Origin of the sequence: Bacteroides gallinaceum, from assembly GCF_030373775.1 — a bacterium.
GTDB lineage: Bacteria > Bacteroidota > Bacteroidia > Bacteroidales > Bacteroidaceae > Phocaeicola > Phocaeicola excrementipullorum.
The window spans coordinates 57,672-115,342 of record NZ_JAUDEN010000002.1 but is presented as its reverse complement, the minus strand read 5'-3'; the positions used below and the strand labels follow the sequence as shown (position 1 = coordinate 115,342).

Here is a 57,671-nt window from a genome sequence, read left to right as displayed (position 1 = left end):
AGGCGCAGGACTGCTGGGAACCGACGCTTTTCAGGAAGTCGATCTGGTGGGCGTCACCCAGCCTATAACCAAATGGAGCTACCAGATACGGCGCGCCGAGGATGTGGCATGGGCGGTGGCCAGGGCATTCTATATCGCGCGGAGCGGACGGCCGGGACCGGTGGTGCTCGACTTCGCGAAGAACGCGCAGACTGAAATGACCGAATACGAGCCGGTTGACCTCGACTTTATCCGGAGCTACGACCCCGATCCCGAAACCGACCCGAAGATGGTGGCCGAAGCCGTGCGCCTCATCAACGAGGCGCAGAAGCCGCTGGTGCTCGTGGGCCAGGGCGTGGAGCTGGGCAACGCGCAGGAAGAGCTCCGGGCGTTTGTAGAAAAGGGCGACATGCCTTGCGGATGCACCCTGCTGGGACTTTCGGCCCTGCCGAGCGGACACAGGCTGAACAAGGGGATGCTGGGCATGCACGGCAACCTGGGGCCCAACGTGAAAACCAACGAATGCGACGTGCTGATAGCTGTAGGAATGCGCTTTGACGACCGCGTGACGGGAAAGCTCGAAACGTATGCAAGGCAGGCGAAGGTCATCCATCTCGACGTGGACCCCTCCGAAATCGGCAAGAACGTGCCGGCGGACGTACCGGTGCTGGGCAACTGCAAGCGCACGCTGGCCCTGCTCACCGAACTGGTACAGCCGCAGAAGCATACGGAGTGGATCGAGAGCTTCAAGCCTTACGAAGAGAAAGAGTTCGAGCAAGTCATCAGGAAGGAGGTCTTCCCCGCCCAAGGCCCCGTCAACATGGGCGAGGTTGTTCATGCGGTGAGCGAGGCCACGCGGAACGAAGCGGTTCTCGTTACAGACGTGGGCCAGAACCAGATGATGGCCTGCCGGTATTTCCGCTTTACGAAGAGCCGGAGCATCGTCACTTCGGGAGGCATGGGCACGATGGGATTCTGCCTGCCCGCTGCCATCGGAGCCTCTTTCGGATGCCCGGAACGCACCGTGTGCGCATTCATGGGCGACGGGGGCCTGCAGATGACCATGCAGGAGCTGGGCACCGTGATGGAGCAGCAGGTTCCGGTGAAGATGATTCTGCTCAACAACAACTACCTGGGCAACGTGCGCCAGTGGCAGGCCATGTTCTTCAACCGGCGCTATTCGTTCACTCCGATGATGAATCCCGACTATATGCTGGTGGCTTCTGCCTACGGGATACCGTCGCGGAGGGTGACCGGGCGCGAAGAGCTCGAAGACGCCATACAGGAGATGATCTCCGCCGAAGGGCCCTTCCTGCTCGAGGTATGTGTGGTTGAGGAAGGAAACGTGCTTCCGATGACTCCTCCGGGAAGTTCAGTCAATTATATGTTAATGGAATGTTGATTCGGATAGGATATGGAAAATAAGACATTGTATACGATAATCGTTCATTCGGAGAACCTCGCGGGAACGCTGAACCAGATAACGGCCGTGTTCACCCGCCGCCAGATCAATATCGAGAGCCTGAACGTGTCGGCGTCGTCCATCAAGGGAGTGCACAAGTACACGATAACCTGCTGGACAACCGAAGACATCGTGGAGAAGGTGGTGAGGCAGATCGAGAAGAAGATTGACGTGATCCAGGCGCATTATTTCACCGACGCGGAAATATTCCAGCGCGAAGTGGCCATGTATAAGGTTTCGATGCCCGAGTTTCAGGCCAATCCCGAGGCCTCGAAGGTGATACGCAGGTTCAGCGCGCACATCGTGGAGGTGAACCCCACGTTCGCCATCGTGGAGAAGGTGGGGATGAGCAGCGAGATAACGGCCTTGTTCCAGAACCTGAAGGACCTGAACTGTGTGCTTCAGTTCGTGCGCTCGGGGCGCGTGGCCGTTTCCACCAGCTGCTTCGAGCGGGTAAACGAATACCTGGCGCATCGCGAAGAACGCTACAGAAACGGAAAATGATTCACCTGAAAAACAGTTGTACGATATGGATGGAAATGACAAAGTCGGAACGTATCAGTTTGTGGCCGAACCCTTTCATGTGGACTTCGCCGGACGCCTCACGATGGGGGTGCTCGGAAACCACCTGCTGAACTGCGCGGGCTTTCATGCCGCAGAGCGCGGCTTCGGGATTGCGGAGCTGAACGAAAACCATTACACGTGGGTGCTGTCGCGCCTGGCCGTCGAGCTGGAGGATATGCCCCGGGCTTACCAGAAGTTCAGCGTGCAGACGTGGGTCGAAAATGTATACAGGCTCTTTACCGACCGCAATTTTGCCATCCTCGACGAAAAGGGGAGGCCGCTCGGGTATGCCCGCTCCGTGTGGGCGATGATCAGCATGGAAACGCGCAGACCCGCCGACCTGCTCACCCTGCACGGGGGAGCCATAACGGGATATGTCTGCGACAAGGAATGCCCCATCGACCGGCCGGGACGCATCAAGGTGGGCGGGGGAAGCCCGGAGGCCGAGTATCAGACAAAATACAGCGACATCGACATCAACGGACACGTGAACAGCATCAAGTACATCGAGCATATCCTCGACCTGTTTCCGCTGGACATGTTCCGCGAGAAGACGGTGCGGCGCTTCGAGATGGCCTACGTGGCCGAAAGCTATTACGGCGACAGGCTCACGTTCTTCCGCGAGCGGAAAGGCGAGAACGAATACGATATGGAAGTAAAGAAGAACGGCTCGGAAGTGGCCGTTCGGAGCAAAGTGATATTCAGTTAACTAAAGTTTTAATAACGGCGGCTTATGCCGCGTAAAAAGATTGTAAAATGGCACAAATGAATTTTGGAGGGGTTATTGAAAACGTGATAACCCGCGAAGAGTTTCCATTGGAAAAAGCGCGTGAAGTATTGAAGAACGAAACGATAGCCGTCATCGGATACGGCGTGCAGGGGCCGGGCCAGTCGTTGAACCTCCGTGACAACGGGTTCAATGTCATCGTGGGCCAGCGCCAGGGAAAAACCTACGAGAAGGCCGTGGCCGACGGATGGGTGCCGGGCGAAACGCTGTTCAGCATCGAAGAGGCTTGCGAAAGGGGCACCGTCATCATGTGCCTGCTCTCGGATGCGGCGGTAATCTCCGTATGGCCCGCCATCAAGCCCCATCTGACCGCCGGAAAGGCGCTCTACTTCTCGCACGGGTTCGCCATCACATGGAACGACCGCACCGGAGTGGTTCCTCCCAAGGATATCGACGTGATCATGGTTGCCCCGAAAGGCTCGGGAACATCGCTGCGCACCATGTTCCTCGAAGGCAGAGGCTTGAACTCTTCGTATGCTATCTATCAGGACTTTACCGGGAAAGCTTACGACCGCACCATCGCGCTCGGCATCGGCATCGGCTCGGGATACTTGTTTGAAACCACTTTCCAGCGCGAGGCCACCTCTGACCTGACGGGCGAACGAGGCTCGCTGATGGGCGCTATCCAGGGCCTGCTGCTCGCCCAGTACGAAGTGCTGCGCGAAAACGGGCATACTCCCTCGGAGGCATTCAACGAAACCGTAGAAGAGCTTACCCAGTCGCTCATGCCTCTCTTCGCCAAGAACGGCATGGACTGGATGTATGCAAACTGCTCTACCACGGCGCAGCGCGGCGCGCTCGACTGGATGGGCCCGTTCCACGATGCCATCAAGCCCGTGGTTCAGAAGCTGTATGAAAGCGTGAAGAGCGGCCACGAGGCGCAGATCTCGATCGACAGCAACTCGAAGCCCGACTATCGCGACAAGCTGAACGCCGAGCTGAAGGCTCTGCGCGAGAGCGAAATGTGGCAGACCGCCGTTACCGTGCGCAAGCTCCGTCCGGAAAACAATTGATGGAAGTTTCCGGATATGATGATAAAAAAAGGCTGTTCCGCTTTCGTGCGGAGCGGCCTTTTTCGTATCTTTGAGCCTGATAAAATGGATAATGACCGTTGTGCTTATGAAAAGATATTTGCTCTTGTTTGCCGTTTCCTTCTGCTTTTGCCTGGCGGGGCTTGCGCAGAGCCTGGAACGGACTGTGCGCCAAAGACTGGAAACTTTCTTCGGCAACTATGAAACGCTGTACGCTGAAATCGGAAGATGCGGGCTGGAAAGTTTTGAGCTGGACAACGAGAAGAAAACGCTCAAGGTATATGCGAATGCGGCCTTCGGATACCAGCCCTTCACGGAAGAGAACACCTCGGCCATCTACCGCTCGCTGAAGCAGGTTCTTCCCGGCCCGGTGAACTACTATTCGCTCCAGGTGTTTGCCGACGGGCAGCCGATAGAGAATCTGGTGCCGAACGCTTTCCGCAGGAAGAAGGACAAGTCGAGGCTCTACGGAAAGGCCGACTACAAGGGAAGCCCGTGGGTGAAGAACGTGTCGCGCCCTTTCGACATCACCCAGGGCCTTCAGAACCGGCATGTGGCCGTGTGGCAGAGCCATGGGAAATTCTACAAGAACGACCGTGACGAATGGAGGTGGCAGCGCCCCCGGCTGTTCTGCACGACCGAGGACTTGTTCACCCAGTCGTTCGTCGTCCCTTACCTTATCCCCATGCTTGAAAATGCCGGAGCGGTGGTGTTCACTCCCCGCGAACGCGACTGGCAGAGGCATGAGGTGATCGTTGACAACAATACTTGCCCTCCCGGAAGCCGCTACCTGGAGGTGGAGGATAAGGGATACAGATGGGCAGACACCGGCATCCCCGGCTTTGCGCAGAAATACCGGGAGTATCCCGACAATCACAATCCCTTCACGGACGGCACGGCGCGCTTCATAGCAACCCAGTCGAAGCCCGAGAAGGCTTTTGCCGAGTGGATTCCCGACATCCCGGAAAAAGGCAGGTATGCCGTTTACGTAAGCTACCAGACATTGCCCGAGAGCGTTGACGACGCGAAATACCTGGTGTTCCACAACGGGGGAGTGTCTGAGTTTAAGGTCAACCAGCGGATGGGAGGAGGAACGTGGGTTTATCTGGGCACTTTTGAATTCGACAAGGGCATGAACGACTACGGGATGGTGGTGCTGAGCAATGAAAGTTCACGCAAGGGAGTTGTATGTGCCGATGCGGTGCGCTTCGGAGGAGGAATGGGCAATATTTCGCGGGGCGGAAAGGTGAGCGGCCTGCCCCGCTATCTTGAAGGGGCGCGCTATTCGGCGCAATGGGCGGGGATGCCTTATGAGGTGTATAGCAAGAGCGGAGGAAAGAACGATTATACCGACGACATCAATGCGCGCTCGCTCATGCTCAACTATCTGAGCGGAGGCTCCGTGTATAACCCCGCGGAAGAGGGGCTGAAAGTGCCGTTTGAATTGTCGCTGGCCCTGCATTCGGATGCCGGATACAGGGAAGACGGCTCGCTGGTGGGATCTCTGGGCATCTATACCACCGGCTTCAATGATGGGAAGCTGAATTGCGGCATCTCGCGCTATGCCTCGCGCGATCTGGCCGATATGGTGCTGACGGGCCTCCAGCGCGACATCGCCTCACGTTTCGGAATACGCTGGAACCGGCGAGGCATGTGGAACCGGAATTATAGCGAAACGCGCTTGCCGGCCGTGCCCTCCATGATTCTCGAACTGCTTTCTCACCAGAACTTTGCCGACATGAAGCTGGGGCATGATCCGAGGTTTAAGTTCGTGGTGGGCAGGTCTGTCTACAAGTCGGTATTGAAATACGTGGCGGAGATGCACGGCACGGACTATACGGTCCAGCCTCTGCCGGTCAGCCATTTCGCCGTCCGCGAGGGAGAGAAGAAAAATACATTCGTTCTGCGGTGGACCGGAACCGAAGATGTGCTCGAGCCTACCGCACGCCCCCAGGGTTATATCGTCTATACGCGTGTGGGGTATGGAGGCTTTGACAACGGCGTGTACGTGCGGAAGCCTGAATATACCGTGAAGGTCGAGCCGGGACTCGTATACAGCTTCAAGGTGACCGCGGTCAATAAGGGAGGCGAAAGCTTCCCGTCGGAAATCCTTTCGGCTTACAAGGCCAGAAGAAGCCGGGGAACGGTGCTTATAGTCAATGCTTTCGACAAGGTGAGCGCTCCGGCCTCCGTAGAGTCGCCTCTGATGGAGGGCTTTGACCTTCAGGCGGATCCGGGACTTTCTTATCAGAGCACGCCCGCCTTCTGCGGACTCCAGCAGAGCTTCGACCGGAGCCGGATGGGAATCGAAACAGCCGGCGGACTGGGGTTCAGCGGCGATGGCATGGAGGGCCGTCTGATAGCCGGAAACACGTTCGATTATGTGTTTGTACATGGCAAGTCGATACAGCGTGCCGGAAGGTATTCATTCGTGTCTTGCAGCGATGAAACGGTCGAGAGCGGAAGTGTGAATCTTGAAGACTACAGGATGGTGGATGTGGTTTGCGGAGCGGACGACAGAGGCTTTTCTTCTGATTTCAGACATGCCCTGCTCCGGTATTGCAATGCCGGAGGCCGGTTGTTCGTCAGCGGATCCAGGCTGAAGAAGAGTCTGGTGCAGGATGACTTTGGCGCAAAGGTGCTGAAGTGCAAGGACGGAGGCACTTTCAGCAACCTGAACGGCAGGGATTTGTCGGGAGCCAATGTCCGCTTCTCCTTGGCGGGCCGTGCCAATGAACAGATTTATGCCGTGCCTTCCATCCAGTGCGTGCTTCCCGTTTCCGGAAGCTATTCCGCGTTTGTCTATACCGAAGGGAATTATGGCACGGGAGTCGTGTACAGAGGCAAGGATTACAGGACATTTGTGCTGGGCTTCCCGTTCGAGTGCATTCAGGATATTGCGGCGCGCGACCATGTGATGCAGGCCGTTCTGAATACGTTGCTGAAGAAAAGATAAGCGATAAACCGTTTTAAATAATGAATTTTATGAATGCAGATTTTTTAGAAATCATCAAGACCAGGCGCAGCTGCCGGAAATACAGGCCCGACCAGATTACGGACGAAGAGTTGCAGGCGGTTCTCGAGGCTGGCACTTATGCTCCCACTTCAAGAGGCTTGCAGGCTCCCTTTATCGTTGCGGTGCAGAATGAAGAGCAGCGCGCGGAACTGGCGGCGATGAATGCGGAGATTATGGGAGTGGCTTCCAATCCTTATTATGACGCTCCTGTCTATGTGCTTGTTTTTGCTCCTTCCGATGCTCCCAATCCGGTGCAGGACGGGAGCTGCGTGCTTGAAAACATGATGCTTGCCGCCCATTCCATCGGCTTGGGAAGCTGCTGGATCCATAGGGAAAAAGAAATGTTTGCTACCGAGAGGGGCAGGTGCCTGATGAAGAGCTGGGGACTTCCCGACGGACTGGCGGGTATCGGCGGGCTGGCTTTGGGTTATCCGCAGGGCGATCCTTCTCCGGCCAAACCGAGAAAAGAAGGATACTTCCGCATTGTCCGCTGAAGAAGCGGGGTAAAAAAAGACACTCCCGACAATCTCTATTGCCGGGAGTATCACAACACAAAAACTAAACTAGACTTAACTAAACTATTCTAATCGGAAGTTTCACAACTTCCTTTTTATTATGTACGTCACAAATATAAATGTTAATTTCTACTTACCAAAACAATTTCGTGAAAAAAAGACGGATAATCGTTTTTTTTGTCGAATATACAAATTGTGAATCAAATAATATGTTCGTTAACATAATTTTGGAGCTCTTGCTTGTAGCTGTCAGAGATGGGGATGTAGTCTTTTCCGAAAATGATGCGTCCCTTTTCGATGATCTTGATTTTCGGCTTCTGTACGATGAACGACCGGTGGACCCGGATGAACCGGTCGGCCGGAAGTTTTTCCTCCATCGCCTTCAGGCTGGTGAGTGAAAGTATGGGCCGCGCCATGTCTTCCAGATGTATTTTGATGTAGTCTTTAAGTCCTTCGATGTAGAGAATCTTTTCCAGTTCAATCTGCACCAGCTTATAGTCGCTTTTCACGTAAATGTATTTCATCTCTTTCCCCGGTGCGGTTCCGGCCGGTCCTGTTTCTGCCTTTTGCTTGAGCTCGAACCACTGGATTGCCTTGTTCACGGCTCCAGTAAAGTCGGCGTAGCTGATAGGCTTGAGCAGATAGTCAAGCGCATTGACCTTATACCCGTCGAGGGCATATTGTCCGAAAGCGGTGGTAAGGATGATGCGGGTGCTTTCAGGAACCATTCTCGAAAATTCAAGGCCGTTCAGTTCAGGCATCTGTATGTCCAGAAACAAAAGGTCCGCAGGTTTGTCCGGCAGGCTTTTCATCGCTTCGATGGCGCTTGAATACAGTCCGCACAGTTCGAGTGAGGGCATTTTCTTTACATAGCTTTCCAGCAGGCCTAGCGCCAGGGGCTCGTCGTCGATAATTGCACATGTAAGTGTCATGGTTTCAAGTGTTTAAGGGTGGGGTATATTGATGGTAAGCGAAGACGTATATACTTTTCCGTCGTCAGATATTTGTTTTTTCCATGCGTAATGGTTGGGATAGAGCAGTTTCAGTCTTTTCTGCACCTGTTCCAGTCCGATTCCAGAACCGCTTTTGTCGGCGGAGCTTTTCGGGAAGTTGCTGTTCCGTATGACGCAGCTGATGGTATTTTCCTTTTCGGTAATTCGTATGTCAATGAAGCTTTGTTCAGTTGGCGATATTCCGTGCTTGAAAGCGTTTTCTATGAGAGAAATGAAGAGCAGGGGAGCTATAGGGCTTTGGCTGTTCGGCTTGATGTCGAAATGCGTTTCAATCTTTGTCTGCGCAGAGATCCGGATGCGCATCAGTTCGATGTAGTTGATGATAAAGTCGACTTCCTTTTCAAGAGGCACAAAAGTCTGCTGGTCTTCATACAGCACATAGCGGAGCAGTTTGCTCAGTTCCTGTATGGCCTGCTGCGCCTTTTCGGTGTCGAAAGCCGTAAGGGCATAGATATTGTTCAGCGTGTTGAGCAGAAAATGCGGGTTCAGCTGGTTGCGCAGGTTCTTCAGTTCGGCCTCTGTGCGGCTTTTCACGGCCTTTTGCCGTTCCAGTTCGGTTTCGCTCCATCGCAGGCTCATCCGGATGGCTACGCTCAGTCCGCAGACGAATATAAAGCTGACAATGTCGCGCAGGAAGAATATGTATTGAGGCGGCATGAACATGTGCGGACGCGGTTCGGGGGGCGGCAGGCTGATGTTATGCCAATAGCGCAGGCAGATGGTGACGATGCCTATTGCCGCCATGTTCAGCAGCAGAAACTTTCCGGTCTGTCCCTTGAATAATACGCGGGGAATCAGCAGCAGGTAGTTGATGTAAAAAATGACGAACATTGATGCCGGAACATCGGTGTGGCGAAGGAATGCCTTCCAGTCGATTGTTCCGTTGTCATGTTGGGTGAAGAAAAGCGGGAATCCGAAGAAAAGTCCCCAACAGATGATATGTATTACCAGCTCCAGCGGTCGGTGGCGGGTGTCTTTGATATTCATGGCAGCAATTGATTTGGATAACAAATATACGAATTATTTTCTGAAAAAAAAGTCCGGCAGCGAGGGGCATCGGTGCTGGAGAGTACACTGATACCCGCTTTTTTTCGCGCCGGACAAGAAAACCAAAGTTATGAAGAACAAAGTAGTTCCGTTATTCGTACCGAAGTGCCTCTATCGGGTCAAGGTCTGCGGCTTTTTTTGCCGGATACCACCCGAAGAATACTCCGGTGAAAGTGCATACCGCAAATGAAAGCAGTACGCTCCAGGGTTGTATATACACGGGCCAGTGGGCAACCGTTTTGATGATGATGCTTGCGCCGCATCCCAGAATCACCCCGATCAGTCCTCCCGTTATGCTTATGAGAATTGACTCGATGAGGAATTGCGAAAGGATGTCAATTCCGCGGGCCCCCACAGACATTCTCAGGCCGATTTCACGCGTGCGCTCGGTTACGCTCACATACATGATGTTCATGATCCCGATTCCCCCTACCACAAGCGAGATTCCCGCGATGCAGGCCAGAAGCGTTGTCATCAGGTCGGTGGTGGTGTTCAGCATCGAGCTGAGTTCCTGCTGGGTGCGTATGGTAAAATCATCGTCATCCGTATCTTTCAGTTTGTGTTCGCGTCTTAGTATCGTCGTGATTTCATCCACGGCCTGGTCTGTCATGTCTTCGGTAAGTGCCGATGCGAAAATGCCTCCCAGGTATGTCTGTGCAAGCAGACGCTTCATGACGGTTGTGTAGGGTGCCAGAACCACGTCGTCCTGGTCCATTCCCATCGAATTGTATCCTTTGGACTTCAATACGCCCACCACGCGCAAAGGCACTTGGTTGCATCTGATAACCTTCCCCACCGGGTCTTGTCCGTTAGGGAAAAGGTTGTCGGCGATTGTCTTTCCGATCACACACACTTTTGCCGCTGTCCGGATATCTTCTTCGCTGAACATTTCTCCTTGCTCTACCACCAGCTGGCGGATGGTCAGATAACCGATGCTTACGCCGCTTACAGATGACGGATAGTTGTTTGCTCCCGAGATGAGCTGTCCTGAAGCCGAAACATTGGGACTGATAGCCGAGAGGTACATGCATTCGTCGCGCAAGGTTTCGTAGTTTTCCAGTTTTAGCGTCTGCATTTCGTCCGGATCTTGCCGCACGCCTCCACGCATTTCAGCTCCCGGGTGAATCATGATCATGTTCGATCCCATTTCAGAAATCTGCTTTTGGATGCTCCGTTTTGAGCCTTGTCCGATGGCCAGCATCGCAATGACCGAAGCCACACCGATGATGATGCCCAGCATGGTCAGGAATGCTCTCAGCTTATTGTTCGCCAATGCCCGCAAGGCTATTTTTAAAAGGTTCGTTCCGTTCATTTCTTTTCTTTTCTGTTTAATCGTCGGTATTTTTCGGAAGTGCAGCAAGTGCTTCGGCTGCCGATAATATCTTGTCGTTCTTTTTGTCTTCTATTACATGTCCGTCGCGCAGGCGGATGTTCCGGCTGCTGTATTGGGCTATGTCAGGATTGTGGGTGACAAAAATGATTGTTCTTCCCTCGTTGTGCAGCTCCTGGAACAAAACCAGAATCTCGAAAGAGGTGCGTGTGTCAAGGTTTCCAGTCGCTTCGTCGGCAAGGATTACGGCTGGGTTGTTCACCAGTGCCCTGGCTATCGCCACCCGTTGCATCTGGCCTCCCGACATCTGGTTGGATTTATGCTCCAGGCGGTCACCCAAACCAACGGCAATCAGTGCGTCTATAGCGCGTCTTCTGCGTTCGGCTGCACTTACTGACGGGTTATACATCAGTGGAAGTTCTACATTTTCGATGGCTGTAGTTTTCGGCAGCAGGTTATAGTTTTGGAATACAAACCCGATTTTTCTGTTGCGAAGAATGGCTCTCTGAGGCTTTGTCATGGTCCTAACACTGACTCCGTCAAGAAAATACTCGCCGCTTGTAGGTGTATCGAGGCAGCCCAGCGTGTTCAGCAGAGTTGATTTGCCCGATCCGGATGTTCCCATGATGGTGACAAATTCGCCTTCTTCTATTTTAAAGGAGATGCCTCTCAGTGCGTGCACCGTTTCGTCACCTACCTGGAAGTTGCGTTTGATATTCTGTAGTTCGATGACTGTTTTGCCCATGGTTTTATTCCTCCGTCTTGTTCTTGTTTTTCTTGTTTCTGTCAGGAGGACCCGGCATGAACGGACTCCGTTCGCTTTCTCCCTGCGAAACTTCTGCTGACGGAAGGCTTCCTTTCAATACGGTCTCAGTGACCACTTGTGTTCCTTCTTCAAGTCCTGAGATGATTTCGGTATTTGTTCCGTCGTTTATTCCTGTTTCAACCGGATGTGCGGTAAATCCTGTTGCATCCATGGTCCATACTTTGTGCGGCGAGTCGCAGTCGGTTACCGTTCGTTTGCCTATGAGCGATTCTTCAGGAGTAAACCGCAGGGCTTTGCTTGGCACGGTGAGAACATTTTCGCGGACATTCGTGTAGATGGTCACATTGGCGGTAAGCCGCGGTTTCAGTTTGAGGTCCGGATTGTCTGCTGTTATGACCACTTCATAAGTGACAACCGATTCGCTTGTCGTTGAAGTGGAACTGCTGCTTGAACTGCTGTTGGTGCTTCCCAGACGGATCTGGTAAACCTTTCCTGTAAAGATATCGTCCGGATATGCGTCCACTGTAAACGTCACTTTTGCGCTGTCTTTCACTCCTGCTATATCGGCTTCGTCCACATCGGCCACAACTTGCATTTTTGTAAGGTCGGCAGCAATGTTGAACAAGGTCGGGGTTTCAAACCCTGAGGCCACGGTCTGTCCTTCCTCCACGTCCTTGCTTGTCACGATTCCGTCAATCGGTGAGGTGATGGTTGCGTATGAAAGGTTCCTTTCAGCCTTTGACAGCTCGGCTTTGCTCTGTTCATAGGTACTTTCAGCCCGACGGTAATTATAGAGGTTCTCTTCGTAGTCTGTATCGCTGATAAGCTGCTTTTCATGAAGTTTCCGGTTGCGCTCGTAAAGTTTCTTCTGGTAGTCGTATTCGGCTTTTGCACCGTCGTATGTAGCTTGCGCTGATTGCAGGTCGCTGAGCAGCGTTACCTTGTCCATTTCTGCAATCACTTCTCCTTTTTTTACAACTGAATTGTAGTCTACATATATTTTGTCGATAATGCCTGATACCTGAGTACCTACCTGTACTTCTGTTACCGGCTCAATCGTACCTGTGGCAGTGATAGAATTGCTCACCGTAGCTGTTTTTGCCGGTTCTGTAACAAATTCCACTTTGTTCTGGGCTTTCGAGGTGCCGAAAATCCAGATGCCTCCTGCAATCACGACAACGGTGACGGCTGCAGTAATGATAATCGTTTTTCTGTTCATATCTGTTGTTCTTCTATATTTTTACAGTTTGATTTCCTGGTCTGCATAAAAGTTAAGCAGTGTCCGGTTCAGTATGGCCATGTATTTGGCCTGCAAGAGTTCTTGCTTTGCGCTGAGCAGGTTGTTTTTTTCTGTCAGAAGCTCAACCGTGTTCTTCATTCCCAGATTGAACTGTTCGCTCACCATGTCAAAGCTTGTCTGGCTGCTTTTCACTTTAGTTTCTGCCGCAGCGTATTGCTGCTGGGCATTCAGTGCGTCCAGGTAGAATCCTTCGATGGTTGAATACAGTTCTTTTTCCTGGTTCATCAGGTCGAGCTGCGAGGTGCTGTATTGAAGTTTGGCCTTGCGTACAGCACTTTTGTTTTGGCGTTGGTCGTAAAGCGGGATGCTAAGGCTGATCCCGATCATGTTGTTCCAGCCGTATTTCATCTGCTGTGCCCAGTTGTTCTGGCTGGAATTGTTGGTTGTACTTGATGTTGAGGCCGAAAGGCTGATTGTGGGCATGTAACCGCCTTTGGCATATGATATATTTAGTTTTGCGTTGTCTATGTTAAGTTTGCCGCTTTGGATTTCCGGCCTTGTTGCCAATGCTGTCTGGTAGACATCGATTTGTGAGGGCAGCATTTCCATTACGTGTTCGCTGCTCAGTTCGGGCAGTTCCAATTCCATTTCAGCCGTTCCGTCAAGTTCGAGCAGCTGTTTCAGCTGGAGTTTGTAGTTGCGGAGGGTGCTTTCGGATGTTACCAGTTGGTACTGGTCGCTGCTGACCTGCGACTCCAGCTGCGCCAGATCCGCTTTTGAGATGCTTCCTTCGTTGAACAGCTCTTTGCCTCGTTCGTATGTTGCCTTGCTGACCTCAAGCGTTCCCTTATTGATGGCTATCGACTCATCGGCATAAAGTATTTGGATGAAGAGCTGCGTAATTTGTTCCTTCAGCATATTCTCTGTTTCCTCTACGGTCAGTTGGGCTATTTCCCGGTTCTTTTTTTGCTGCTTCAGACTGTTCAGCCGTCTGTTTCCGTTCCATAGTGTCCATTGGGCGCTCAAGCTGTAGCTGCCGTTGTAGGTGGTCTTGCTGTCGCTGCTGATAATTTCAGTGCCGTTGACGGTTGCGCTGTTTGAGCGGTACGGGCGGTTCACGATGTTGTGGCCGGTGCTGAATGAAAGAGAAGGAAAGAGTGCGGCTTTCGCATCTTTTACATCTTCTTCAGACTCCAGCAGAGAAATCTTGTTTTGCTGCAGCTGGATATTTTTGTCCAACGCATAGTTTATGCAGTCGTTTAGTGTCCATTTCTTTCCGTTCTGTGCCGGAAGGGAAGCCGATGCCATAAGCAAGGCGATGAAAAATACGTTTTTTCTATTCATGGATCAATATGTCTTGGTTTCTTTTTTTTGGGGGTTGCAGGCGTATTTCTGTATTCTCCTTTTCCCTTTCAGGATGTGGCTGTAAAGGTTGCGCCGGCATCCGTATTCTTGTTTTTATCTGTTGCAAAACTACTTTTCTGAACGAAAAATTGCAAAAGAGATAGATTCATGTGCAGATTCTCTAGATAAAATCTTGTTTTTTGCCGATAAAGCATTTACTTTGTAATCATTATAAAACTAGATTATGATTAAAAGGTGTATCGTTTCTGTTTTCGAATTCTATCGCGACGGTTTTAAGAGCATGACCTGGGGCCGTACGCTGTGGATTATTATCCTGGTAAAACTTTTTGTCATGTTTGTCATACTGCGGATCTTCTTTTTCACTCCTTATCTGAAAGGCAAGTCAGAAACAGAAAAGCAGCATTATGTAGGCTCCGAGCTGATTGAACGTGGAATCAAATAATTGTTTAATAACCGATAAATAGAAAAATTATGTTAGAAAGTATCGACACTTCAATGATCGACTGGTCGAGAGCTCAGTTTGCTCTGACCGCTATCTACCATTGGCTGTTTGTGCCGCTTACATTGGGTCTTGCCGTAGTTATGGGCCTTATGGAAACGCTTTATGTAGCTACAGGCAATGAGTTTTGGAAACGGACTGCGAAATTTTGGATGAAACTGTTTGGAATCAATTTTGCCATCGGTGTGGCCACCGGTCTGATTCTCGAATTCCAGTTCGGAACGAACTGGAGCAATTATTCATGGTTTGTGGGTGACATCTTTGGCGCTCCGCTGGCCATTGAAGGTATTCTTGCCTTTTTTATGGAAGCCACTTTTGTTGCTGTCATGTTCTTCGGGTGGAATAAGGTCGGGAAACGTTTTCATCTGGCGTCTACTTGGCTTACAGGCTTGGGAGCAACGATATCGGCCTGGTGGATTCTGGTTGCCAATTCATGGATGCAGTATCCGGTAGGGATGGAGTTTAATCCTGAAACGATGCGCAACGAAATGGTTGATTTCATGGCCGTTGCATTTTCTCCGGTAGCTGTAATGAAGTTCTTCCATACGGTGTTGAGCAGTTGGATCATAGGAGCGGCTTTCGTTGTAGGCGTAAGTGCTTGGTACCTGATCCGCAAGCGCGAAAAACAGTTCGCTATGGCCAGCATGAAGGTTGCTGCGGGGGTCGGTCTGTTTGCCGCATTGGTTACGGCCGGAACAGGCGACCAGTCAGCTTATCAGGTTGCTCAGGTGCAGCCCATGAAGCTTGCTGCCATGGAAGCGCTGTATGACGGTGGCACGCACGAACCGCTTACGGTGGTGGGTCCTGTCAAGATTCCTGAGATGCTTTCGTTTCTGGCTACCCGTGAGTTTTCGGGATATGTTCCCGGGATCAATGATCTCTTGAATGGCGGATTCAAGCAGGCTGACGGCTCTCTTGCGCTTTCAGCTGAGCAGAAAATGGAAAATGGGAAAAAGGCAATAGCTGCACTGGCTGATTTCCGGAAGGCAAAGGAGGAAAATGATGCGAGTGCCATGCAGATAGCCCGCAGCAACCTGGAAAAGAATATGCCTTATTTCGGTTACGGATACATTAATGAGCCTTCGGAACTTGTTCCCCATGTGGGGGTAATGTTCTGGGCATTCCGGGTAATGGTTGGACTGGGTATGTATTTTATCTTGTTCTTCATGTTGGTACTGTTCTTTGCATGGAAGCATAAGCTGGCTCAAATCAACTGGTTGCACTGGGTAGCTTTGTGGACAATTCCGCTGGCTTATATCGTCAGTCATGCCGGATGGATCGTTGCTGAAGTGGGACGTCAGCCGTGGACGATTCAAGACATGCTTCCTGTGGGTGCTGCCGTGTCAAAGCTTGAAACAGGAGCGGTTCAGACCACATTCTTTATATTCCTCGTGATGTTTACAGTGCTTTTGGTTGCTGAAATCGGAATCATGGTGAAAGCCATCAGAAAGGGTCCCGAAGCTGATGTGGCCCCGACGGAGAAACGCAATGGTTGAGCAGAGAAAGCGTGGCAAATGATTTAATCACTTTTCAATTCAAATAAATTATGGATTCAACTTATATATTCTTGCAGCATTATTGGTGGTTCCTGGTATCATTGTTGGGAGCTTTGCTGGTTTTCTTGTTGTTTGTGCAGGGCGGCAATTCCTTGTTGTTCTGTTTGGGCCGTACCGAAGAGGAGCGGACGATGCTGGTAAATTCTACCGGGCGCAAATGGGAATTTACGTTCACTACGCTGGTGACTTTCGGCGGTGCGTTTTTCGCTTCGTTCCCTTTGTTCTACAGTACAAGCTTTGGCGGTGCCTACTGGCTTTGGATGATTATTCTGTTCAGTTTCGTGCTTCAGGCTGTTTCTTATGAGTTTCAGTCAAAGCTGGGCAATTGGCTGGGCAAGCGTACTTACCAGTATTTTCTGATATTGAACGGAGTGGTGGGACCGTTGCTTCTCGGAGCAGCTGTGGCTACGTTCTTTACAGGTTCAAACTTTGTGGTAAGCAAGGCAAACCTGACTGACGAGATGATGCCGGTTATCAGCCATTGGGCCAACGGATGGCATGGCCTTGACGCATTTGCTAACCCTTGGAATCTGGTGCTGGGACTTGCCGTATTTTTCCTGGCACGCTTGCTGGGCAATCTTTATTTCATCAATAACATCCGTCACGATGAACTGGTTTCCCGCTGTCGCCGCCAGTTGATTACAGATGCTGTTCCTTTTCTGATTTTCTTCTTGGCCTTTGTGGTGTATGTGCTGGTGAAAGACGGATTTGCCGTAGATGCAGAAACAGGACAGATTGTTATGGAGCCTTATAAGTATCTTAATAACCTGCTGGCCATGCCATATTTGCTTGTATTGTTTCTGGTTGGTGTGCTTGGAGTGCTGTTTGGCTTGATAAAGAGCATTTTCTGCAAGACTTATACCGCAGGAATCTGGTTCGCTGGAATCGGAACTGTACTGACCGTACTGGCTTTGCTTCTGACTGTAGGATACAATAATACTGCTTACTATCCTTCGGCGGCTGATTTGCAGAGTTCGCTGACTATTTCCAACAGCTGTTCCAGTCTGTTCACGCTGAAGACAATGGCTTATGTTTCTATTCTGGTGCCTTTTGTTTTGGCCTATATCATATACGCATGGCGTGCGATCGACCGCAAGCCGATCAGTATGGAGGAGCTGAAGGAAGAAGAGCATCTTTATTGATAAACGCTATGTCAAACAGAGTGTGACCGGTCGTGGGCGATTGGGTCATAAAATATAAGCTGGACACAAGAACGCATGTGCATAAAGAAAATCAAGAAGTCTTTAGCCGGTGTATTCTTGTGTCCAGCTCCTTTTTGAATTTTTTGTTGCAAAAAATAGCGAAAAGACTCATTTTTTTCAGGTAATTTTTTTTCTCCGTTCGTATTCTCAATAAAAAAGCCGTGAAACTGTCGTGCAGTTCCGGCAGAAAGGGTAAGAAAAACATTAAACGTAAATTATGCTATTGAGTTATGATTCGGAAAATTCTGTATGTTATGGCCATGCTTGTATGTGCAGGCGTGGTTTGGGGAAAAGCTGAAACAGGCAGGCTTCATGTTTGGAAGGCTCCGGAAGGAGTTGCCATGAATGATAATTTTACAGTGAAAGTTCGTCAGGAAGGGACGAAGTGGCTGAACGTTCCTTCTTATCTGATAAAAGTAGATTGTGTGGAAGGCATCAGGCACCAGCCTTTACCATCGTCCATGGCCACATTTGGCTTCGACGGTAAGGTGGAGGTGTGTGTGACTTACAATAAAGGAGAGATTCATGAAGCGCGTGTAAGGCCTTTGTCAAGGGGAGTGGTTCCTGAAATTGACGGGAATACCTTGACCTTTACACTCGACAAGCCGGGAAACTTTTCAGTAGAAGTCAACGGAGATCTGTTTGACAACTTGCATTTGTTTGCCAATCCGATTGAAACCGAGGTGCCCGACAGAAATTCGGATGATGTGATCTGGTTCGGTCCGGGAGTCCATACATTTGACACCGGATCATTCCGCATACCTTCGGGGAAGACTGTTTATGTGGCAGGAGGAGCTGTCATGATGGGTCAGCTCGTTATCGATCATGCTGAAAATGTCCGTCTGATGGGGCGCGGAATTGTTGATCATACGGTCAAGGCAGGCATACAGATATCCAATTCGAAGAATGTATATGTAGAGGGATTGTTTGCAACTCAGTGCATTACGGGAGGGTCTGAAAATGTGACGATCCGCAATGTCAAGTCTGTCAGTTATTATGGATGGGGCGACGGCATGAATATATTTGCCAGCCGCCATGTCTTGTTCGACGGTGTGTTCTGTCGCAATTCGGATGATTGTACCACAGTCTACGGTACCCGGAAAGGCTTTAACGGAGCGAGCCACGACATAACCATGCAGCATTCGGTGCTTTGGGCTGATGTGGCGCATCCCATCTTTATTGGGATTCATGGCAATACAGAGAAGCCGGAGGTGCTTGAGAATCTGAACTATGTGGATATAGATATCCTTGACCATAAAGAGATGCAGTTGAACTATCAGGGATGTATGGCGATTAATGCAGGCGACAACAACCTGGTCCGCAATGTCCGTTTTGAAAATATCCGCATTGAGAATTTTCGTCAGGGGCAGTTGCTGAATCTCAGGATATTTTATAATGAAAAGTATTGTACGGCTCCGGGAAGGGGCATTGAAAACGTGTTGTTTAAGGACATCGACTATACAGGCGACCGCGCTGAGATTTCTGTCATAGAAGGGTATAACGAAGAAAGGAGAATCAGGAATATCCGGTTCAAGAACCTGAGGGTAAACGGTGTGGTGATATCCGATGATATGCAGGGCAAGCCGGCATGGTATCATACGGGAGATATGGCACGCATTTATGTCGGTCCGCATGTTGAGGGCGTTACGTTTGAGAAATGATGGATCTGTATTTTCTGCCTGTCCGGTGGTGTCTGTCTTGAAGACCGTTTGAAAAAGTTTTCGTATTTTTGTGTTTGATGGCAACCTTCATGAAAAGCGACGATGAAAAGATTTTTTTTATTGTGTTATTGTATCCTTGCGGCTGTAGCTGTTTCTGCGGAACATACAGTCCCTGTCAAGTTCCGTCATATCGGTATTTCTGAAGGGCTTCCGGACAATTATGTGAAAAACGTGTTCGGATTGCCCGACGGACGTCTGGGAGTCCGAACGACCGAACTCTTGAGTCTTTATGACGGGAAAAATTTTGTATCCTTCCCGCTTTGGAAGTCAGAGCCGTATCCGGTTGCTCAGCGGGCCTCTATTCCTGTGCAGTATATTGATGCAAAGAAACGGCTGTGGTTGAAGGAAAGAGGAGGACTCCGGATTTTCAACCTGGATACGGAATGTTTCATGAGGGCCGACACCATTTTCAGACGTTGGGGGCTGGACGATGTTTCAAACCTGTTTGTTGATTCCGAGAAGCTGGTTTGGGTGACAGATGCAGCCGGTCGCATCTATTTGCTGGATTCGGCAGATGAACGTGTGCGGGTTGTTTGCGACGTTTCTGATTTTCTGAAAAAGAACGGTCCTTTGCTGACCGTGGCATCAAAAGGCGCATACAGTTGGATGGTTCATGAAAGTGGCGTGATGCGCTGTTATGACCATCGGACGGGGAAGTTTGTGCGTCAGGAAAATTTTTTGCAGGGGCGTCTGGCAAAAGGTGCTCAAGTGCTTGTCTGTATGCTTGACAACGGCGATTTCTGGCTGGTATGGAATTACGGCGGAGGCTTTTATTCGAATGCCGTCAATACATGGACGGAATTGCCTTTGTCTGCTGAGCATTTTGAAGAAATCGCGGCTCTGGATGTGGACCGTTCGGGAAGTGCGTGGATAGGTACGTCAGGACAGGGAATCTATATCGTTGACCGGCATACGCTTATGATTTGCCGGGTGAATTCTTTCAATGCGGATTTGCGTGAATTGAATGTGCGCGGAGGCGTGCACAGCATTTATTGTGACAATTACAGCGGCACGGTGTGGATAGGCATGTTCAACCAGGGACTGGCCTTTCACCATCCCAGCATGGATAATTTTACCTTGTATAATAACCGGAACCTTTCGGGAAACTTTGCCGACGAAAGCATTCATTGCATGGTGGAGGAGCGTGAGGGAGCTATCCTGATGGGTACGTCGAGAGGGCTTTACCGGTATTCGTGTTCCGACCGTACGATTGACATGCCTTATCCGGAACTGTCGGGCCAACTGTTTCGTGTGGCATATAAGGACAACAGAGATCGTATCTGGCTGGGAACATTCCGCAACGGACTCTATTGCATCGAGAACGGCAGGGTGAAGCATTATCTTGGAAAAAGCAATATAAGGGCAATGGTGGCTGACTTTCGCGGGCGGTTATGGGTGAGCCGGCTGGGAACTGTCGGTATGTTTGTTCCCGAGTCAGACAGCATTGTTCCTCTTGCGGTGAAGTTTCCTAAAATATCCAAGTACAGGGTGGCCAATTCTTTGGCTATTGACAGCAAGGAACGTATTGTGGTTGGTGCCGACAATGGCTTCTACATTTATGATACGGAAAAGGATTCGGTATTTGCTCCCGAGAGGGATGCTCCCGGTTCGCCTTTACAGACGTTGGGAAGCAATAAGTTCAACTGTATTTTTCTTGACAGCCGGGGATTGCTCTGGATGGGGACCCAATATGGGATAAAGATCGTGTCGGATGATTTTCACGTGGATTATCTGGGTGAGGAGGCTGGCTTCACGAATCTTACGGTGCAGAGTATCCAGGAAGATAACAACGGTGATGTCTGGGTGTCTACGATAAACGGGCTTTATAAAATAACCGTGGAGAATGAGGGACAAGGATATACGTATTGCGTCGTTTGTCTTGACCGCAACCGGAGCCATAGCTGGAACGACTTGTTTGAATTCTGCTCATTGAAGACAGCCGACGGGCAGCTTTGTTTTGGACGCATGGACGGGTTTTATCTGTTTTCGCCGGAAAATGTGGTTCTGGCTCCAAGCTCTGTGCCTCCCATGTTTACGGGATTTCGTCTGTTTAACGAGCCGGTCGTATGCGGAGAGCAGTATAACGGGCGCGTGTTGTTTGAAAAGACTGTAGACAGGGTGCGGTATGCGGAACTGAGGCATGATGAGAATTTCATCACGTTCGAGTTTTCCAGCTTGAATTTTGTAAATCCGTCGCAGACTTATTTCCGTTACAAGATGGAGGGCGTGGATAAGGAGTGGATTGAACTGCTTCCTGAAAAAGGGCAGGCGAGTGTGGCGTACAATCATTTGCCTCCGGGAAAGTATGTGTTTCATGTGATGTCGGCAGGCAACGACCATCATTGGAGTGACCGTTCTTCGTTTGTGGTTGTTATCCGCCCTCCTTTCTGGGCTACAGTATGGGCCGGGGTGTTTTATCTCGTATGTCTGCTCGCATTGGGCTATTTTATTGTGCGCTATCTGCATATTCGGAGTCTGAGGAAGCTGAAGCGGATGCAGGAGGTGGAGGCAGAGCGTCAGCGGGAAGAACTGAATCAGATGAAGTTCCGTTTTTTTATTAATGTCAGCCATGAACTGCGCACGCCGCTTACACTGATCCTTACTCCGCTTGAAGTGATTCTGAAGAAGGTGACTGATGAACGTTTGAAGGACCAGCTCCGGGTGGTTTATAAGAATACGCAGGAACTTTACAGACTGATCAATCAGCTGCTTGATTTCAGGAAAGTGGAGATGAAACGTGAAAAGTTGAATCTCTTGCCCGGTGATCTGGAAGAATTTCTGCGCACGGTTTATGAGGGATTCAGGCCGTTTGCCGTTGATAAGGGCATAGACTTTGATCTGAATGTCGCTCCTGCGCACTGGTACATGAATTTTGATCATGACAAACTGCATAAGATAGTGAACAACCTGCTTTCAAATGCATTCAAGTTTACGCCGGAAAGCGGACGTGTGACTTTGTCGCTCACAGAAAATGAATATGGCGGACGAAAGTATGCCTGCATTTCTGTTTCTGATACAGGGATCGGCATTGCTTCAGATCAGGTGAAGCATATTTTTGAACGTTTTTATCAGGTGCAGCATAATGAGCAGAACAAGGTGGGAAGCGGTATCGGACTGCATTTGGTGAAAGAATATGTTGACATGCACCAGGGAAGTGTACACGTTTCGAGCGAACCGGGAAAAGGTAGCTGCTTCACCGTATTTATTCCGACGGATCTGGCGGTAGCGGAAGAAACTGGCATGCAGGATGTGTCGGCCGATGCGAAGAAAAGCGGCGGAGAGCGTTCCGTTCAGGAGGCTGGAAAAAAGAAATTGCTTGTGGCAGACGACAATAATGATTTCAGAAACTTCCTGAAAGAGCAGCTTTCCGAAGAGTATCAGGTGTTTGACGCTCCCGACGGAGAGGCGGCGGAAAAGCTGGCGGCCGAACAGAATCCCGACTTGATTATCAGTGATGTCATGATGCCTAACGTAGACGGTATAGAGCTTTGCAGGCGCATCAAGACCAATATGGAAACGTCGCATATTCCGATTATTCTGTTGACGGCGCGCACTTCGGACGACTTGAAGATCAACGGTTATTCGGTCGGGGCGGATTCATATATGGCAAAGCCTTTCAATATGGATATGTTGCGGGTGCGCATCCGGAAACTGATTGAAAAGCAGGAAATGCGGAAGAAGGATTTTCAGAGGAGCGTGGAGGTAAACCCTGCGAGCATTACGATCACATCCCTCGATGAGCAGATAATCAAGCGGGCATTGGGATGCATCGAAAACAATATGGACAACACTTCATATAATGTGGAGGCATTGAGCAGCGATATGGGAATGAGCCGCATGAATCTTTACCGGAAGCTTCAGTCGATAACCGGACAGACCCCGACGGAATTCATCCGTACCATCCGCCTGAAAAGGGCTGCCCAGTTGCTCGAAAGCAGCCAGCTTACCATATCGGAGGTGGCAGACCGCGTCGGATTCAGCTCATCGAGCTATTTCAGCAAGTGTTTCAAGGAACAGTTCGGAATGCTGCCCACCCAATATCAGGAGGAAAAGAACAAATGACGTGCGGGGAGCGCGGAAGGTATCTGTATCTGTGCCTGCAGATTCTATGTTCCAGCCCTTGGACTGTAGAATTTGTCGGGATAGGCGGACAAAGTATCCGTTGAGTATTGTCCTTTGCGGAATGATATTTTTAACTTTAACATATCTATCGATGAAATCGTGTTTTAAGAAGAAAGCGTCAATTGCTTTATGTGCTTTGGGCTTCGTTGCTGGGCTTCAGGCCCAGTCGTATGTATGGGTGAGCAGTACGGAAGGAAACTGCTGGAAAGAAAACAGGGTGAAACTCCAGACTGACGCTCTTTCGGAGCCTTTGCTGGAGGTGGACGGAACAGAAAGAGGGGTTCCGTTCAGAGCCTGGGGAACAACATTCAATGAACTTGACTGGGATGCGCTGCTGATGCTGGCCCGTGACGAGCAGGACGAAATCATGTATAACCTTTTTTCTCCCGAAGGAGAACTGAAGTTTACGCGCGGGCGCATTTCCATGAATGCGAACGACTATGCGCGTTCGTGGTATAGCTGTGATGAGGTGCCAGGCGATTTTGAACTGCGGTATTTCAATATCGGGCGCGACAGGCAGGGAATTATTCCCTTGATACGGGCAGCGCAAAAGTTTAATCCAAAACTGACCTTCTGGACTTCCCCCTGGAGCCCTCCGAGTTGGATGAAGATAAACGGGGATTATCCGGTTTTGAGCAGCCGTTTCAACAAGATGGACAGCCGTCTGGACTATCTTCTTTATGGTTCTTCAGATGAAGTGGACGAGGATGAAATGAAGTTTCTGGGCGAGCGGAAAGGGCAGTTTCCCCGCAGGCTTGCCACGCAGGATTATTTCATTCAGGATCCCCGTTACCTTCAGTCGTACGCCAATTTTTTCTGCAAGTTCATCGAGGCTTACAAGAGTGAAGGAATAAACATTGACATGGTGATTTATCAGAATGAGGCATACAGCTATACACCTTATCCGGGCTGTGCATGGACGGCGGAAGGGACGGTGCGCTTCAATCGCGATTATCTTGCTCCGGCATTGAAGAAGCATCATCCGGACGTGAAGCTTTATTTGGGAACCTTCAATACCAACCGCCAGGATCATGTGGAGCGAATCCTGAGTGACGAGAAACTGCGCGGGTGCATCAGCGGACTGGCTTTTCAATGGGAGGGACGTGAAATCCTGCCGGCTATCCGCAAGCAATATCCGGAATATCATTACATCTGTTCGGAAAGCGAGTGCGGAAACGGATCGATGGACTGGAAGGCGGGAGAGCATACGTTTTTCCTGATTTGCGACAATGTGGGGAACGGTTGCGACGAGTGGTTCAACTGGAATTTCCTGCTTCCCAAGCGGGGAACAAGCCCGTGGGGATGGAATCAGAACGCGCTGATTGAAGTGGATCCCGAAACACGCAAGTTCCGGTATACGGCCGAATACTATGCAGTGAAACATTTTTCGCATTATGTGGTTCCCGGAAGCGAAATGGTGGGATACAGTCCGAAGAACAAGGACGGCGTGCTGGCGGTCGCTTATCTGACACCGGAAAAGAAATATGTCGTTGTGGCGGGAAACTTTGGAGGCAAGCCAGGCTGCGCGACATTCCGCTTAGGGAAGAAGTTTCTGAACGTTACGTTAGCTCCCCATTCCCTGAACACGTTTGTGATGAGGTGATGCCGGAGTGTATTATACAGGCGAGGGCGGCTTTCCTCACGGAAAACCACCCTCTGTTTTTATCAAACAACCAATAAGAAATAAGGGATAATGTAAAAATGAATTATCTGATAAACAGCAGCTCTCTGTATTTTGGCAGTGTCCACATCTGGTCATCTACAATCAGTTCAAGCTTGTCGATGTGATAGCGGATTTGTTCGAGCATCGGAGCGATGTTGTCATGATAGGCTATGGCTTTTTCGCGTTCGTCTGTAATCTTGTTGGCGACTTTGCGCGCTTCCACCATCGAGTCGACATGTTCCTTGATATAGGTGGCGTGTTCTGAGATTTTGCGTATAATGGCAAGGTTCTCAGATGAGAGCCGGGATGCTTCTTCGGCCGGGAACAGGTCTTTCATTTTATACACGTTGTCTATCAGCTTGCTCTGGTATTCGGTTGCGACCGGTACGATGTGGTTCATGACAAGATCGCCCAATACTCTTGCCTCAATCTGGATTTTCTTGGTGTAAGTTTCCCATTTAACTTCGTTCCGTGCTTCCAGTTCTTTTTTGGTCATGACTCCCTCCGATTCAAACATGCGGATACTTTCCGGTTTCAGGTATTGGTCGAAGATGATCGGACAGCTCGTTTCGCAGTCAAGTCCCCGGCGCGCAGCCTCTTCTTTCCATTCTTCGCTGTATCCGTTGCCGTCGAAGCGGATAGGCTTGCTGAGTTTGATGTATTCGCGGATCACCTGAATCAAAGCCGAAACTTTCGGTTCTCCTTGTTCGATGAGGGCATCTACTTTCTGCTTGAACTCGGTGAGCTGTTCGGCCACGGCTGTGTTCAGTGCAATCATGGCGCTTGCACAGTTCGCTTCTGAACCTACGGCACGGAATTCAAAGCGGTTTCCTGTGAATGCGAAAGGCGAAGTGCGGTTGCGGTCGGTGTTGTCTATCAACAGTTCCGGTATCTGCGGGATGTCAAGTTTCATGCCGTGCTTTCCTCCAAGGGCAATCAGTTCATCGGTTGTGCTGACTTCCATGTGGTCGAGCACCTTGCTCAGTTGTGTGCCCAAAAACGAGGATATGATTGCGGGAGGAGCTTCGTTGGCTCCCAGGCGGTGTGCGTTTGTTGCGCTCATGATGGAAGCTTTCAGCAGTCCGTTGTGCCGGTACACGGCCATAAGCGTATTCACGATAAACGTGATGAAGCGCAGGTTTTCTTCCGGCGTTTTTCCTGGAGCCATCAGCAGGACGCCTGTGTCTGTTCCAAGCGACCAGTTGTTGTGTTTTCCCGAACCGTTTACGCCCTTGAACGGCTTTTCATGGAGCAGTACGCGGAATCCGTGGTTGCGTGCTACTTTCCGCATGAGCGACATGATAAGCATGTTGTGGTCGACGGCCAGGTTGCATTCCTCGAAAATCGGTGCAAGCTCGAACTGGTTCGGTGCCACTTCGTTGTGTCTTGTCTTTACCGGAATGCCCAGTTCGAGTGCCTGGATTTCCAGATCTTTCATGAAGGAGGCCACACGTGTAGGAATTGCTCCGAAATAATGGTCTTCCAGCTGCTGGTTTTTCGATGCTTCGTGTCCCATCAGGGTGCGTCCCGTGAGCAGCAGGTCGGGGCGGGCTGCATACAAGCCTTCGTCAACCAGAAAGTATTCCTGTTCCCAGCCGAGATAGGACACCACTTTCTTTACTTTCGGGTCGAAATAGTGACATACATCCACGGCTGCCTTGTTTACGGCTCTCAGTGCTTTCAGGAGGGGAGCCTTGTAATCCAGCGACTCTCCTGTATAGGCGATGAAAACCGTTGGAATGCAAAGTGTATCGTCAACAACGAATACGGGAGATGAAGGATCCCATGCGCTGTACCCTCTGGCTTCGAATGTATTGCGTATTCCTCCATTGGGGAATGAAGAAGCGTCAGGTTCCTGCTGGACAAGCAGTTTGCCTGAAAATTCCTCCATCATGCCGCCTTTTCCGTCGTGTTCCACAAACGCGTCATGTTTTTCGGCTGTTCCTTCTGTCAGCGGCTGGAACCAGTGGGTGTAGTGTGTCGCGCCCAGTTCGCTTGCCCAGCGTTTCATCCCTGCGGCCACCTCATCTGCTATGCTGCGGTCGAGTGTGGCTCCGTTGTCCATTGCGTCCACAAGCTTGGCGTAAACATTTGACGGTAAATACTTGAACATCTTTTCCCGGTTGAATACGTACTTTCCGAAGTATTCGCTCGGACGTTCTTTGGGGACGTTTACTTCTACAGGTTTTGTCTGAAAAGCTTTTTCTACGACTCTGAATCTTAATGTTGACATAAACTTATGGTTTTAGTTGGTTGTATTGTGTATTTGTTATTTATTCTTTTGTTTCTCTTTATTTGTTGTCTTTTTGTTGTTATTAAACTTTTAATAGTGTCTTATTGTTTTATAACAGTACAAAGTTACGTCTTTTTGATTTTATTTCTTTTTCAAGGAGTGCTTTTTATTTCGTGTTTTTCTGCTCTTGTTTTATTTTGATTTATTTTTATCTTGTTTGGTTTCTGTTTTACACTTATATTCTTGTATTTTGTTTATATTGTAAGTTTATGCTCGCCGGTTTTTTGATTTTTTTATTTGTTTGGCTTCCTTGCCGGAGAGGATGTTGCATTGGCTTTTTAAAAAAAACAGCCGATTTGTTGCAGCGGTTCAACGTTTTTGGTTTGTCGGATATGTAGATCTGCATATTTTCTTTATATTTACGGCATTGAGTGAATGACGGACATTATGGAGAAAAAGATTTACTGTTTTAATCCTGCGCATGATATGGCATTGGCTAACAATACGCCTTTCTATAAGGCTCCTGCGGAGATTCAGAAAATGGCGTATGATTTGGCTGTACTGCCTGCATGGTATGCTGAAGGCGGGGAGTCGGTGAGGATTGATGACATGAAGCAGGCAGAACTGCTGCATTCGCAATTGGGGAGTGATTTTCTTTTTCCGCGCGTTCAGTGGATTCTGGAGTGGGAACAGGGAAGTTATGTTCCATGGGGGTGGGATCCGGCGTTCCTGCATCAGCTCCGGTCTGCCGGTATCGGGGAAGAGTTTCTGCTGACGGATTCTCAAGTGCAGCGTATCCGTTTTTTGTCCAGCCGGCAGCGCAGTTCAGAGATGCTTGTCGGAATGCGTAAAATTGAAGGTACCTGCGGTGAATCTGTCGTATGTCATTCCGTGGATGATGTAAACTTCTATATGTCTGAAGTGGGGGAGATTGTGCTGAAAGCTCCCTGGTCCGGAAGCGGGCGAGGACTGGTAAAAGTATCTTCCGAAACTTGGAGCTCTTCTGTCCGGGGATGGGTGGAGCGTGTGCTTCGTACGCAGGGAAGTGTTATGGCTGAACCTTTGTATGAGAAAGTAGCAGATTTTGCGATGGAGTTTTATGCAGACGGGAGCGGCGGCATTTATTTCATCGGATATTCTCTTTTTGAAACAGACTTGCACGGGAATTATAAGGAAAACAGACTGTGTACGGACGAGCAGATTGAAGCCTTTTTGTCTTCGTTTATTCCGGTGGACACACTGCGGCAGATAAAGTCGTCTTTGACTGTTCGGCTCTCCGTTTTGCTGGAGAATGACTATAGCGGGTGTTTGGGTGTAGATATGATGATTTGTCGGATGAACGATGCCTTTCATGTGCATCCTTGCGTTGAAATTAATTTGCGCATGAATATGGGCATTGTTTCTCATCAGGTGCGTGCAAGGCTTTTGCATCCCCGGTCGGAAGGATGGTTCAGAATCGAATACTTTTCGGCAGACGGAGAAGCCGTAAACGCGCATCGGGACCATAAGGACAGGTATCCGCTTGTGGTGGCGGACGGAAAAATACTAAGCGGTTATTTGTCGTTGACCGGAGTGGATGAAACGACGCATTACCAGGCTTACATTCTTGCAGGGCATTGACCTGATATATGAAAATAAAAAACGGGAACTTCATTTGAGAGGTTCCCGTTTTTTATATCGGCTGTCAGTTTAGAAGAACAGATACCGTTGGTCTGTTACATTAGCTTTCTGATACAAATCGCCGAATATCTGATTTGCAACAGGTCGAGATAACATGCTGGCCAAAGAAGATTCTTCTTGCTTGGCATCGAATTTTTCTGTGCCCTTGTCTTTCGCATAAACTTGAATCATGTAAACTCCGGCATTTCCCTTTATCGGTGTGCTTACCTTTCCAACTTCTGTTTTTGAAGCGGCTGCGCCGATAACCGGTTCACTGGCGTGTGCTACAGAGATGTAGGCCGATGCGGAGAATGTGACATGTTTTACAGAGTCGCTGACAGCACCTTCCATGGCTTTCACCTTATCCAGTGAATTGACTCCCTGCATGTTTGCGAGAATCTTTTCAGCTTTCTTGTCACGAATGATCTCATTCTTCAGCGTAGCGGCAACTGAATTGATGTCGCGGTATCCTGTCTTATGTACTTTGTCAAGAGCTACCACCATCATGTGGTCGTTTTCGCCACATTCATACAGCGGAGAAACTTCATTCGGTTTTGCCGAGAAAATCCATCTCATTACATCGCCTGTCGATTTTACGCCGCCCACGTAATGCTCTGCGCTTGACAGATCTTTGCGCGGAAGAAGCGTGTATCCGTTTTCTTCTGCATTTTTCTGCAAGTCTTCAAGCGTTGTGTTTTGAGCTACAAACTGGCTGAATTTGTTGTATGCAGAATTGTAGGTTTCTTTGCTGAACTCAACCGGGCATTTGATGACAGCCACTTTATATTTGGTCTGCATGCTCTTCTTGTCCATAACCTGAAGTATCAGATGGGTTTGTCCGACGGTCAGATTAGCCAGTTCGTTTTTCGGTTGGTTGATCAGCGTGTTGATAAATTTGGTATTGTCAGCATCCATTTCCGCGCCTTCCCAGCTTCTTGCATTTACCCAGGTTGCTTCGCCGGTCTGTCCGTAGATTTTGGCTACTTTTTCGAAGTCAGCTCCGCCTTTGAGTGCATTGTAGATACTGTCGGCAAGCGTTTTTGTCTTGTCTTCGGTGTCGGCGTACACTTGAATCTGACGGAATTGGATTGAGTCGGGTGCTGATACTTTTGCCAGAACCTTGAATGCGTTGTATGAGTCGTCCGACTGATAGTAGTAGGGGCCGTATACCTCATTCAATCCTGTCGAATCCAGGCGTGCGGCAATGTCAGAAGGAAGTACAGACTTGTTGACAGGCACATCTGAATAAGCTACAGAAGAACCTGTAGAGCGGATGAATGTAGCATAATCCGAGTTGGTCTTGTCGAGCTGGTTGCTGTATTCTGTCACTTCTTGTTTAACAGCCGCACGGTCAGCGTCAGAAGGCACAACTTTCACGTCTATATAATGTATGTCGCGTGTTTCAGCCAGTTGTTTGAACTGTTCCTTCTTTTCATTGTACAGCTTTTTGATTTCATCGTCGCTGACTTCAACCGTTGAATCGTTGATTGAAGAATAAGGTATGCCGGCAAGCAGCAGGTCGCTTTGTTCGGTGCGTGCTTTAAACGCATCTTCGGCTGCTACAGGATTTGAAATCAGCGATTTGGTGATCAGGTTCTGGTACTTTTCTGCCAGCGTGCTCTGTCTGAGTGTTTTTTCTATGAACATCCAGAAAGCGCCCATTTTCTGATAGTATTCAGTATATTGAGCAGGCATTTGACTGGTTCCCAAATTCGCATAGTCTACCAGAAATTTCTGAAGCATGTCCTTGTCGAACATTCCTGTCTGCGGATTGCGGAACGGAGTCTGCATCAGCAGAGGGTGAGTGCCTTGGTCGATGATAGCCTGGATTTCAGCATCGGTGACTGTCAGTCCCAACTTTTCTGCCTGTTCTGCAATCAGCTGATTGTTGACGTAATTCTGCCATACCTGGTCTTTTACGTTGTTCAGCTGCTCTTCGGACAGTGAATTCAGTCCATTGGTCAGTTTGATGACTTCACTGAGTTCGTCCACCATTTTCTGGTAGTCCAGAGTGCTCAGTTTTTCTCCGTTTACTTCACCTACATCTTGTTTGCCTTGATGCGGCTGCAGGACTTTCCATGCGTCACCAGCGATGAACGCAAACAGGGCAAGTCCGATTACAATGACCACCAAAGGTCCCTTGCTTCTGATAGTTTGTAAAGTTGCCATTTAAGTTTGTTATTTTTTTGTTTATTGTTATTTCAGCAATTTGCGCACGAAGATACAAAAAATGCTGTTCAGTAGCTATTTTCTTTAAAAAAAAATGCTTATTTCTCCACTTTCAGCTTCACCAGTTCGATTTTTGTGGAAGTAACTTTTATGATTTTGAACTGAAATTTGTCAATCCGGATAATTTCGTTGACTTTGGGAATGCTCTGGTATTCGTGCAGAATCAGTCCTCCGATTGTCTGGTATTCGTCGTTTTCAGGCAAGTCCAGTCCGAACTCTTTGTTGGCTTTTTCAATGTCCAGTCTTCCGGAAAATATGTATTCGTTTTCTCCTATGTTTTTTGCTACCGTTGAATTTGTGTCATGTTCGTCTTCTATGTCGCCCAGTATCTCTTCCACCAGATCTTCCATTGCCACGATGCCCGAAGTTCCTCCGAACTCGTCGACTACTATAGCCAGCGAACGTTTCTGCTGCTTGAAAAGGATCATCAGCTTGTTGGCTCCCATTGTTTCCGGTACGATGGGAATGGAGCGGATGTTCTTCTGCCAGTCTTCCGTGTTGCGGAACATTTCAGAAGAGTGGATGTATCCTACGATGTTGTCGATATTGTCTTTGTAAACGATGATTTTGCTTATTCCGTTTTCGATAAATGTATTTTTCAGTTCTTCAAGTTGGGTATTGAACTCAGCCGCGATGATTTCGGTTCGCGGAATCATGCAGTCGCGGATTTTGATGTTTGAAAAATCGAGCGCGTTGCGGAAAATTTTTATTTCGTCGTCAATGTTTTCTTCATTTCCTCCTGCCTCTTCGATGCTGGTTTGTATGAAGTAGTTCAGGTCGCCTTTCGTGAATGCGCGTTCCTGATCTTTCCTGTTGATTTTGGTTCCTGAGAGTCTTAGCAGGCTTACGGAAAGAAAAGTGACCGTTTTGCTGAAAGGATAGAGTATGATATAGCAGATGTACGCCGGGATACAGAAAGCTTTGAGCATGAAGCGTGAATTGGCTTTGGCCAGTGTCTTGGGCATAAATTCTCCAAGTGCCAGAAGCACTGCGGATGCTGCGATAATTTCCAGTATCAGTGTAAAGGCCGGAGATACGTTGACTTTTGCGTCCAGCAGACCGTGCATGAAGTTTGCGGTCAGTATGCTGAAGACTGCCAGCGAAGCGATGTATCCGGTCATCATCGTTGATATGAAATCTTTGGGATGGTTGTAAAAGACGGTCAGTATGCGTGTGGTGAGGTTGTCTTTTTTACCCATTTCAAAGCGCAGCTTGTCGGTCGAGGCGAAAGCTATTTCCATGCTGGAAAAGAATGCCGCGAGCATCACGGAAATGATCAGTTGAGCGATTGTTGCCATGTCGTTTTTTTATTGTTGTTTTCCTCCAGAGCGGGCCGTTGAGTCTGCCGAAGCCGTATCTTCCACTGTAAAGATACCTGTATTGTTATATATCTGATATTCTGTCATCTGCTGGTTCGATTCAAATCCGTATCCGGTAAGCACCTTGTCCACTTGCTCGATGCGGATGAATCTGTCGGAATAGATTTTTTCCTTGTTCTGATCCCAGAACATTAGTTCCGTGTCGAATTTGTCCCCCCGCTGGCTCTGTATGTGTACATTGCTTCTGAGTTCCCACAGTTTTTTCTGTTCATAATAATAGGCGGTGTCGGCTTTGATGCTTGCGTCGACATGGAAGAGCGTGTCGAATTTTTCCAGATACACTCCTTTTTCAAAGGCCCAGAAAGGCGGATTCCTGTGGCTGTATACCAGCCATTCGTCGGTGATGATTTTATAGCGTATCATTCCGGAGTCTGATACCAGCGTCGTTACCCCGAGCGTGCGCATGTCGGGAAGCGAATCGCTTTCTTTTACGGCGGCAGCAGTTGCCTGTTCCTTTTTTCCGCACGACGGGAGAAAAACAAACATAACAGTTGTCCACACGGCAACTGTTATGAATATCCTGGCTATGTATTTTTTGTCGGTCTGTTTGGTATCGGCCATACACGATCTATTTAATGGTTGTTTTTTCTTTGATCCATCCGCCTATGGTGACAGCGTTTCCTTTTTTCAGTCCCAGAAAGAACAGATCTTCTTTTTTCGGAACCTTTGTGGCATAAGTGACAATCAGCCTCTGCGCTTCGTCCGTCAGCCTGGGGTCGGCGGCCTTTGCCTGCTGCAGCTTGTCGATGGCCGCATAGTAGGTGCATTTGTTCAGTGTGGCTTCATCGCTCCAGTTTGGGCTTGAAGCATACATCTGCGCTATCAGCATATATGCTTTTCCGCATTTGGGGTCGAATGAAAGTGCTTTTTGTGCATATTCCCTTGCTTTGCTGAAGTGTTTCTTGCTGTAGAGCATGACTGCGGCTTCATAACTGTTTTTTGCCTTTGTCAGCGTGTCTTTTTCGAGTTCGATAGCCTGGTCGAAGAAATGCTGGCTTTTTCCGATACTGTCCTGTTTGTAGAACATGTAGGCGCATCCCAGTGCCGTTTCGGCGGTAGGCTCAATTGAGTATGCAGCTTCCGAAGCAGCGAAGTAAGCTTCGTCATCCGTACATTTGAGCCTTTCCATTATCGAAATGATTTGTTTGAGGTATACCAGATTGTGTCTGTTTGCTTCGATTTCCGGCTTGAATGCTTTCTGCATATTTTCGCATCCGGCCATGCCGCTGTTGATGAAGCATGAATTCACGTCATTCTCTACGATTTTTAAAAATTGTCTGCCTTTCTCGTCCTGAGTCTTGTCCTTTATTTGTGCCAGCCGTCCGGAAACCGTCAGAAAGTCCAGTACGAATTGTTTTTTATGCGTATTGTCCGCTTGCAGTTTCTTTAGAGATATGTTTATCAGATCTTGCAGCATGTAGCATTCCGATGCTTCATCTGTTACGGGAACGGCATCTTGCAGCATTTGATATACAGTGTCAGTGTCCATCTGGTCGCCGGCAAACACAACATATTCATGTGCTTTTCTTCCTCTGATTTCCTGTAAGGTCACTGGCTTTTTGCTGATGACGTTCAATGAATCGAGCAGTTCTGCCTGCCGGTCGTAGATGGCTGTCAGTTGTTCGAACAGCTTTTGGTGTTCGGCCGAGTCTTGTTCCGCAGCTATCAGGGCATGCAGGATTTTTGTGCCGTCTGTGCATACGTCCGGTGTGGCCAATGGACTGTGAGTGAATACATAAAGCCATGGTTCGTATGCGTTTTCAAACTCACCGGCCTTAATCAGCCTGGAGTAAAGTTCGATGTTGTGTTTGATTTCCGGACCGTCTTGTTCTTGTAGCTCCGCAATTTTCCCTTTAGCCGGAGATACGGTGAAAAGCAGGATGGAACAGATAAAAATGTGCCAATAATTCATTCTCATGTCAATTAACCTTCCATTTCATGAACCACCGTTCGTTGAAAGTCAGTCCGATTTTCAGTTCGAACCGGTTCTCCGAAAGCAATCCGCTGACTGAAGGAGCTACGCGGACATATTGTCCGGTGATGCTCAATACGTTGTTGGCCATGTTCAGGTTTAGAGGGAAACCAAATCCAGCGCTGATCCCGTATTCCTTCGGTCCGTTCACCCATGCGGCGTTCGGATTGTATGACGGGGTTTTCAGATAAGGAGTTGAGTAGTATGCCCCGATCCGGTATCTGATTCTTGAGAAGTAGTTCCTTCCGTACTCTTTGGGCAGCAGTTCGGCTCCTACAGCGATTTTCGAACGGTTCTGATACATGTCCGTGCGGTTGTTGTATTTCACGTCTTCCCATTTCTGCAGCGTATAGTCTGCTTCCACGGTCAGGTTCTTCCGGTACTTCCATGCAAGGCCCACTCCGAAGGAATGCGGTATGCCGTAAGAATCTTCGGTGCTCTGGGTTTGCAGAGCTGAATAGCTTGAACCGTCGGTTACTTGTTCGCCGTGCGTGTCGTGCATATTCAACACGTGTCCCAATGTATACGCAAGTCCCAGTGTAAGCGAATTGTTTTTGTTGAGCGGCTGTGTGTATTGCAGTCCGAAGCTGGCGTTGTAGCTGCTCACCGACATTTGGTTATAGATAATTGTCTGGTCGCCTCCATTGCTTAAGGTGGCCGTTGTCTGGTAGTTCAGTTTTCCGTAGAGGTAGGCAATGTTTGCTCCTACTGAAAGATTGTCCAGAATCTTGAATCCCAATCCTGCGAAGATTTGCTGCATTCCTCCGTCGCCATAGAAGTTGTTGCTGATGGTCACCTCGCTGTTTTCTATGTTTTTGCTTCTGTCGAAGTTGTATCCGACAGTAGAAAAGGGAGTGTAGCCGATGGCCATGCCCAGACGCGGGTGCAGGCGGAACTGCATGGCAATATAGTCAAAACTTGCGTTCTTTGCGTTCGATTTGTAGTTTCCTTCTTGAAAGTTTGAACTTTTTAAAGTCATGCCTGTGTCGAACATGAATGAAAGAGAATCCACGGCCGTATAGGAGGCAGGATTCATTGGATTGATGTGCAGGTCGGAACGCAAGGCATAGCCTACACCTCCCATTGCAGCATTGTTGGCAAAAACTTGGTCGAATGTTTCTCCGAGCCCGTAGCGGGTATAAGGGGAATTGACGCTCGACTGTGCCGAAACAGCTGCTGAAACGGCAATGAACAGTGCGCCAATGAGTGCTTTCTTACTTGACATTATAATTCAAAATTCTGTTTAAACCTTTCAATACTAAAAATCTGTCTGCAAAGATGATACTTTTTAAGTTTGTATCAAAAGAAAATTTATCTCCGCCAGTTAAAAAAACCAAAAGGTCGGGATATTTCTCTTGCATCAGGCGGATATATCCGGCTATCTCAAATTCCATGCCTTTGATGACTCCTGCCCGGATTGCCGTTTCTGTGTTGTATCCGAATTCCGGCAAATCTCCCCTGCGGTCGATGAGGGGCAGTTTGTCGCAACAGGCGTTTAATGTTTTGAACCGGACATATATGCCCGGAGATATGTTTCCTCCCCAATATCTTCCTTCGGCATCAATAAACTCGTAGGTGATTGCTGTGCCGGCATCGATGACCAGCAGGTTCTTCCCGGGAAGCAGATAGTTGGCTCCCACCACCGCAGCCAGCCGGTCCATCCCCAATGTTTGCGGGCTTTTATAATGGTTTGCAATCGGAACAGGAGTCTTGTAGTTTAATTCGAGTATTTCGAAGTCTACTTCTGCCAGCTGCCGGCGGATTGTGTTGCTCAACGTGATGACAGAAGCGATGATTCCCCGTTTTATTGGATATTTGTGGCGCAGGATGGTGAGGCAGTCAAGCGAATGGTTCGAACCGCGCAGCACTTCTACCATCTTGTCACCATCGAATACTGCCAGTTTCGCAACAGTATTGCCGATGTCGATAATTAAGTTCACTTTTATGTTGTTTAAATTTGGTGCAAAGTAACTGAAAAAATAAATACATCGTAAAGAAATCGTGATTTATTAGGTATTTTTATTCTTGCGAAATGCTTTCTTCCCGGTGCTTTCATTGCATATAAAAGAGGTCGGACTGACTTTCTGACTTTTTTTGAGGTTATTCCAGAGATTCTCCGTAATTTTGTGGCGGAATAGTTGCCGTATTCAGGAAATGCTCTGTCATTTTGTCCTGGACGGGGAATTCCTTGCGGACAAGCCTGGGGAGTTGTCCGGGTTGGTTTTTTAATAGTGCTTATATAATTAATGTATATGAATTGTAAATTGCGGTTGTTTGCGCTTCTGTTTCTTGTGTGTTCGGTCGTTCCTTTTCATGCCCGGCAGTCACGCGACAGTATTCAGCTCAGTCTGGTCACATGCGCGCCGGGCAATGAGATCTATGCTCTGTTCGGGCATACGGCTATCCGTTACCAGAATTTCACGCAAGGTGTCGATCTGGTGTTCAATTACGGCATGTTCAGTTTCAGCACGCCCCATTTTGTCTACCGTTTTGTGAAAGGTGAAACCGATTATCAGTTGGGGATTTCTCCTTACAGCTATTTTGAAGCGGAATATGCAATGCGCGGATCATCCGTATGGCAGCAGACGTTGAACCTTACTTATGATGAGAAGGTGCGCTTGCTTGGCCTGCTTGAAGAGAACTACCGCCCTGAGAACCGCACATACCGCTATAATTATTTTTACGACAACTGTACCACAAGAGCGCGTGACCAAATAGAAAAGTGCATTCGGGGGAAAGTTGTTTATTCCGCCGGTTCTCCCCGCAAAACATTCCGCAGCATCGTGCATGAATTCACTGCCGGTTCTCCCTGGGATGAGATGGGGATTGACTTTTGCCTGGGGGCAGAGGCTGACCGTCCGATAGACAACCGCCGTCAGATGTTTGCGCCCTTTTATATGAAGGCTTTTGCCTCCAGCGCATATATCCTTGGAGAGGATGGTACGCAGCGTCCGCTGGTGCTTCGTGAAGAGAAGATTGTGGATGTGGAGCCCGAAACCGAACCGCCTTTCCCTCTTTCTCCTATGATGGCAGCCTCTTTGTTCCTTGCGTTGAACGTGCTGATCGGATGGTGGCAGTGGAAACGCCGCCGCATTTTCTGGGGATGGGACATTCTGCTTTATTTGTCGCAAGGGGTGGCAGGCTGCGTCGTTGCTTTCCTTTTTTTTGTATCAGTCCATCCTACGGTGGGGTCAAACTGGCTGCTTTGGCTGTTCAATCCGCTTCCTTTGCTTTATCTTCCGGTGATGGTGTATAGGGACATGAAACGTAAAAAAGACCTGTATCATTGGATTAATGCAGTGTATTTAACAATTTTTATAGCGTTATTCCTGCTTTTACCGCAAAAATTCAATTTAACAGTATTACCTTTGGCACTCGGTTTGCTGGTTAATGCTGTAAGCCATGTTTTAGTTTATAAAAATAGATAATGAAAGAACGCATACTGACATCTTTATTGACGGTATTTGTCATTACCGGTCTGCAGGCTCAGACAGGTTCTGCCGTGCCGCGGCTGGTGGTCGGGCTTACCATTGATCAGTTACGCGCCGATTATATCGAAGCTTTTTCTGCTTTATATGGCGAGCGAGGCTTCAAGCGTCTGCTGAAAGAAGGGCGCATTTATACGGATGCGGAATATGACTTTATCAATGTGGACCGTTCGTCGGCTACAGCCGCTGTCTACACGGGGACTTCTCCTTATTATAACGGCATTCCGGGAAACCGATGGATGGACCGTAGCACTTTGCGTCTGGTGAAGTCGGTCGACGACCAGGCTTTCATCGGAGTGTATACTTCTGAAAATTCTTCTCCGAAATACTTGCAGGTTTCTACGTTGTCGGACGAACTGATGGTTGCGACTCAGGGAATGGCGGAGGTTTATTCCATCGCTCCTACACGTGAGATGGCCATTCTGGCCGCCGGACATGCGGCCAAAGGGGCTTTTTGGCTGAACGACGCAAACGGAAAATGGAGCGGAACCACTTATTACGGCGTTTTCCCCGAATGGGTGAGCACTTATAACGATCGTGAAGGGCTGGACTTCCGGATTGGAGAACTGGTGTGGCAGCCTTATCATCCGGTTACGGCTTACAAGTATATCACTTCTTCCAACAAGCAGCTTACCTTCAAGCATGACTTTGATGATGAGCGGTATGAAAAGTATAAAAGATTCAAGACTTCGCCTTATGTGAATGATGAGGTGAACCGTTTGGCTGCGGCTTGCTTCAATGCGACCAAAATGGGGCAGGATGACATTCCTGATTTGCTCACGCTGTCGTATTATGCCGGGAATTATGCGCACAGGCCGAATGCGGAATATTCGATGGAAATACAGGACGTTTATGTGCGTCTGGATAATTCCATTGGCGATCTTCTGGACCTGATTGACCGCAAGGTAGGTTTGAAGAACACGCTCTTCTTTATCACATCGACGGGCTACAGTGATCCTGATCCGGTTGATCCGGTCCAATACCGGATTCCTGGAGGCGAGTTTCATATCAAGCGTTGTGCGGCTTTGCTCAATATGTATCTGATGGCCATTTATGGTCCGGGACAGTACGTTGAAACTTATTACGACCGTCAGATTTATCTTAATCATAAGCTGATCGAAGAGAAAAAGCTGAATCTGGTGGAGATGATGAGCCGCTCGGCTGAATTTGTGGTGCAGATGAGCGGGGTGCAGAACGCTTATTCGGCGCAGCGTCTGCTTTTGGGTTCATGGACTCCGAAAATCGAAAAGATACGCAACACGTACAATCCCTACCGCTCGGGTGACATTTATATTGAAGTGATGCCGGGATGGTCTGTGGTGAATGAATATTCACATCAGGTGAATGTCGTGCGTGAGGCATACAGCTCTTCTCCGCTGGTATTTGTCGGCTTCGGCGTAAAGCCTAAGAAACTTTATAATCCGGTAAAAATTGCTGCCATCGTTCCTACTTTGGCCCACTTCATGCGCATCAGGGCACCTAATGCCTGCACAGTTCCTCCTATGACCGACATTCGTGAATAAACCGAGCGGAAGTCGGGAGCTGGCTGTTTTTATGAAAAACGCCTATCGGTTTCAATTTAATTTTTGATAATAATAAAAACTATAACATAAGATGGGATTCAATGAATTTATAAGCAAGCTGTTCGGTAACAAGGCTACGCGCGACATGAAAGAGATTCAGCCGTGGGTTGAAAAAGTGAAAGCCGTATATCCTGAGATATCGAAGCTGTCCAACGACGAACTACGTGCCAAAACGGTAGAACTGAAGAAATACATCAAGGATTCTGCTGCCGAATTGAACAAGAAGATTGATGATCTGAAGGCTTCTATTGAGAATACTGAAATAGAAAAGCGTGAAGTTATCTTTAACCAGATAGACAAGCTGGAAAAGGAAGTGCTTGACAAATATGAGGAGGCTCTTAATGAAGTGCTCCCCACTGCTTTTGCTATTGTCAAGGATACCGCCCGCCGCTTCACTGAAAACGAAGAGCTGGTTGTGACCGCTACGGATTTCGACCGTGAACTGGCGGCCAAGGGACATGACTTTGTCCGTTTGGAGGACGACAAGGCCATTTGGAAGAATCATTGGCAGGCAGGAGGAAATGAAACTGTCTGGAACATGATTCACTACGATGTGCAGTTGTTTGGCGGTGTCGTTCTACATCAAGGCAAGATCGCTGAGATGGCTACAGGTGAAGGTAAGACGCTTGTGGCCACACTTCCGGTATTTTTGAATGCACTGACAGGAAACGGCGTGCATGTAGTGACTGTCAACGATTACCTGGCAAAACGTGACTCGGAGTGGATGGGACCGCTCTATATGTTCCATGGCTTGAGCGTTGACTGTATCGACAAGCACCAGCCGAACTCTGAGGCTCGCCGCCGTGCATATATGGCCGACATTACTTTCGGTACGAACAATGAATTTGGCTTCGACTATCTGCGTGACAACATGGCCATTTCTCCGAAAGATCTGGTGCAGCGCAAGCATAACTATGCAATTGTCGACGAGGTGGACTCGGTGCTGATTGATGACGCGCGTACTCCGCTGATCATTTCCGGTCCGGTGCCGAAAGGCGACCAGCAGTTGTTTGAAACCCTCCGTCCGTTGGTTGAACGTCTGGTTGAGGCGCAGCGCAAGCTCGCCACTCAGTTCCTTGCCGATGCGAAACGCCTGATTGCTTCTGACAAGAAAGAAGATCAGGAGGCCGGATTCCTGGCACTGTTCCGCAGCCACAAGGCTCTTCCTAAAAACAAGCCGCTCATCAAGTTCCTCAGCGAACCGGGTATCAAGGCCGGCATGCTGAAGACTGAAGAGATTTATATGGAGCAGAACAACAAGCGTATGCCGGAGGCTGTTGAACCGTTGTATTTCGTAATCGATGAGAAGCTGAAGAGTGCAGACCTTACGGATAAGGGTATTGACCTGATTACAGGCAACTCGCAGGATCCTACATTGTTTGTGCTTCCCGATATCGCCGCACAGCTTTCTGAACTTGAAAACCGGAAAGAACTGACCGATGAAGAGAAACTGGCGCAGAAAGACGAGCTGCTCACCAACTATGCCATCAAGTCGGAGCGCGTGCATACCATCAACCAGTTGCTGAAGGCTTACACGATGTTTGAACGCGACACGGACTATGTAGTGATGGACGGACAGGTGAAAATCGTTGACGAGCAGACCGGACGTATCATGGAAGGACGCCGCTGGAGCGACGGACTGCATCAGGCTGTTGAAGCGAAAGAGGGTGTGAAGGTAGAAGCTGCCACGCAGACTTTCGCAACGATTACCTTGCAGAACTATTTCCGTATGTACCATAAGCTGGCCGGTATGACCGGTACTGCCGAAACGGAAGCGGGAGAGTTCTGGGACATTTACAAGCTCGATGTTGTGGTCATTCCTACCAACCGTCCGATTGCACGTGTCGACATGAACGACCGTGTCTATAAGACGAAGCGTGAAAAATACAAGGCTGTGATTGAGGAAATCGAGAAGATGGTGGCTGCGGGCCGTCCGGTGCTGGTAGGTACTACTTCTGTCGAAATCTCTGAAATGTTGAGCAAGATGCTTGACATGCGGAAGATTCCGCACAACGTGCTGAATGCGAAACTGCATCAGAAGGAAGCCGAAATCGTTGCCAAGGCCGGCCAGAGTTCGACGGTGACTATCGCTACCAACATGGCGGGCCGTGGTACGGACATCAAGCTGAGTCCGGAAGTGAAGGCTGCCGGAGGTTTGGCGATTATCGGTACCGAACGCCACGAGTCGCGCCGTGTAGACCGTCAGTTGCGCGGTCGTGCCGGACGTCAGGGTGACCCGGGCTCTTCCGTATTCTTTGTTTCATTGGAAGATGACCTGATGCGTCTTTTCTCTTCCGACCGCATTGCCCATGTGATGGACAAGCTCGGCTTCAAGGAAGGGGAGATGATTGAACATAAGATGATTTCGAATTCGATCGAGCGTGCGCAGAAGAAGGTGGAAGAAAACAACTTCGGTATCCGCAAGCGCTTGCTTGAATATGATGATGTGATGAACAAGCAGCGTACTGTGGTTTACACCAAGCGCCGCCACGCGTTGATGGGCGAACGTATCGGCATGGATATCGCCAATATGATTTGGGACCGCTGCTGCTATGCCGTTGAACAGCCTGCGTTTGATGATGCGCGCATGGAAATGTTCCAGACACTTGCCATGGAAACTCCGTTCACGGAAGAAGACTTCCGCAACAAGAAGAAAGAGGAACTGGCAAACAAAACATTTGATTCCGCAATGGAGATCTTCAAGCGTAAGATGGACCGTATGGCGCAGATTGCCAACCCGGTCATCAAGCAGGTTTATGAAAACCAGGGACAGATTTATGAGAACATCATGATTCCCATTACCGACGGAAAGCGTATGTATAACATTTCCGTAAATCTGAAGGAGGCATATGAAACGGAATCGAAGGCTATTGTAAAGGCGTTTGAAAAGGCCATCCTGCTTCATACGATTGATGATGCCTGGAAAGAAAACCTGCGCGAACTGGACGACTTGAAGCATTCGGTTCAGAACGCAAGCTACGAACAGAAAGATCCGCTGCTGATATTTAAGCTTGAATCGGTCAACCTGTTCGACAATATGGTGAACAAGATCAACAACAATACGGTTTCTGTCCTGATGCGTGCCCAGATTCCGGTGCAGGAACCTCAGCAGGTTCGTGAAGCGGCTCCGGAACCCCAGCGTCCGCAGCAGCAGTACAGGGAAGAGAAACAGGATCTTGCCGATCCGAACCAGCAGGCGGCTGCTTCACGCGACACACGCGAACAGCCAAAGCAGCAGCCGTATCATGCGGAAAAGAAGATCGGACGCAATGATCCGTGTCCGTGCGGAAGCGGTTTGAAATACAAGAACTGCCACGGAAAGAATATGTAATCTTATCGGATGAAACGATGTGAACGCCGTTCCGGAATTTTCCGGGCGGCGTTTTTTGTGGCTTGCAAGCGCTTCCCCAGCAGCAGTTTGTAGGAAAATTTAAACACACGCTTATTTGCCGTCTGCATTATTTTTGTACATTTGTGGATGTAAACCAATCTTGTATGTGTATGATGAACGTACGTGTCTTATGTTTCCTGATATGTGTCTGCGGGCTGTTCTCGTGCAGCTCCATACAGACGTTCTCTTTCGAGCAGCTGTGTCCGGCGAAAGTCACCCTGCCTGTACAGGTGCAGACGGTTGCCGTGGTAAACAATATGCCTGTAATTCCCAAAGCGAAAAACAATCTGGCAACTTTGGGCACATTTGACGGCAGCGGAAAACTTTCTACCGAAGCCCTGGCCGATGTGCTTGCCGATGCCAAATATTTTGACCAGGTGATTATATGCGATTCGGCCTTGAATGACTTGCGGGCGGAGGGAAACGGCTACCGTCCCCTTACGCACGACGAAGTGAAGAAGCTGGCCGCTGATTTGGGCGTTGACGTAATCTTTTCGCTCGACAGGGTCTTTATTTCCAATGAAAAGAAGCTGGTTGAATATCCCGGGATGTTTGAATCCTGGCCCGTTGTCCGTACAAGGGTGACTTCTGTGTTGCATGTCTATTCTCCTGTCAGGGAGAAGCCTTTGTATGCGGTGGTTTCGGCAGACAGTGTCGAATGGAATCTGAATGATGTTCCGTCGGACATAAGGATGATCACTGAGATGGCCCGTTTTTCGGCTGCAGCGATGGGGCGGGAACTGGTGCCGTACTGGACTCCGGCCGAACGCATCTATTATGCGGGGGGATGCGTAGAGATGCGGGACGCTGCCATATCTGTGAACGAAGGCGACTGGCGGGGAGCGTACAGCTTGTGGAAGCAGCTGTACGACGGACGCAAGTCGGGAAATATGAAGGCACATGCTGCATTGAACCTGTCTTTGGCTGCAGAAATGGAGGGGAGGCTGGATGAGGCGAAAGATTGGCTTGACAAGGCAAAACCTTATATCAAAGACGGTTCGGAAGAAGATATGGTATGGAAGTTCAATTCCTTGCAATTGTCGAAGCGGGCAACGGATTTTCTGCATCTGCACTCCCAGATGAGCCGTTTTGAAAACAATTAATGCGAATAATTCTTGTGTAAGTCATTTTTTTTGTACATTTGAGGTATGAAAAAATTAAGGACTTATGGAACTGAGCGAACAATCATATTCTGCATTGGCTGCAGCTTTTCGTGAGGCAGTGTCCGGATATGCCGGGGGAGATGAAAACTCGGCTGTTACGGATATCCACGTGCAGCCTAATTCAGACAGCGGCGAACTGCTTGTTTTCAATGACGATGAGGAAGAACTGGCGCGGGCCATCATCGAGGAATGGGTGAATTATGAATCGGATGATTTTTACGACGTGGTGGAGCCGGTGCTGAAAAAAGTTCTGACAGCTTTGAAAGACGAAGGAGTGTTTGAGCATTTGTCGTTGTTGAAGCCCTATTCGTTTGTGCTTGTCGACGACGAGAAAGAAACGGTGTGCGAACTCCTGCTGCTTGATGATGACACTTTGCTGCTTGATGGGGAGTTGTTGAAAGGGCTTGACGAAGAGCTTGACGCATTTTTGAAAGATTTGCTTGAAAAATAACTTTTTATTGGCTTTGTCTTTATGGGGGAGCGCATCATATTCCGTCGGAATGAGAAACTTCAGTGCGTCAATCCGCACTGGAGGGGGAATCCGAATGTGAACGGGAAATTCTTCAACCGTCAGCACAGGTGGAGGCCGGGGGTAGGAAGTGTTCTGAAATGGCGGCTCTCTCCCAATCCCCAGCGCAAGGAGAAACGGACAGTCAAATGGAATCCGAAGGTGCATTACCTGCGCTCGTTGGACGCTGTTGTCGGAAATTCCCTAATCTGGCTGGGGCACAATTCGTTTTTTCTCCAGTTGGGAGGCAAGCGCTTCATGATTGATCCGGTTTATGGAAGCATACCGTTCGTCAAGCGGCGGAGCCAGTTTCCTGCCAATCCTTCAATTTTCCGGAACATTGACTATCTTCTTATCAGTCACGACCATTTTGATCATCTCGACAAGCCGAGCGTGGAGCGTCTGGTCAAAGATAATCCGCAGATGAAGCTGTTTTGCGGTTTGAATACGGGCACGCTTATACAAGGCTGGTTCCCTGAGCTGCAGACCATTGAGGCCGGATGGTACGAACAGTATGCCGACGGTGATTTGCGTCTGACTTTCCTTCCTGCCCAGCACTGGAGCAAGCGGGGTGTGAACGACGGCGGTATCCGTCTGTGGGGATCATTTATGATTCAGGCCGATGGCATCACCATATATAACAGCGGCGATACGGGATATGCGGCTCATTTCAGCGAGCTTCCCGGGCTTTTCCCTCATATTGACTATTGCATGATAGGCATAGGCGCCTATAAGCCGCGCTGGTTTATGAAGCCCAACCACATTTCTCCTTACGATGCGCTGACAGCTTCGGAAGAAATGCACGCGCGCGTTACCATTCCGATGCATTATGGCACATTCGATCTGTCTGACGAACCGCTGTTCGATCCTCCGCATGTGTTTGCGGATGAGGCGAAGAAGCGTGGCATAAACGTAATTATTCCGGAGTTGGGCGAAATAGTCAAGCTGCAGCGTCTGCGCTGAATGCTTATTGGCCCGAAAAACATCCTTGAAAACAATTCTCAAGCCGAGGCAGAGCAAAATTGAAACAGGCTCTGAATGATATTATCAGAAACACAGATTAACGCAGATTCAAAGCAGATAATTAGCGCAATCATCTGCGAAAATCCGCGTTAATCTGCGTTTCAGAACAGACAGATTTTGCATAAACTAATTCTTGACATCTACTTGTTGTCATTGGCCTGTTTGCAAGAATATCCGTGCTTTGCTTTCCTTTTTTCAGACTTCCGTTTGAGAGTCTGAGTAGGCTGGAAGAGCGGAACAGCCGGAACCTCTGTTAATATTCCTTATGATAAGATTTGAAATGTTTTTTTATCATTGACGAATTATTGAAAGCTAAATTCGCCTCCAGGCATATCTGAAAGCATGTTATGAACAATTTTTATATGTTTCTTGCATGATTTTTATTAAATTATGCGATGTTAGTTTAATATATTTGCAAGCGTTGGTATGAATATTTGTTGCCGTTTGCAAATGAATGTTCGGCCATGTGAGAGAATTATTATCCTTAATTTAAAACTGAGAAAAACAATGAAATCAGATTCATTAAGACAAAACCCTAAATGGGTGGCGTGGATGGCATGCACGGGTTTCATGGCTCTTTCTCCTTTTGCGGTTTCGGCGGCCGGCTCTGTTGCGGAGGTTCAGGCTGTCCAGCAGCAGCAGACTATTAAAGGTATAGTTGTTGATACGAATGGAGAGGGCATTATCGGTGCAAGTGTGGTTGTGGAAGGTACCACAATCGGAGTTATTACAGATTTCGACGGCAGGTTCTCCCTGCAGGTTCCCAAGGGCGGGAAAATCAAAATCTCTTTTATCGGTTATAAGGACCAGGTCATCACCCAATACAGTCCGGGAAAGGAACTGCATGTGGTGCTTGAAGACGATTCCCAGATGCTGGGCGAAGTAGAGGTTGTGGCTTACGGCGCGCAGAAAAAGGTGACGATTACGGGTGCCATTTCTTCCATGAAGGGTGACGATTTGCTGAAGACTCCTGCCGGTTCACTTTCGAATGTGCTTTCAGGTCAGGTAACGGGTATTTCTTCGGTGCAGTATTCCGGTGAGCCGGGTGCCGATGATGCGGACTTGTATGTGCGCGGTATCGCTACATGGAACAATGCGGCTCCGTTGATTCAGGTGGACGGTGTGGAACGTGAGTTCTCGCAGATCGACCCGAACGAAGTGGAGAGCATCACCGTGCTGAAGGATGCTTCGGCTACCGCCGTGTTTGGTGTGCGCGGTGCGAACGGTGTTATCCTTATCACCACCAAACGCGGTAAGGAAGGAAAGGCGAAGATTTCGTTCTCCACTTCTGCCGGAGTCAACTTGCGGACCCGCCAGTTGGATTTCGCGAACTCTTACCAGTATGCTTCCTATTACAATGACATGATGGTGAACGACGGCGGTGTGCCTACTTTCACGGAAGAGCAGCTTATCAAGTTCCGCGACCATACCGACCCCATCATGTATCCGGACATCAACTGGATAGACTACTGTATGAACAAGGCGTCTTTCCAGTCGCAGCACAACGTGAACATCTCCGGAGGTACCGACCGTATGCGTTACTTCGTTTCTGCCGGTATGTTTACCCAGGACGGTATGTTCAAGCAGCTTGCCGCAACGGATGACTTCAACTTCAACTACAAGCGTTACAACTACCGTGCGAACCTCGACTTTGACGTTTCGAAGTCCACGCTGGTTTCAGTCAACATCGGCGGACGTATCGAGTCGAAGCGTACGCCGGAATCGGTGGGAAGCCAGGACGAATTGTTCCGCCAGCTGTATTGGGCCGTTCCGTTTGCCGGAGCCGGCATCGTGGACGGAAAGCATGTCCTTTCCAATCCGGACTATCTGCCTTTCACCGGTGCGGACGGTCTGAACGTTTACTACGGCAAGGGTGCGCGAATGCTGACAACGAACGTGCTGAATGTCGACCTGATGCTGGACCAGAAACTCGACTTCATCACCAAGGGGCTTTCGCTTAAGATTAAAGGTTCGTATAACTCGAGCTACTGGACAGAGAAGAAGTCAAGCTCTTCAAAGGCGTCCTATTATCCAGTGCTCAATGAAGACGGTTCGATCGGTTACCGTAAGGAAGGTACCGATTCTCAGCTTTCATATGGCATGAACAGCACCGGAAAAGCCCGCGACTGGTATATGGAAGCTTCATTGAACTACAATCGTCAGTTCGGCGATCATAGCGTAGGAGCTTTGCTGCTCTACAACCAGTCGAAGCGTTACTATCCGGGCGGAACTTACGATGATATTCCTTCGGCGTATGTAGGTTTTGTGGGCCGTGTCACATACGACTACAAGACCCGCTACATGGCAGAGTTCAATGCCGGCTACAACGGTTCCGAAAACTTCGCCCCGGGCAAGCGTTACGGATTCTTCCCTGCAGGTTCTATCGGATGGGTGCTCAGTGAAGAGAATTTTTTCAAGCCGATCAAGAAATATGTGAACTACGTGAAGCTGCGTGCATCAGTCGGTATGGTAGGTAATGACAACAACGGAAACAACCGTTTCCTCTATCTGCCGGACGCATACGTGCTGGGCGGCGACGGATATAATTTCGGTATGGCGGGAAGCAACCAGCCGGGCGCGTATGAATCGACAAAATCGAATCCGGACGTGACGTGGGAAAAAGCTGTGAAGCAGAATTATGGTGTAGACTTGTTTGTTTTCAATGAAAAATTAGGTATTAGTTTTGATTATTTTAAGGAAAAACGTCGCGATATTCTCAGCCAGCCGACTTACATGCCGGGCATTTTGGGTATGACCCTGCCTATCATGAACGTCGGAAAGACAGAAAACCACGGTTATGAAATCCAGTTGAAATGGAACGACAAGATAGGTGACGAGTTCCGTTACTGGGCGAACTTCAATCTCTCGTTCGCGCGCAACAAAATCGTTTACATGAACGAGGTGAAGCAGAACGAGGAATGGATGTATGAAACCGGGCGTACCATCGGCTCGCGTTCCATCTATAAGTTCTGGGGCTTCTATGACGAAACGGCTGATGCGAGATACCGGTCTGAATTCGGTATTCCTATCGCCGACCATGGCCTGACGCTGAAACCGGGTGATGCCGTGTTTGTCGACCTGAACAAAGACGGTGTGATCGACGGTGACGATGCCAGCCGCGACCTCAGCTTTACCGATACGCCGGAATATACCGCCGGTCTGAATATCGGCTTCAGCTGGAAGGGATGGGACGTGACCGCGCAGTTTACCGGCGCATGGAACGTAGACCGTCTGCTTTCGGAATTCAGACAGCCTTTGGGCGATACGCAGAACAAGGGACTTCTGCTCTATCAGTACGAGAACACCTGGCGTTCTTCTGAAGATACTTATACGGCGAAATTCCCGCGTATATCTGCAACTGCTCAGGCAAATAACTACCGTCAGTGCGACCTGTATCTGTGCAATGCCAGCTACCTCCGTCTGAAGAGCCTTGAAGTGGGCTACAATTTCGACATGCCTTTCATGAAGAAAATCGGAATGAACCAGTTCCGCCTTTATGCAAGCGCATACAATCTGTTTACAATCAGCAGTTTCATGTGGGGTGACCCGGAATCGCGCCAGAGCGACCGTCCGAACTATCCGCTGACTCGCGTGATTAATATTGGTTTAAAAGTTGGATTCTAAAATCTTAATCTATGAAACATATAGGAAAATGGTTGATGATGGCATCCCTCGGCTCCGTAGTGGCTACGTCGTGTGTGGATGAAATCAAGTTCGGCGACAGCTTTTTGGAAAAGGCGCCGAGTGTGGCCGTTACGCAGGATTCTATCTTCGGCAAGGCGGAATATGCCCGCCGCTTCCTGTGGGACACTTATTCGAAACTGTATTACGGAATACCGACATACTGGAACGATGTGGACGGAAAGATGAACCAGGGCATGTTTGAAGCCTTGTCCGACTGTTTCCACAGCCATAACTCATGGGACGGGCTGAACCGTCACTACTATTCCGGAACCTATACGGCTGTAACGGAAGACAATACGTCGGAAACCCGTTTCGGATTTACGAAAGAGGAAACCTGGCAGGCAATCCGTTCAGCGTGGATATTCATTGAGAATGTAGACCGTGTGCCCGATATGGAGGCTGACGAGAAGGAACGGCTGAAAGCGGAAGCCAAAGTGATTATAGCCGCACGCTATTTCGACATGTTCCGTCATTTTGGCGGACTGCCTATTGTGGAAGGTTCGTTTGAAGCCGAAAACGATTATCAGGTGCCGCGCGGCACGGTGGACGAAACCGTGAAGTTCATGACCCGGCTCTGCGATGAGGCGGCTGGGGTGCTTCCGTGGGATTTGACCGCCGACGGCGAATCAAACTGGCAGGGGCGTATGACTCAGGCGAGTGCAATGGGCTTGAAATGCAAGATCCTGCTCTTTGCGGCAAGTCCGCTGTTCAATGATTCGCAGCCGTATTGTACGGCAGAACCGCAGGAAGCTGTCACCAATCACATGGTTTGGTATGGCGGCTACAAGCCGGAACTGTGGTCGGAATGCCTTACCGCCTGCGAAAACTTTTTCAATACATTGGCTTCGAAAGGACATTACGAACTGATGAAGTCTGCAAAGACTGACTGCCAGAGCTACCGTGAAGCTTTCCGCCATGCATACCTGACTTCACAGGACAATATGGAGCTGCTGATCACCACACGCTACATCGGCAAGTTCAATAGCTGGGATGCCTGGAAATATTATTGGGTTGACGGCAACGGACCTGTCATCAACGGATGTAATACGCCGACGCTGGAGTATATGGAAATGTTCCCGATGAGTGACGGTACTCCGTTCGATTTCTACAAGGCGGTGAATGAAAACACAATGTTCTTCAAGGATAACGACAACAACCAGCCCACGCGCGACCCGCGTCTGTATGAAACCATTCTGGTGAACGGCGCTACGTACAGCGGCCGTCAGGTAGAGCTTTGGGATGGCGGACGCGAGAATGCCAACAGCACACATACCGAAACAGGCATGTACGCTACGGGATTCGGGCTTTACAAGTTCTATCTGGAAGGAGCGAACAGTCTTGCCAACACTTATCCGCAATGGCCTTACCTGCGTCTGGCTGAAATGTATCTGATTTATGCCGAAGCGTTGCTGAAAGCCGACAGGACAGACGATGCCATCGCTCAGGTGAATATAATCCGCGACCGTGTCGGCCTGAAAGGATTGAGAGAGAGCGGTGTAGACGTAAGTTCTTCTGACAAGGTGCTCGAAGCTATTCTGAACGAGCGTGCCTGCGAACTCGGACTGGAAGACGTGCGTTTCTTTGATATGATCCGCTACAAGCGTGCCGATTTGTTCCAGCGTCCGCTGCACGGTCTGCTGATACAGCGTGCCGATGGCGGAACAGGCTCATGGTCGGACAAGCCGGAAGCTTCAAGAGGTCCGAAGCCTACCCAGTTTACTTACACATCTTTCCAGCTCTCCAACTCAGGACGTTCTTGGTGGAACGGATTCGATCCGAAATGGTATCTTGCCGCTTTCCCGGTAAGCGAAGTGAACAAGGGTTATGGTCTGGTTCAGAATCCGGGCTGGTAATGCTTATTCTTTAAATTTTAAAACAGAAAACGATGAAGAAAAAAATATTGACTTTGACTATGCTTGCGTGTATGGGTATGCACGCGATGGCTCAGGAAAAGGTTGACGTGACCGGGGTGGTGTTCGACCGGTCGGGAAATCCTGTGTCGGGAGCTGCCGTGACTGTAGTCGGAGAGCCTGAATCGATGGTTTCTACAGATGCTACCGGCAAGTTCGTCATTCCTGCAATAAAGGATGCGAAACTTCAGATTCTTACTCCGTACGATGCGGTGAAGACCGTGGATGTGGAGGTCGGAAAGAGCATGACGATTGTCATGGATCTGGCTTCGGAGAAGGTGAACTACGGCTTCGGACTGAACCAGACATACGGTGAGTCCACCGGTTCTGCTTCGGTGGTTTACAGCGACAAGATTGACAACCGCTCTTCCTATACATTGGGCAATTCGATGTACGGCAATGTGGCAGGTCTGACGAACATGCAGACTACCGGAGTGATGTGGGAGCAGATTCCCTCGATGTTCATCCGCGGACAGAAGTCGCTGAACGGAAACAACGGAATCCTTGTAGTGGTTGACGGACTGGAGCGTGACAACGCCTACAATGTGCTGCGCTACCTGTCGCCCGAAGAAGTTGAATCGGTTACGGTGCTGCGTGATGCCGCTGCCATCGCCCTCTATGGCTACAAGGGTATCAACGGTGTGCTCAACATTGTGACCAAGCGAGGCAAATACAAATCCCGCGACATCACTTTCTCTTATGATCATGGATTCACCTATCAGAACCGTATCCCGGAAATGGCCGATGCCTATACCTATGCGATGGCCATGAACGAGGCACGGGCAAACGACGGGCTTTCTGCACGCTATACGCAGAACGAACTGGATGCCTTCAAGAGCGGACAATATCCTTACTACTATCCGAATGTCAACTGGTGGGACGAGGTTTACCGTGACAGGGGCAAGTCGGATATCGCTACGCTGACTTTCCGCGGCGGTTCTTCCAAGCTGCGCTACTTCACGATGCTTAACCTGCAGAACGGACGCGGTTTCTATGCCAACACCAATTCTCCTGAAGGATTTTCTACACAGGAAAAGTATTCGAAAGCCAACTTGAGAAGCAACCTGGACATTGACGTTACTTCGACTACCAAACTGCAGGTGAACATCATGGGAACCTTGAACGAGTTCAGCCGTCCGGGATTGGGCAGCGACGACTTGATAGGCAAACTGTATACCACTCCTTCCGCCGCTTTCCCTATCCGCACGGAAGACGGACTGTGGGGAGGTAACGCCACCTGGAGCGGTACTTCCAACCCGGTAGCGCTGGTGCAGGGACGGGGCTATTCGAAAGGCCATACACTCGGCTTGTGGGCAGACATGACCTTGCGTCAGGATTTGTCGGCCATTACCGAAGGGCTGGGCGCGTCTTTCCGCATGGGCTATGACAAGGTGGCTTCTTATTGGGAAGACCATACGATGTCATACCGTTATGGAAGCACGTCGGTGACGGGATGGACTGACGGCAAACCGAGTTCGTTCAATGAGTTTACGGGCGGTGAAGATACGGAAATGGCAGGCGGAAGCAAGCTGGACTGGCAGTACCGTTCGTTCAACTTCATGGCGAATGTGGACTGGCAGCGTCAGTTCGGCGACCACAAGGTATATACGACATTGATGTATACCTATAAGTATGACAACAACGTAAACATCAATTCTACACTGTATCACTGCAACTGGTCGTGGTATACCCATTACGGATTCAAGAACCGCTATTTCCTTGATTTCGCTTTGGTAGCTTCGGCTTCCAACCTGCTTGAAACCGGCAATCAGTGGCATGTGTCGCCTACCGTAGGTCTGGCATGGAACATCACGAATGAAAGTTTCATGAAAGACGTTTCGTGGATCAACTTCCTGAAACTGCGCGGTTCGTTCGGCATCATCAATACGGACAACATTCCGTACAACGGCTACTGGTATACACAGATGGTGGGCGGCAGCGGCTATCCCATTCAGGATAACTTCAGCAACAGCGGAAGCCCTTATACGGAAGGGCAGCTTCCTTCGTTGGGCGGAACCACTGAAAAGGGATATAAGTATAATATCGGTGTGGACGCCACGCTGTTCGGCGGTCTGACGCTGATGGTGGACGGGTTCTATGAAAGACGGCAGGACATCTGGGTTACTACGGGCGGCAAATATTCGTCGGTGCTGGGAGCTACTCCCGCTTACGAGAATGCCGGAATCGTGGATACGAAAGGCGTTGAAATCGGCCTTGACTATATGAAGAAGTTCGGCGACTTCCGACTGAATCTCGGCGGTACGTTCAGCTTCACGAAGAACATCATCAAAGAGCAGCTGGAAGAAACCAAGGCATACGATTACCTGTACAGCACAGGTAAGCCGGTGGGACAGATCTTCGGCTATCAGGCTATCGGTTATTTCGTTGACCAGGCTGATATCGACAACAGTCCCGAACAGCGTTTCGGTGAAGTGAAGCCCGGTGACATCAAATACAAGGACCAGAACAACGACGGTTTCATTGACGAGTTCGACCAGGTGGCTTTGGGCTACAATTCGAGCGTGCCCGAAATCTATTACGGCTTCAATGTCGGACTGGAATGGAAGGGCATCGGTGTCAATGCGTTCTTCCAGGGACTGGGACACTATACTTCGTGGACAACGTTGAGCGGCCTTTACCGTCCGCTGACTGACGGAAACGCCATTTCGAACTATTACTATGCCAACCGCTGGACTCCGGAGAATCCGACAGCACGCTACCCGCGTCTGACTACACAGACTGTGCAGAACAACACGCAGAGCAGTTCTGTATGGCTTGAAAACGGTTCGTTCCTGAAATTGCGCAATATGGAAATCTATTACAAGCTTCCGTATTCGCTCATCAGCAAATGGCATCTGAACACGGCGAAGGTGTATGTGAGAGGTGTCGACCTGTTCTGCTGGGACCATATCAATGAAATCGATCCCGCGTCATTGGGCAACGGAATACCTACCACGCGCTCCATCAATGTGGGTCTGTCTGTAGGATTCTGATTATTAAAAGGTAAAAGAAAAGACTATGAAACAGAAAAGAATATTATTCGGGTTGGCTTGTATGTCGCTGATGGTTTCGTGTGCCGACTTGGACTATCACGAATATACGACATACGACAAGAACTATGTGTTTACCGACTTCGACCGTACGGCAGGTGTTGTGACCGACATCTACAGCTTTCTGGATTCGGATATTCCCACCGACGGTTCTCTCTGTTCCGCCTGCGATGAGTCGGAATATGCGTGGAGCTGGTCGTCCGTGTTCGGATATACCGACGGACGCTGGAGTCCGTCGAACCCTTACAGCCGCTGGGACTTTGCAGGCATCCGCAGGGCAAACTTCTTTTTGACGGAATATGTGAACGCGGACTTCTCGGAACTGAAGTATGACAAGGATTACGAGGCAGAGATGAAACGCTTCAACCGCTATCCGTATGAAGTGCGTTTCCTGCGCGCCTATTTCTATTTCAATCTGGCGCGTGCCTACGGCGATGTGCCTTTGATTACCAAAGTGCTTACGGAAGACGAGGCGAATCAGGTGACCCGCACTCCGGTGGCCGAAGTGTTTGATTTCATTGTGAAAGAATGCGATGCGATACTTGAGGCAGACCAGCTTCCTGTGAGATATTCGGATCTGGTGGGAGATGCTGCCAACGGTTCGAGCACCGACGGAGGCCGTGTAACCAAGCAGGCTGTTATGGCTCTGAAAGCGCGCACGCTGCTTTATTGGGCAAGCCCGCTCTTTAACAAGGAAAACAATTCGGGCTTGTGGAGGCAGGCGGCTCAGGCCAACAAGGATGTCATCGATTTCTGCACAGCCAACGGAATCTCTTTGGGCAAGTATTCAGAAATCTGGGGAACCAACAATTGGCAGGCTGGCGAGATGATTTTTGTTCGCCGCGTGGGGGATATGAACTGGCCGGAAACAACCAATTTCCCTGTGGGTATGGAGAACGGAAATTCCGGAAACTGTCCGACGCAGACGCTGATTGACGCATACGAGATGCAGGCTACGGGACTTGCGTGGGATGAGCCGGGAAGCGGCTATGACCAGACAGACCCGTATGCGGGCCGTGATCCCCGTCTGGCAATGACAATTGCCGTGAACGGTGATAAATGGCCGGATACGAATCCGAATCCGCTGGAAACTTATCAGGGCGGACGCAACGGGCTTCCTCTGGCTGGAGCTACTCCCACGGGATATTATCTGAAGAAGTATCTGGACAAAACCATTGACATCAGTACATCCACGGGAAGCGGTTCTACACGCCACAACTGGGTGACATACCGTTTGGGCGAGTTCTACTTGAACTATGCGGAAGCTGTGTTTAATTACCTGGGTTCTGCCGATGCGACAGATGGGACATTTACCATGTCGGCGGTAGATGCTGTCAATGTAGTGCGCAGCCGTTCGGATGTAAATATGCCGGGCTTCCCGACAGGCTTGAGCAACGACGAGTTTACCGAAAAGTACCGTCGCGAGCGTATGGTTGAACTGGCATTCGAGGGACACCGTTTCTGGGATGTACGCCGCTGGAAGGATGGAGCATCGCAGAGAAGCATCATTGAAATGCAGATTACGAAGAATGGCGACAGATATACATATAACCGTGTGCCGAAATCGCGCTACTGGGACGACAAGATGTATCTGTTCCCGATTCCGGACAGCGAAATCCGCAAAAACCCGAATCTGACCCAGAATCCGGGATGGTGATTTGAATTTGGTTTAAACATTATTTAAACGTATTGTAATATGAAACTGAAATATATGATTGCGGCTTTTGCATTGGCTTGTTTCGGAACAGGCTGTGACGATAAGCTGGAAACATTTGAAGTGCAGGGGTACACGGGTACTCCTGCGCCCATCGAGACTTCGGCCATTACTTCGGAGGCTTTGCCGGGACAGATAAAGCTGAAGTGGACGAAACCGTCTGAAGACGCGTATGCGTATCTGAAAATATGGTACACAGACCCTTTGCTTGATGAAACGGTTTACAAGATTTCTTCATTGGAAACGGACAGTATGCTGATTGACGACACACGTGCCCGTTTCGGTGAATATGAATTCTTCTTCCAGACATTCAACGCGAACAATGAGGGAAGCGAAGTGACTTCGTTCAAGGCTGTGTCGGGTAAAGCTCCGATAGTGATTACAGAAAAAGCTCGTACGGAAGTGAAGCTGGACGCCAGCCAATTGTATACAGATGCACCGGAACTGACAGAGGGACCGATTGAAAACTTAGTGAATGGAAATACGAACGATTTTTTTCATGGAAACTGGCATAATCCGGATCCGCTTCCTCACTATATTCAGGTAAACTTTAATGAAGAGCATCAGGTGTTTGCCGTTGAGTGGTGGAATCGTGCTTCTGGAGGTAGTGGAGAAGGATTTCCTACAGTCGTTGAACTGCAAATCAGCAATGATGGTAGTGAATGGGAAACGGTGACTACATTAAGCGGGTTCGCATCGACATGGGGCTCACATATAGTTAGCGATTATGTGGATGCTGGAAAACCGTTCACACATCTTCGCTATTATGTAACTGCCGTTACGAATAATGCGGGTTATTTCCACATGGCTGAATTCAAGTTCTACGATGTTGAATTAGAAGTTTATGATCCTGAAACCGTTGAATTAGATTAAAAGCATATGAAAAAAATGACTACTATAGCTAAATGGATGTTTCCCTTTGTAGCCGGGGCGTGCATTGCTACCGGGTGCAGCGATGAGGATAACAGATACAATACAGATTATCAGTGGCTGGCCATAAAAGAGGCGAGGGATGCCTGGGATGGCTCTTCCTGCAATAAGAAAATTGTGCTTGAAGAAGAGCAGACCAGTGATACCGTAATTTATATCTCTGCTTCGCTTTATCAGAATCAGCCGGCTCCGGCTGACTGTACGGTTGATATTGTTGTAGCGGCCGATTCTTTGCAAAAGGCAATCGAACTGTCTGCTACGGAAAATACTGCTTATCAGGTATATAAAGATGCCCTTCTGATGGATGAGTCGTATTATGATTTGTCTGCAAACCAGATTACGATGAAAGCCGGTGCTACGGTTTCAGATTCCGTGGCAATCACAATTCATCGTGGCGCTTTGTTGAGAGATCCGATCAGGGCGGAGAATGAAAATGCCATCTTTGTACTTCCGCTCCAGATTGTCAACTCTTCTTCTCTGGTAATCAATGATGTGGTCAATACGTTGATGCTGATGTTCCAGCTTCCGCAGCTCGACCCGACACAGCCCGACATGACAGACCCGAAGCAGGAAATCGACGGCATGTCGCTGGTATGGAATGACGAGTTCAATGGTACGGGTGCTCCTGACCCGGCTAAATGGGGACTGGAGGAAGGTTTCCAGCGGAATCAGGAACTGCAGTGGTACAAGAAGGAAGGCAACGCTGAAATGGACGGAAACGGCAACATGGTGTTCATTGCCAAGAGAGAGCGTGTGGCAAATCCGAACTATGAAGCCGGCAGCAGTGACTGGAAGAAAAACCGTCAGTATGCTGAGTATACTTCTGCCAGCATGAACTCAAGCGGTAAGTTTGAGTTTAAATACGGACGTCTGCTTG

The 57,671-nt window shown here is 49.2% G+C and carries 38 protein-coding genes (2 of these 38 cut by a window edge); 25 read left to right on the top strand and 13 right to left on the bottom strand.

The features are described 5' to 3' along the window. The 6 genes from ilvB to QUW60_RS01700 form a co-directional block, all read left to right on the top strand. On the top strand, positions 1-1,381 hold the 3' portion of the coding sequence (gene ilvB / locus QUW60_RS01725; protein ID WP_289558226.1) for a biosynthetic-type acetolactate synthase large subunit. Its footprint begins 314 nt before the window's first position; the window shows 1,381 of its 1,695 coding nt (coding positions 315-1,695); the start codon falls outside the window, past its left edge; its stop codon occupies positions 1,379-1,381. A gap of 12 nt (positions 1,382-1,393) precedes the next feature. After that, on the top strand, positions 1,394-1,945 hold the full coding sequence (gene ilvN / locus QUW60_RS01720) for an acetolactate synthase small subunit (protein WP_258338404.1): 552 nt from the start codon (positions 1,394-1,396) through the stop codon (positions 1,943-1,945). A gap of 25 nt (positions 1,946-1,970) precedes the next feature. Beyond that, a complete protein-coding gene (locus QUW60_RS01715) occupies positions 1,971-2,714 on the top strand; it encodes an acyl-[acyl-carrier-protein] thioesterase (protein ID WP_289558225.1) in 744 nt (247 codons plus the stop codon). A gap of 47 nt (positions 2,715-2,761) precedes the next feature. Continuing rightward, on the top strand, positions 2,762-3,805 hold the full coding sequence (ilvC, locus tag QUW60_RS01710; protein ID WP_258338406.1) for a ketol-acid reductoisomerase: 1,044 nt from the start codon (positions 2,762-2,764) through the stop codon (positions 3,803-3,805). A gap of 106 nt (positions 3,806-3,911) precedes the next feature. Then, entirely contained in the window at positions 3,912-6,779 is a 2,868-nt protein-coding gene (locus QUW60_RS01705) for a golvesin C-terminal-like domain-containing protein (RefSeq protein ID WP_289558224.1), read from the top strand. 29 nt (positions 6,780-6,808) lie between these two features. Then, the gene (locus QUW60_RS01700) at positions 6,809-7,333 is read left to right on the top strand and encodes a nitroreductase family protein (RefSeq protein WP_289558223.1); all 525 of its coding nucleotides are present in this window, start codon (positions 6,809-6,811) and stop codon (positions 7,331-7,333) included. A 221-nt stretch (positions 7,334-7,554) separates the two neighbouring features. On the opposite strand, the gene QUW60_RS01695 is transcribed toward QUW60_RS01700, so the two are convergent. The 6 genes from QUW60_RS01695 to QUW60_RS01670 form a co-directional block, all read right to left on the bottom strand. Further along, positions 7,555-8,286 (bottom strand): LytR/AlgR family response regulator transcription factor, encoded by a 732-nt coding sequence (locus tag QUW60_RS01695; protein ID WP_289558222.1) that lies wholly within the window; start codon positions 8,284-8,286, stop codon positions 7,555-7,557. A gap of 12 nt (positions 8,287-8,298) precedes the next feature. After that, a complete protein-coding gene (locus QUW60_RS01690) occupies positions 8,299-9,354 on the bottom strand; it encodes a sensor histidine kinase (protein WP_289558221.1) in 1,056 nt (351 codons plus the stop codon). A 151-nt stretch (positions 9,355-9,505) separates the two neighbouring features. Then, positions 9,506-10,726, bottom strand: a complete 1,221-nt coding sequence (locus QUW60_RS01685; RefSeq protein WP_289558220.1) for an ABC transporter permease — start codon at positions 10,724-10,726, stop codon at positions 9,506-9,508. Positions 10,727-10,742: 16 nt separating this feature from the next. Further along, a complete protein-coding gene (locus QUW60_RS01680) occupies positions 10,743-11,489 on the bottom strand; it encodes an ABC transporter ATP-binding protein (RefSeq protein ID WP_258337537.1) in 747 nt (248 codons plus the stop codon). 4 nt (positions 11,490-11,493) lie between these two features. Beyond that, positions 11,494-12,729, bottom strand: coding sequence for an efflux RND transporter periplasmic adaptor subunit (locus tag QUW60_RS01675; RefSeq protein ID WP_289558219.1), 1,236 nt, complete (start codon positions 12,727-12,729; stop codon positions 11,494-11,496). 21 nt (positions 12,730-12,750) lie between these two features. Next, positions 12,751-14,094 (bottom strand): TolC family protein, encoded by a 1,344-nt coding sequence (locus QUW60_RS01670; RefSeq protein ID WP_289558218.1) that lies wholly within the window; start codon positions 14,092-14,094, stop codon positions 12,751-12,753. A 244-nt stretch (positions 14,095-14,338) separates the two neighbouring features. Here QUW60_RS01670 and QUW60_RS01665 point away from each other — a divergent pair, with 244 nt between their 5' ends. The 6 genes from QUW60_RS01665 to QUW60_RS01640 all read left to right on the top strand — a co-directional run bounded on the left by QUW60_RS01665 (position 14,339) and on the right by QUW60_RS01640 (position 24,818). Next, positions 14,339-14,557 (top strand): DUF4492 domain-containing protein, encoded by a 219-nt coding sequence (locus QUW60_RS01665; protein WP_258337540.1) that lies wholly within the window; start codon positions 14,339-14,341, stop codon positions 14,555-14,557. 29 nt (positions 14,558-14,586) lie between these two features. Then, positions 14,587-16,110, top strand: coding sequence for a cytochrome ubiquinol oxidase subunit I (locus QUW60_RS01660; protein WP_289558217.1), 1,524 nt, complete (start codon positions 14,587-14,589; stop codon positions 16,108-16,110). 50 nt (positions 16,111-16,160) lie between these two features. Next, positions 16,161-17,312, top strand: a complete 1,152-nt coding sequence (locus tag QUW60_RS01655; RefSeq protein WP_258337542.1) for a cytochrome d ubiquinol oxidase subunit II — start codon at positions 16,161-16,163, stop codon at positions 17,310-17,312. A gap of 290 nt (positions 17,313-17,602) precedes the next feature. Next, entirely contained in the window at positions 17,603-19,033 is a 1,431-nt protein-coding gene (locus tag QUW60_RS01650) for a glycosyl hydrolase family 28 protein (RefSeq protein ID WP_434736831.1), read from the top strand. A gap of 102 nt (positions 19,034-19,135) precedes the next feature. Beyond that, on the top strand, positions 19,136-23,155 hold the full coding sequence (locus QUW60_RS01645; protein WP_289558216.1) for a hybrid sensor histidine kinase/response regulator transcription factor: 4,020 nt from the start codon (positions 19,136-19,138) through the stop codon (positions 23,153-23,155). Positions 23,156-23,306: 151 nt separating this feature from the next. Next, on the top strand, positions 23,307-24,818 hold the full coding sequence (locus tag QUW60_RS01640; protein ID WP_289558215.1) for a glycoside hydrolase family 30 protein: 1,512 nt from the start codon (positions 23,307-23,309) through the stop codon (positions 24,816-24,818). Between the two features lie 103 nt (positions 24,819-24,921). On the opposite strand, the gene QUW60_RS01635 is transcribed toward QUW60_RS01640, so the two are convergent. Next, the gene (locus QUW60_RS01635; protein ID WP_258337545.1) at positions 24,922-27,111 is read right to left on the bottom strand and encodes a glutamine synthetase III family protein; all 2,190 of its coding nucleotides are present in this window, start codon (positions 27,109-27,111) and stop codon (positions 24,922-24,924) included. 447 nt (positions 27,112-27,558) lie between these two features. Between QUW60_RS01635 and QUW60_RS01630 the strand changes: the two genes are divergently transcribed. Then, positions 27,559-28,731, top strand: coding sequence for a hypothetical protein (locus QUW60_RS01630; protein WP_289558214.1), 1,173 nt, complete (start codon positions 27,559-27,561; stop codon positions 28,729-28,731). Positions 28,732-28,800: 69 nt separating this feature from the next. Here the strand turns inward: QUW60_RS01630 and QUW60_RS01625 are convergent, their stop codons facing one another. From QUW60_RS01625 to QUW60_RS01600, 6 genes are all read right to left on the bottom strand, one after another. Continuing rightward, entirely contained in the window at positions 28,801-30,939 is a 2,139-nt protein-coding gene (locus tag QUW60_RS01625) for a peptidylprolyl isomerase (RefSeq protein ID WP_289558213.1), read from the bottom strand. Positions 30,940-31,037: 98 nt separating this feature from the next. Then, positions 31,038-32,297, bottom strand: a complete 1,260-nt coding sequence (locus tag QUW60_RS01620; protein ID WP_289558212.1) for a hemolysin family protein — start codon at positions 32,295-32,297, stop codon at positions 31,038-31,040. Positions 32,298-32,306: 9 nt separating this feature from the next. Further along, positions 32,307-32,939 (bottom strand): LPS export ABC transporter periplasmic protein LptC, encoded by a 633-nt coding sequence (lptC, locus tag QUW60_RS01615; RefSeq protein WP_289558211.1) that lies wholly within the window; start codon positions 32,937-32,939, stop codon positions 32,307-32,309. Positions 32,940-32,946: 7 nt separating this feature from the next. Continuing rightward, positions 32,947-34,296, bottom strand: coding sequence for a tetratricopeptide repeat protein (locus tag QUW60_RS01610; RefSeq protein ID WP_289558210.1), 1,350 nt, complete (start codon positions 34,294-34,296; stop codon positions 32,947-32,949). A gap of 1 nt (position 34,297) precedes the next feature. Next, entirely contained in the window at positions 34,298-35,575 is a 1,278-nt protein-coding gene (gene bamG / locus QUW60_RS01605) for a BamG family beta-barrel-assembly machinery protein (RefSeq protein ID WP_289558209.1), read from the bottom strand. Further along, positions 35,565-36,290, bottom strand: coding sequence for a type III pantothenate kinase (locus QUW60_RS01600; protein WP_258337552.1), 726 nt, complete (start codon positions 36,288-36,290; stop codon positions 35,565-35,567). Before QUW60_RS01600 ends, bamG begins: the two co-directional genes overlap by 11 nt. Before the next feature lie 312 nt (positions 36,291-36,602). Here QUW60_RS01600 and lnb point away from each other — a divergent pair, with 312 nt between their 5' ends. The 12 genes from lnb to QUW60_RS01540 form a co-directional block, all read left to right on the top strand. After that, complete coding sequence (gene lnb, locus QUW60_RS01595; RefSeq protein ID WP_289558208.1) at positions 36,603-37,778, top strand: lipoprotein N-acyltransferase Lnb; 1,176 nt, start codon at positions 36,603-36,605, stop codon at positions 37,776-37,778. Then, positions 37,778-39,361: an alkaline phosphatase family protein gene (locus QUW60_RS01590; RefSeq protein WP_289558207.1), complete on the top strand. Its 1,584-nt coding sequence runs from the start codon at positions 37,778-37,780 to the stop codon at positions 39,359-39,361. Before lnb ends, QUW60_RS01590 begins: the two co-directional genes overlap by 1 nt. 91 nt (positions 39,362-39,452) lie before the next feature. Further along, positions 39,453-42,752, top strand: a complete 3,300-nt coding sequence (gene secA, locus QUW60_RS01585; RefSeq protein WP_258337555.1) for a preprotein translocase subunit SecA — start codon at positions 39,453-39,455, stop codon at positions 42,750-42,752. Positions 42,753-42,922: 170 nt separating this feature from the next. Next, on the top strand, positions 42,923-43,915 hold the full coding sequence (locus QUW60_RS01580; RefSeq protein WP_258337556.1) for a DUF6340 family protein: 993 nt from the start codon (positions 42,923-42,925) through the stop codon (positions 43,913-43,915). Between the two features lie 64 nt (positions 43,916-43,979). Continuing rightward, positions 43,980-44,426 (top strand): hypothetical protein, encoded by a 447-nt coding sequence (locus QUW60_RS01575; protein ID WP_258337557.1) that lies wholly within the window; start codon positions 43,980-43,982, stop codon positions 44,424-44,426. A gap of 21 nt (positions 44,427-44,447) precedes the next feature. Next, complete coding sequence (locus tag QUW60_RS01570; protein WP_258337558.1) at positions 44,448-45,446, top strand: MBL fold metallo-hydrolase; 999 nt, start codon at positions 44,448-44,450, stop codon at positions 45,444-45,446. A gap of 567 nt (positions 45,447-46,013) precedes the next feature. Beyond that, on the top strand, positions 46,014-49,130 hold the full coding sequence (locus QUW60_RS01565) for a SusC/RagA family TonB-linked outer membrane protein (protein WP_289558206.1): 3,117 nt from the start codon (positions 46,014-46,016) through the stop codon (positions 49,128-49,130). A gap of 11 nt (positions 49,131-49,141) precedes the next feature. After that, positions 49,142-51,043, top strand: coding sequence for a RagB/SusD family nutrient uptake outer membrane protein (locus tag QUW60_RS01560; protein ID WP_289558205.1), 1,902 nt, complete (start codon positions 49,142-49,144; stop codon positions 51,041-51,043). A gap of 32 nt (positions 51,044-51,075) precedes the next feature. Beyond that, the gene (locus QUW60_RS01555) at positions 51,076-54,093 is read left to right on the top strand and encodes a SusC/RagA family TonB-linked outer membrane protein (protein WP_289558204.1); all 3,018 of its coding nucleotides are present in this window, start codon (positions 51,076-51,078) and stop codon (positions 54,091-54,093) included. Positions 54,094-54,118: 25 nt separating this feature from the next. Further along, on the top strand, positions 54,119-55,807 hold the full coding sequence (locus tag QUW60_RS01550) for a RagB/SusD family nutrient uptake outer membrane protein (protein ID WP_289558203.1): 1,689 nt from the start codon (positions 54,119-54,121) through the stop codon (positions 55,805-55,807). A gap of 39 nt (positions 55,808-55,846) precedes the next feature. After that, complete coding sequence (locus QUW60_RS01545; protein WP_289558202.1) at positions 55,847-56,737, top strand: discoidin domain-containing protein; 891 nt, start codon at positions 55,847-55,849, stop codon at positions 56,735-56,737. Between the two features lie 6 nt (positions 56,738-56,743). Continuing rightward, positions 56,744-57,671 carry the 5' portion of a BT_3987 domain-containing protein gene (locus tag QUW60_RS01540; RefSeq protein ID WP_289558201.1) on the top strand. It continues 512 nt past the right edge of the window, so 928 of the gene's 1,440 nt are visible here — the first part of the coding sequence; it begins with the start codon at positions 56,744-56,746; its stop codon lies beyond the right edge, outside the window.

Coding starts and splice junctions, on each gene's coding strand:
- ilvN (WP_258338404.1), top strand. CDS start 1,394: ATGGAAAATAAGACATTGTATACGATAATCGTTCATTCGGAGAACCTC.
- QUW60_RS01715 (WP_289558225.1), top strand. CDS start 1,971: ATGGATGGAAATGACAAAGTCGGAACGTATCAGTTTGTGGCCGAACCC.
- ilvC (WP_258338406.1), top strand. CDS start 2,762: ATGGCACAAATGAATTTTGGAGGGGTTATTGAAAACGTGATAACCCGC.
- QUW60_RS01705 (WP_289558224.1), top strand. CDS start 3,912: ATGAAAAGATATTTGCTCTTGTTTGCCGTTTCCTTCTGCTTTTGCCTG.
- QUW60_RS01700 (WP_289558223.1), top strand. CDS start 6,809: ATGAATGCAGATTTTTTAGAAATCATCAAGACCAGGCGCAGCTGCCGG.
- QUW60_RS01695 (WP_289558222.1), bottom strand. CDS start 8,286: ATGACACTTACATGTGCAATTATCGACGACGAGCCCCTGGCGCTAGGC.
- QUW60_RS01690 (WP_289558221.1), bottom strand. CDS start 9,354: ATGAATATCAAAGACACCCGCCACCGACCGCTGGAGCTGGTAATACAT.
- QUW60_RS01685 (WP_289558220.1), bottom strand. CDS start 10,726: ATGAACGGAACGAACCTTTTAAAAATAGCCTTGCGGGCATTGGCGAAC.
- QUW60_RS01680 (WP_258337537.1), bottom strand. CDS start 11,489: ATGGGCAAAACAGTCATCGAACTACAGAATATCAAACGCAACTTCCAG.
- QUW60_RS01675 (WP_289558219.1), bottom strand. CDS start 12,729: ATGAACAGAAAAACGATTATCATTACTGCAGCCGTCACCGTTGTCGTG.
- QUW60_RS01670 (WP_289558218.1), bottom strand. CDS start 14,094: ATGAATAGAAAAAACGTATTTTTCATCGCCTTGCTTATGGCATCGGCT.
- QUW60_RS01665 (WP_258337540.1), top strand. CDS start 14,339: ATGATTAAAAGGTGTATCGTTTCTGTTTTCGAATTCTATCGCGACGGT.
- QUW60_RS01660 (WP_289558217.1), top strand. CDS start 14,587: ATGTTAGAAAGTATCGACACTTCAATGATCGACTGGTCGAGAGCTCAG.
- QUW60_RS01655 (WP_258337542.1), top strand. CDS start 16,161: ATGGATTCAACTTATATATTCTTGCAGCATTATTGGTGGTTCCTGGTA.
- QUW60_RS01650 (WP_434736831.1), top strand. CDS start 17,603: ATGATTCGGAAAATTCTGTATGTTATGGCCATGCTTGTATGTGCAGGC.
- QUW60_RS01645 (WP_289558216.1), top strand. CDS start 19,136: ATGAAAAGATTTTTTTTATTGTGTTATTGTATCCTTGCGGCTGTAGCT.
- QUW60_RS01640 (WP_289558215.1), top strand. CDS start 23,307: ATGAAATCGTGTTTTAAGAAGAAAGCGTCAATTGCTTTATGTGCTTTG.
- QUW60_RS01635 (WP_258337545.1), bottom strand. CDS start 27,111: ATGTCAACATTAAGATTCAGAGTCGTAGAAAAAGCTTTTCAGACAAAA.
- QUW60_RS01630 (WP_289558214.1), top strand. CDS start 27,559: ATGGAGAAAAAGATTTACTGTTTTAATCCTGCGCATGATATGGCATTG.
- QUW60_RS01625 (WP_289558213.1), bottom strand. CDS start 30,939: ATGGCAACTTTACAAACTATCAGAAGCAAGGGACCTTTGGTGGTCATT.
- QUW60_RS01620 (WP_289558212.1), bottom strand. CDS start 32,297: ATGGCAACAATCGCTCAACTGATCATTTCCGTGATGCTCGCGGCATTC.
- lptC (WP_289558211.1), bottom strand. CDS start 32,939: ATGGCCGATACCAAACAGACCGACAAAAAATACATAGCCAGGATATTC.
- QUW60_RS01610 (WP_289558210.1), bottom strand. CDS start 34,296: ATGAGAATGAATTATTGGCACATTTTTATCTGTTCCATCCTGCTTTTC.
- bamG (WP_289558209.1), bottom strand. CDS start 35,575: ATGTCAAGTAAGAAAGCACTCATTGGCGCACTGTTCATTGCCGTTTCA.
- lnb (WP_289558208.1), top strand. CDS start 36,603: ATGAATTGTAAATTGCGGTTGTTTGCGCTTCTGTTTCTTGTGTGTTCG.
- QUW60_RS01590 (WP_289558207.1), top strand. CDS start 37,778: ATGAAAGAACGCATACTGACATCTTTATTGACGGTATTTGTCATTACC.
- secA (WP_258337555.1), top strand. CDS start 39,453: ATGGGATTCAATGAATTTATAAGCAAGCTGTTCGGTAACAAGGCTACG.
- QUW60_RS01580 (WP_258337556.1), top strand. CDS start 42,923: ATGATGAACGTACGTGTCTTATGTTTCCTGATATGTGTCTGCGGGCTG.
- QUW60_RS01575 (WP_258337557.1), top strand. CDS start 43,980: ATGGAACTGAGCGAACAATCATATTCTGCATTGGCTGCAGCTTTTCGT.
- QUW60_RS01570 (WP_258337558.1), top strand. CDS start 44,448: ATGGGGGAGCGCATCATATTCCGTCGGAATGAGAAACTTCAGTGCGTC.
- QUW60_RS01565 (WP_289558206.1), top strand. CDS start 46,014: ATGAAATCAGATTCATTAAGACAAAACCCTAAATGGGTGGCGTGGATG.
- QUW60_RS01560 (WP_289558205.1), top strand. CDS start 49,142: ATGAAACATATAGGAAAATGGTTGATGATGGCATCCCTCGGCTCCGTA.
- QUW60_RS01555 (WP_289558204.1), top strand. CDS start 51,076: ATGAAGAAAAAAATATTGACTTTGACTATGCTTGCGTGTATGGGTATG.
- QUW60_RS01550 (WP_289558203.1), top strand. CDS start 54,119: ATGAAACAGAAAAGAATATTATTCGGGTTGGCTTGTATGTCGCTGATG.
- QUW60_RS01545 (WP_289558202.1), top strand. CDS start 55,847: ATGAAACTGAAATATATGATTGCGGCTTTTGCATTGGCTTGTTTCGGA.